Below are 57,671 nucleotides of genomic sequence, written 5' to 3' on the forward strand. Positions count from 1 at the left end.
CGCAGTCAATGCATTGATGGAAGCGGATCGTCAAATTATTCAAGATCAAAAAGATGATAAACAAAAATTAGAAGAACAAAAACAAATTGTTGAAGAAAAACGTAAAAAGTTGGAAGGCCAAAGAGCGGAGCTTGAACGTTTAAAAGCTTCATTAAATAGCCAAAAAACTGAGAAAAATAAATTAGTTGACGAATTAGAAAAAGAACAAGAAAAGCTGAAATCTGAAAAAGTATTACTTGAAAAAGAGTATTCCGAAGCATTGGATGTAAGCCAAGAATTACAAGATCAAATTATTTCTGAGCAAAAACGTTTAGCTGAAATTGCCCGTCAACAAGAAGCAAAACGCAAAGCAGCAGCGGCGGCAGCGGCAGCAGCTGCTGCCAATAATGGTGGTGGCGGCTCATCTAGTGGTACAGTCAATGCCCCTCAATCTAATGGCACGTGGATAAAACCAACAAATGGTCGTTTAACATCGCCTTATGGCTGGCGTAATCTTGGAGCAGGTCCTGAATTCCATTATGGTGTGGATCTTGCTAATTCAACAGGAACACCAATATGGGCGGCTTCGGATGGTGTCGTTGCTTACGCTGCCCCACTAAGTTCTTATGGGAATGTTGTCATACTGACGCATTCGGTTGATGGACAAATTTATACAACCGTGTATGCGCATTTAAATTCATTTAATGTGAGCGTAGGACAAGAAGTAACACAAGGTCAGCAAATTGCTGCAATGGGTAGCACGGGCCGCTCTACTGGGCCGCACTTACACTTTGAAGTGCACAATGGTCCTTGGAGAGGACAAGCAGTTGGTAGTGTAAACCCACTAAAATATATTCCATTGTAAAATATAAGCTATACATTAGAGCAATCTAGTGTATAGCTTTTTTTAGTTATTTTTGAAGGATTTCATCTAGCCCATTTTCGTTAACAAGATTATGCATATGTACGTTAGTAAACCTTCTTGGAATACAGTAAGTAAAGTGTACGCCTATCGTGGGTCATGTCAATTAAAAATAGTGGTGCTTTTAATTGCACGACTAACTAGTTTTCGGTAAAGACTCTTTTTCAAATTCTTCGACCTAAACTTTGTCAACATCGTCATAACAAGAAAAAATGAGTCGTGTAGAAGCATAATTGCTCCTCCCTTCCTTTTCCTATTATCAGATTCTATTTAATGTTATGATGAATATATACATAGAGGGGTATATTTCTTAAGATTTTCTGAACACCATGTGAAATAAGCTTATTTTGAAAAGGTTCTATGCTATGCTGTATGTATCTTTCGGAGGAGGATTTTTAGAGTGATCAATACAGATTGGTACTCAATCCGAGCACTAACTTTACCAGCAACTGCAATTGCGCTACTTGTTACATTCTTCATGGTTTGGCTAATACTACGTTTACAATTTTCAAAAAAGTGGTCTGAGGCATATAGTGATGCAGTTTTTACGTTTATCCTTGTATGGAAATTTAGCTTGCTTATCACTGACTTTAAAGCAGTTGTGGCACAGCCCATTTCTTTACTTTATTTCAATGGAGGGACGATTGGTGTTTATCTTGGCGTCATTGTTGCATCTTTGCAAATATGGCGGAAGCGACAAAAACACCTATTACAAGCTCAAAGTATGATAGCGTATAGCTGGGCAATTATCTTAACCCAATCCATCTATCAATGGCTTGTTGTGTTGTTCAATGACAACTCTACAATGAGTGAAGTCACTACATTAACGGTACTAAGTATATTGACAATCTTCATATTATGGAAACTACCAACAGTAAAGCAAGGCTTATTACTGTATACAGCTGGACTAATGATCGTTGCTTTCTTCCAGCCACTTGGTATATGGCAAACGGCTGTGGGTATTAGTCTATTATTGCTTTGTCTTGGAATAGCATTGGAACATGAACGAATCAAAGAGGGAGGTAAAGAATGAAAAAAAATATTGGACTTCTGATCGTCGTGCTTTTAGTAGTTGCGATGATTGGTACATATGTAAAGCAACAAATTAATGAAGACCGTGCAATTGAAAAATCAGCTCTTGGTAAGGACATGGAGGAACGAGAAATTGGTTTAGGAAATGGAGATACACCTCCTGATTTCACTTTAACAAGCTTAGACGGGGAAGACATTACATTAAGTGATCTACGTGGAAAAAAGGTTGTGTTAAATTTCTGGGCGACATGGTGTCCTCCTTGTAAGGCTGAAATGCCACATATGCAAAGCTTCTATGATGAGTATGCAAAAGAAAAAAATGTTGAAATTATAGCTGTCAATTTAACAACGGCAGAGCGTGATGTGACAGCAGATGCGAAAGTGGACACGGTGATGACTTTTAGAGATAGCTTTGAGCTAACATTCCCAATATTATTGGATCCAGACCCTGATAATTCAGTAGGCTCGGATTATCAGGTTATCACCATCCCCACAACTTATTTTATTGATTCTAACGGCTATATTCAACGTGCCATCAAAGGACCAATGGACGTGGATATGTTAAAAGAATATGTAGATGCTTTAGATTAACTCATAAACAATCTGTTCGATTTCTATAGTAGAAACGAGCAGATTATTTATTTTTATGTGATTACCCGTAAATTGAAAGCGAATACTAGTCCGATGAAAAATGCCCTGGAGCAACTAAGTTCCCTCACTACGGGGTGAGATACCCGAGGAACACTGGCGATTACCCGTAAAGTGAGAGAAGGTATCCCCTCAATTCATAATTTTGAAAAGTAATCTTGTATGTTTGAAAAAATAGTGTCATACAGTAAAAGAGACGGAGGAGGGAAGATTTTGCGCAAATTAACGGCCAGTGTCGGTGTCCTACTTAGTAGTTTAGTGGTAGGCAGTGGTATTTACTTTGATTGGTTTAATATTGGTGATAAAAAGGAGCCTGTTACGGAGGTTGACACAATTGGTGAGGCCATAACCCTCATTGAAGAAAAATCAGTTTACAGTACAAAAAAGGATGCATTGGTGGAGGGAGCTCTTCGTGGTATGGCGGATGCCATTAAGGACCCTTACAGCACTTATTACTCCAAGGAAGAGGCCGAGCAACATCGGCAAATGCTAGCTGAGGAAAGAGTAGGTATTGGTATTGAACTCTCGGAAAATAAAGGGAAGTTTATAGTAGTATCCCCTGTTCGTTCATCTCCGGCAGAGAAAGCTGGAATGCGCTCACTCGATGAAATTGTACAAGTTGATGGCGTGCGTGTAGATGGTAAGACGATGAGCGAATTAATGCATTTAATTCAAGGGGAAAAGGGGACGAAGGTAACCATTGTCGTTTACCGGCCGAGTGAGGATAAACATATTAAAATGACGATGGAACGAGCTGCTATCTCTAATAAGACCGTCTCAAGTGAGGTTGTAAAGGTAGAGGATACAGCTATTGGCTATGTTGTGATCTCATTGTTTGGTGAGAAAACGGCAAATGAATGGGTTGCTGAAACGAGTAAATTGCTTCGTAAAGATGTTGAAGGAATTGTAATTGATGTTCGTGATAATCCAGGGGGTTATTTACATAGCGTCGCAGCGCTACTAAGTACGGTATTAGATAGTGGCAAGGTATTTGCATATATGCAAAATGCTGAAGGTGCTATGGAGCCATTAAAAACACAAACAAAAGGTATTGATGAAAAATATTTAGAAACAATGAACAAAATTCCGATAGTTGTCTTACAAAATCAAGGTAGTGCTTCTGCGAGTGAAGTATTGAGCGGAGCCTTAAAAAGCTGGGGACGTGCTTCACTTGTTGGAGTTAAGAGCTTTGGGAAAGGAACAGTGCAGGAATCTTGGGAGCTATCTAATGGTGGAGAGCTTAAATTATCCACGAATAAATGGCTTACACCGAAACGTGAATGGATTCATGGGCAGGGCATTGAGGCAAGTTTAGTCATCGAGCAAAATGAATTATTCGCTTTTCAACTACATCCGCTGACAGGAAAATTTAAAGTGGGCGATATGAGTGAGGAAATTTCTTATTCACAAAATGCCTTACAGAAACTTGGCTATCAAATTGATCGTTTAGATGGTTATATGGATGATACAACAGCTGAAGCGGTTAACCTTTATCGAAAACAAAAAAAGTTAAAACTAGCAGAAGATGAATTCTATATGGATACGACCTTCTTTAATAGTTTGAATGAAACGTTGAAAAATTATAAAACAGATCGTCAGAATGATCAACAGTTCCAAATGGCAACTAGTTTTTTACTTCACACCATTGAACAATAAACCCTCTGACACAACAAAAGAACGATAATACAAAGCTTTCTATGAGTTTGTACTACGCAAGAGTGTAGTCGTTTGATACAATAAATTCATAGTATTCAAGATAGAAACGGCGGGTGTTCGTATGGTTAGTGAGATATTATTAGAAATTGTAACAGCGATTGGCCGCTTTTTACTCAACCCATTACTGTATATAACCATAGTGTTTGCTACTTTATTAGGTTATCGTCGTGTAAAACAGGAGCGTAAATATTTTAATAGACGAATTATTTGGGGCTGGACAGAGTTAATCGGACAATGGAAAGATGGATGGCTATATGCATTGATTATTTCGTTGATTAGTATGGTAGCAGGGCTTACCGTACCGAAAGTATTTTTAATCATTGTAATAGCAGTCTCTATAGTAGCACTTGCACTGTATTTCATGAATGCTCTGTCACCGATTTTGACTATGGGCATAGCTACGCTAGCAATATGGGCCATGTCTTCCTACAATTGGTCATTTTCTTGGCGGAACATTTCCTTAACAGGAGTGAATTTAGAGGATGGTGCTATCGTTACCATTACCATTCTTGTTGGTCTTTGTGTCATTGCTGAAGGGCTTTTAATTCGACGTGCGGCTATGAATGTCACAACGCCTTGCATGGAAAAAACAAAACGAGGTATGCAGGCAATTGTCTATCGCTCAAGAAATGTCTGGGTATTGCCTATCTTCTTTGTCATTCCTGGTGATGCAATTGCTGCAGTATTGCCGTACTGGCCACAGTTTACGATAGGAGATACCAGCTTCGCGCTCATCCTATTTCCTCTTGTAATCGGCTTTTCAAAGCTGATAAGGAAGGAATTACCTGTTCTAATACTACCCAAAATTGGGCGATCTGTATTAATACTTGGACAGCTTATTTTAATAGGGGGACTGGCTGCATACTTAGAGCCATTGATCGGTTTTATCACGCTTGCCTTGGGAGCAATTATCCGTATCATCATCTCTATCTATTATGCTGGGCAGGATAAAACAGATCATTATGCGATAGCACCTAGTACAAAGGGTGCGATTATCGCAGCAGTGCTTCCTGATTCGCCAGCTGAAAAAATGGGCTTACTTGCAGGTGAATGTATTCGTAAGGTAAATGGTGTTGCCATTTTTACGGAAAATGAGTTATATGAAGCCTTACAATTAAATGCAGCCCATTGCCGTCTAGAAGTGTTAGATCGAAACAATGAAATTCGTTTAACACAGCATGTAATTTATAGTAATGATCATTACCGAATTGGATTACTACTTGCTGAGCAGAGGGATGTATAATGGACGTTTTTGGGAAAATGATATTAGCGTTTTTCATACCGGCCTTACTTGTGTTATTGTTCACAAGAATTACGTATAATCGCTATGTTGCCCTATTATTAGCGATTGCGCTTATCACTGCCTCTGTCTATGCAGGATATACATCCACACCCATTCTTTTCATAATAGATGCATTTTCATTAACAGTGGGCTTTTGGTTAGCAAGGAAAAGGAAGAAATAAAAAGGTCAGTCCTAATGTGGACTGACCTTTTTATATGAAAAATCGTACAGCTGCCATTATAATAACCCCTGCAACCACAGTAATTGATAAACTTTTTGTGATCAGGGCAATAAGAAGTGTTGGAACAAATGTAATAAAGACAGGCCAATCAAGCGTCACCACTTTGCTGCTTTCTGTATCGATTAAATTTTCAATTACAAGGGCACTTAAAATACAAACAGGAATATAGCTAAGCCACTTTAGGACAACATCTGGAAGTGTAACACTGCGCACAAAAATAAACGGAATGACACGGGGGAGCCATGTTACAAGCGCACAGCCGATAATAAGCCATACCATATAAGCGGTTGTTGTCATTTGTCAGTCACCACCCCGATGGTTGCTACAATAACTGTTGCTAGTAGGACAGCCACATGTGACGGTACAATATACGAAAGGCCATACATAATAACAGCCATATAGCCGATTAACTTAATATAATGCATGATTTTACTTTTACCAACGCTACTCAATTGTAGAACTAAAAGTGCAACAAACATCGCAACTAAGGCGAAATCTAAGCCCCATTGTTCAGGATTTGCCACCCATTGCCCTAAGAAGGCGCCTGTGACACACGACAAAATCCAGAAAATATAAGCGGTTAAGTTAAGCCCATCCATCCATTTTCCGTATAGTTTACCTGTTTGCATTTGCTTAGTCACAGCAACACCAAAGGTTTCGTCGGTTAATAATGTACCGAAACCAACATTTCTAAGCATAGAATAACGTGTAAAATGAGGTGCTAATGTTAAACTCATTAATAGATGGCGTAAATTGACGACAAAAATGGTTACAATGATAGCAGAAGCAGGACTACTTGTTAAAAGAAGTGCACAAAAGATAAACTGTGCGGAACCTGCATAAATCAATATTGTTAAAAGTGCAATTTCGAGTACCGATAATCCTGAAGCGGAACCTACAACACCGAATGCAAGTCCTATACTAATATAGCCGAGTAAAGTAGGTACACAATCCTTCACACCCTGTATAAATCTATCGTTGGAAGAGCTTGTGGCCTGATCTTTATGAAGCTCTGTTGTACTTGTCATAAATAGGTCATCCTTTCTTAAAAATTTCCATGTATACTGTTGATGGAATAGTTTGATTGTTCTTGATGTTTATTAAAGTATACAGATGTCCGATAAAATAAACAACAGAAAATTGGTGATTAGAATGGAACAAATGAGTCGGAATTTAGCATTTCAATTAAAGAAAATTAGACAACAACGCCATTTAAGCTTAGATGATGTTGCCAAAGCGACAGGCGTAAGTAAAGCACAACTGGCTCAAATAGAAAAGGGGGAGGCGAATCCTACCGTATCAACAATTTGGAAAATTGCTGCAGGTATGCGCATTTCATTTTCTTCATTATTACAGCCACCGACTGCTCATTACATGCGTTTTAGCAGTAAGGATGTCCCACATGTTGATGAGGATGAGGGACGCTATCGTGTTTATTCGATTATCCCGTATAATCCTGAACGAGGATGGGAATTCTACAAGGTTGAAATGGAACCTGGAGCAGTTAGTAGGAGTGAAGCCCATACAGAAGGGGTAGAGGAAACTGTAATGCTCATTAAAGGACAAGCAGTTATTTCTGCTGGAGATATGAATGAATTACTGGATGAAGGGGATACACTAGTATTCTCGGGGCATCAGCCTCATGAATATCGGAATACATCAGAAGGGCTAACAATTTTTCATTTAATTTTACAGTATAAATAGAGGTGTCGATATTGAAAGAATGGTTTACTGTAGAAAATATTGAACTTGTTGCGGCACAGTATCGAACACTTGGACCCATCATTGGTTTACTGCTACCTTTTATAGAAGCGTTTTTACCATTCCTACCATTAGTGGTGTTCGTTGTAGCCAATGCAAGTGCATTTGGATTATGGCTTGGATTTTTATTATCTTGGTTAGGTTCTGCGGCTGGATCTTATGTGGTATTTTTAATTGTCCGCCATTTTGGTAAGCATCCAAGGCTACGATTTTTAACTGGCAGTAAAAAAGTACAGAAACTTATTAAATGGGTGGATATGAATGGCATTAGCCCTCTTTTTGTCCTCCTATGTTTCCCTTTTACACCTTCTGTTATCGTGAACATTGTAGCGGGTTTGTCTCATATTCATAAAAAGTTTTATTTAGTTGTTTTACTAGCTGGAAAATTCGTGATGATCTTAGGTATGAGTGTATTAGGGTATGATTTAAAATCATTATTAACAAGCCCTGTGAGACTGGTGATTGCAGCTGTTGCTATTGTTATTTTATGGTGGATTGGTAAGCTGATTGAGAAGCGATTGAATGCCCGTGTAGAGAGAGATTTAAAGCAAGTGCGAAATTTGACGAAAAATCAGGATCACCATACAAATTAAAATAAGAATCGTTGCCTCTTTGATTATTTGAAGAGGCTGTTTTTTATGTAATGAATCATAGGTTTTAATCGTCTGTCGAAGGTTGATAGATAGTATTTACTAGATTTTTTCGATAGAATTTAAAATAGATCATTAAAGTTGTTTAGAGTGATCACTTCTAATTGGAAAAAAGTGATTAAATTGGTGTGGGCAACGCTCGCTAGATTGTAAAAAGTGTACTATGTGAGAGTCCAATTAAGTAATGAATGACTAGCGCTCAACCAAAATATAAAAAAGGAATCCATAAAGGAGGGGAAAGGATATGACATTGCGTATTGTTTCGGGTCGCTCGGGAACAGGAAAATCGGCATTTATTCATCAAGAAATAGTCGAGCAGCTAAAGACAGATCCGTTAGGTCAACCTATTTTTATTATTGTTCCTGACCAGATGTCTTACTCTACGGAATATGAGCTGACGAATAAGCATGGTTTACATGGCTTGATTCGTGCGCAAGTAATGACGTTTAAGCGTTTAGCATGGCTGGTTTTACAGGAGACAGGTGGTATTGCTCGTAAAGAAGTAAATGGATATGGCTATCGAATGCTAATCCGTAAACTTTTGGAGGAACAAAAAAGTGAGTTCTCCTTATTTCGACAAGCTGCTGGAAAACGTGGCTTTACAGAGGAAATTGAAACACTCTTAAAAGAATTTAGTCGATATAGTGTAAATAGCTCTGTTTTAGCAGAGGTAACAGAATCTTTAAAGGTAATCGATGCGCCAAATACATTACAAGCCAAAACGAATGATTTATATGTAGTTCTGCAGGCATTAGAGGAACGACTTGGTACGACATATGTCGATAGTGAGGGCTATTATCCGATTTTAACAGAGCAATTGAAGTATGCCGAAACGATGAAGCACGCAACCATTTATATTGATGGTTTCACGGCTTTTACGGTACGAGAGTTAGAGTTGGTTCGTGAACTGCTAAAGGTAACTAAACAAGTAACCGTCGTTCTGCCTTTTGATCATATAGACGAGGCATTTGATGAACAAGCTCTTTTTCATGAGGCGGCCTTAACAAATCAGCGGTTACATGATATCGCAAATGAAGAGGGCATAGATATCGGAGCGCCTTTACATTTTTATCATACTCAAAGATTTCACTCTGAAGATTTACAACATGTAGAGGAAAAGTTTGCAGATATGGTGCCACAAACGAAAAAAACTTCTGGAGATGTAATGGTGTTTGAAGCATCAAACCGTAGAGCGGAGGTTCATGCGATTGCCCGGGAAATAACAAAGCTGACCAGGGAAGATGGCTATCGTTATCAAGATATTGTTCTTTTATATAGACAAGCAGAACTTTATGATCCATTGATTACAAGTATTTTCCAACAATATGAAATTCCTATTTTTACAAATACTAAAAAAACGATGCTACATCATCCACTGATAGAGCTTAGCCGTTCTGCATTAGAAGTTATGACATCTAATTGGAAATATGAACCGGTATTTCGAAGCGTAAAAACAGACTTGTTTTTCCCCTTACAAGCTGAGCTAACAATTTGGCGTGAGCGAGCTGATCGATTGGAAAACTATTGCTTGGCGCAAGGAATCTATGGTGAACGTTGGTTTGAAGAGGCTCGTTGGTTTTATAAAAAATATCGTGGGCTTGAGTTCCATTCGCGTGTACAAACAGATGAAGAACGTGCAATGCAAACAGAAATCGAGGCAATTCGTGACGAAATTCGTCAACCGTTAAAGATTTTACAAGACAAGCTGAGTATAGCGTCAACTGGTAGGGATATTGCCACTGCTTTATTTGAGCTAGTAGAGTCATTACAGGTATATGAGAAGCTTCAAGCTATGAAAGATCGTGAGCTTGAACGTGGGGACGCATTAGCAGCGAGTGAACATGAGCAAGCTTGGAATGAGTGGGTCAATGTGCTTGATCAATTTGTCTATATGTTTGGCGAGCAGGAGATGACTGTGGAGGAAGCGGCTAAAATTCTTGATGAAGGCTTTGATACATTAGAATTTTCTAGGATTCCGCCAACCTTAGATGAGGTTATGGTAGCGACTGTTGATCTAGCTCGATTGTCCAGTATCAAAGTGGCCTTTGTTTTAGGGATGAATGATGGCGTTTATCCAACTCGAATGGAGTATGAGGGTTTATTGTCAGATACAGAGCGTGAATGGTTTAGTCAAATTGGTTACGAGCTGGCACCAACCTCTACCAACCGTTTATTACAGGAAAATTTCTTATTCTATCGAGCTGTTACAACACCATCAGACAAGCTTTATTTGACGTATCCTACAGCAGATGAAGAGGGAAAGGCACTGTTACCCTCACTGTATTTGAAAAAAATCATAGGTAATGACAAAATGGCTGGCCTGTTAAGCGGTATTCAAGCAGAGCGTGTTGTTATTGATCCAATTGAATTATTAGATGGGAACGCCTTACCATATTTACGTCATCCACGTACAGCTTTAGCCCATTTAATGGTGCAATTACGTCAAGCAGAACATAGCCGAGAATTGGCACCTGAATGGCTGGCGTTACAAAAATTTTATAAACAGGACCCATATTGGGCACTGATTTTTGATCGTGTACTTTATCCAATTACTCATAAAAATGAAGCAGAGCCACTGGAAACCTATATAACACAGGAATTATATGGTCAAAAGCTTACATCTAGTGTGTCTCGTATTGAGAAATACTTTAGATGTCCTTTTTCCCATTTCACTACGTATGGTCTACGTTTAGAAGAACGTGCAGAGTACCGTTTGGAAACCTTTGCGATGGGTGATTTATTCCATGAGGCTTTAAAGTGGATAACAGAGGAAACTCATCGACTGCAGCTATCTTGGATTCGTTTAACAAACCAGCAAATTAAACAATTAGCACGTCAAGCAGTTGAGCAAATTGTGCCTGTTTTTTCACATCAAATTTTATTATCTAGTGCTCGTTATCGCTATATACAGCGTAAGCTTATTCGAATTGTGGAGCGCACGATGACGGCATTGACACAGCATGCTAATGTGTCTCACTTTAAACCAATTGCGATTGAGGCGTCGTTTGGTCCAGGGCAACATGAACAGCTGCCACCACTTGAAATTGATTTGACTAGTGGAAAGAAAATGTTTATGCGAGGACGTATTGATCGCGTAGATAGTGCGACGATAGATGATCGCTCTTATTTACGGATTGTTGATTATAAATCTTCAGCTCGTGATTTAGATTTAAATGAGGTTTATTATGGCTTGTCTTTACAGGTTCTTACCTATTTAGATGTAGCAATGGAAAATAGCTCCTATTGGTTATCAGGGGAAACAGAGCCTGCTGGGGTGCTATATGTCCATGTTCATAATCCAATGTTAAAACTAGATAAGGATATGACGGATAGTGAAGTGGAGGAGGACCGTTTAAAGCAGTATAAAATGAAGGGGCTGCTGTCCGAGAATGCAGAGGCGATTTTATCGATGGACGAGCAGTTAGAGGAAAGCAGTGGCCATTCAAAAATTATCCCTGTCTATATGAAAAAAGATGGAACGCCTTCTGAATCGCAATCTCGTATTGTTCCCGTGAATGATATGAAAAAGCTCCAGCATTTTGTGCGTCGTAAACATCAGGAGGCGGGAAATGGCATTTTGTCGGGTGATACTGCCATCAGTCCCTATAAATTAAAGTCCAAAACGGCATGTGATTATTGTCAATTTGCCGCGGTTTGTCAATTTGATCCATCTGATGGTAAACAAAACTATCGTCAGTTGATGCAAGCGAAACCGAATGAAATTGTTGATAAAATTCGGAAGGAGATCGAGTAGCATGGTTCAAACAATTCCTATAAAGCCAGCTGATGTCACATGGACAGACGATCAGTGGAAGGCTATCTACGCTAGTGGTCAAGATACACTTGTATCGGCTGCGGCAGGGTCTGGGAAAACAGCAGTCCTGATTAATCGGATGATTGAGAAAGTTATTGCTACGGAAAAGCCCATTAATGTGGATGAACTACTGGTGGTGACCTTTACGAATGCTTCGGCAGCTGAAATGCGCCATCGTATGTCAGAGGCTCTTGAAAAGGCTATAGCAGAAAATCCGACATCCAATCATTTAAGACGCCAATTGAGTCTTATTAATAAAGCACAAATTTCAACATTGCATTCTTTCTGTTTAGCGATAGTTAAACAATACGCATATATGCTCGACATAGATCCAGGCTTTCGTATTGCTAATGAGGCAGAGGTAGCTTTATTAAGAGATGATATATTAGCGGATGTCCTTGAAGGTGCCTATGATTCTGAGGAGGAGACAAAGGTACAAGCTATCTATCGACTTGTTGATAGCTTTACCTCGGATCGAGATGATCAGGCCATTGAAACGCTGATTAGTAAACTTTATGATACCTCTCGTGTACACGCAGAGCCTCAAAAATGGCTGTGGAGTTTACCGAAAACATATGATTTAGCTGAGGGTGTGACGATTGATGATTTAGAACTATCTCACTATGTTAAATTGACTGTTCGCCATAGTCTGGAGGAAGCCTTTGTGCTAATTTCAGAAATGCGGGCAATCACACTCCAGCCTGATGGTCCTGCCCCATATGCTGAAACGGCAGAAATTGATTTTGCGATGATTCAGGAAGGGATTCGAATAAGTCAGGATGGTACATGGCAGGAACTCTTTGATTATTTTGCAACTGTCAAATGGTCCACATTAAAACGAGTATCGAAGGATGCTTTAGTAGATGGAGAGCTACAGGAGCTTGCAAAGAAAAAGCGGGAAGCAGCTAAAAAAATTATTAATAAAATCAAAGAAACCTATTTTGTTCGCACCCCCGCACGCTTGTTGGAGGAGATACGCTTAATGGCGCCAACAATTGGCACATTAGTGGAATTGACAACTATTTTTAGTGAGCAATTCAGACTTGCCAAGTTAGAGCGAGGTATTATTGATTTTTCAGATTTAGAGCATTATGCACTACAAATATTAACAGTAGATGTAGACGGAGAGCTTCAGCCATCACCTGTAGCACTTGATATGAAAAAACGATTTAAAGAAGTACTTGTGGATGAATATCAGGATACAAATATGCTACAGGAAACCATTTTGCAACTCGTCAAAACAGGGGAAGAACAGAATGGCAACCTGTTTATGGTGGGAGACGTAAAGCAAAGTATTTATCGTTTCCGCTTGGCAGAACCTAAGCTTTTTATGAGGAAATATAGTGAGTTTTTGGAGACACCTGATGTAACGGGTATGCGCATCGATTTAAATGCTAACTTCCGAAGTCGAAAGGAAGTGCTGAATGCGACAAACTATATTTTTGCACAAATTATGGGTGAACGTGTTGGTGAAATTCTTTATGATGACAATGCTTCATTAAAGCCGGCTGCGCCTTATGATGAAAAAGAAGTACCAGTTGAGCTTGTAGTAATGCATCCTCCACAGGATGAGGAATCAGTGGAAGAGCAAGTGGACATAACTGATGAAGCTGCTGCGCTAGAAGAATTAAAAAAATCACAATATGAAGCGCGTTTCATTATTGATCGTATACGACAGATGATGGAAGATGGAACAACTGTTTATGATACAAAATCAAAGACAGAAAGACCGTTGAAGTATAGTGATATTGTTATTTTAATGCGTTCCATGACATGGTCGACAGATTTAGTGGAGGAATTTAAGCTAGCGGGTATTCCTCTCTATACAGAGTCGTCTAAGGGGTATTTTGATGCGCTAGAAGTCATGATTATGTTAAATGTCCTAAAGGTAGTTGATAATCCCTATCAGGATATCCCATTGGCTTCCGTACTACGTGCACCGTTTGTTGGCTTAACGGAAAATGAGTTAGCTAAAATCCGTTTAGCTGATCCAAAGGTTCCTTTCTATGATGCGTTACGACAATTTATTCGAAGTGAAGGACATGAGGTACAGACAGCTACGTTTGAAAAACTTCAACGCTTTATGCTAGCTTTTGAAAATTGGCGAGATTTAGCACGTCGTGGATCACTGTCAGACTTAATTTGGAAGATTTATTTAGATACGCATTATTATGAAATGGTTGGCGCAATGCCAAATGGCAAGCAGCGTCAGGCCAATTTGCGCATCTTACATGATCGCTCTTTAATGTATGAGAAAACAGCCTTTCGTGGTCTCTTCCGCTTTTTACGCTTTATAGATCGAATGCGCACACGTGGTGATGATTTAGGGACTGCTAAATCAATTGGTGAAAAGGACGATGTAGTTCGCCTTGTGACAATTCATTCATCCAAGGGATTAGAATATCCAGTAGTCTTTGTCGCAGGAATGGGGCGTCCCTTTAATAAAATGGATTTTCATAATCCTTATTTATTCGACCTAGATTTTGGTCTAGCTGTAAAGGCCATTGACCCAGAAAATCGTATTACTTACACGTCATTACCATTTTTGGCGCTGAAAGAGAAAAAAGAGCTGGAAATGCGTGCTGAGGAAATGCGTGTCTTATATGTTGCGATGACACGTGCAAAGGAGCGTCTGATTTTAGTAGGCTCCGTTAAGAATTGGGCGAAAACTCGGGACAACTGGCAGGATGCACAAAACTTACCGATTGATGCCCCGCTTCAAGAATATTTGCGTGCTAGAGCTAATAGCTATTTAGACTGGGTAGGGCCAGCAGTGGCAAGGCATGCAAACTTTGCATCCCAAGCTACTACTTCATACAAGGAATTGGACAGTCCATCTCATTGGTGGGTACAGCCCGTTGATACGCGACATTATTCGTATGATATACAGGCATTTGACGATGAAGTACAGCAATTGCTTACAACGCAAGAAGACGAGGCAATTTTGTCCGAAATAACGACACGCTTTCAAGCTCAGTATACGCATCAAAAATCAACAAGAAAACGTTCTAAGACATCGGTTAGTGAAATTAAACGTTTAGAAAATTTACAGCGTCAGGAAGAACCTGAATATTACTTTGCGACGCCAACTAAGCAAACATCGTCTTCTATTGCACCCCGACCAACTTTTTTACAAGATCAACAGTTAACAGGTGCTGAAATAGGAACAGCAGTACATACAGTGATGCAGCATGTTCCACAGTTCGGCTTTGATGATACTGAAGCTGTGAAGGACTTTGTAGCAGATTTAGTAGCAAAACAGCTACTAACAGAGGCGGAGGGAAAAGTGGTTCCAATCGCGAAAATTTTTCATTTCTTCCATACGGAAATTGGTCAACGCTTTAAACAAGCAAAGCAGATACGTAAGGAAATGCCATTTACTATTAGTAGAGTAGATGAAGATGGCGATGCTCAAATTGTACAAGGAATCATCGACTGTTTGTTTGAAGATGAATATGGCAATTGGGTCTTACTAGATTATAAGACAGACCGCGTTTTACCTCATTTTGCAAAGGAGCCCGCTCTGTCAAAAGAAATACTGGGGCGTTATGCAGTACAGCTTCGTGTTTATAGTGAAGCTATTGAGGCAATTTTACACATCAAGGTGAGCGATAAAGTACTGTATTTATTCGATAATGAACAAACTGTACAGGCATAAGTAATTAGTTATGGCAAAGGCAGGGGAGTGCATCTTTTGCTTGCTCTGCTTAAACCATAGCTGCTAATTAAGGGGAGGCTATTTTGTGGAGTTAAAACCGACAATGTTGCAGGAACGACTAGCAACATTAGATATTTTACGAGGTATTAGTTTATTTGGTATTTTGCTCGTAAATATGTATACCTTTTATTTGCCGATGCCGCATATTGATTTGGCATCTTGGTTTACAACACCATCCGACATCGTTTGGCAGAAAAATTTAGATATTTATGTGCAAGGAAGCTTTTACCCTCTATTTGCTATGTTATTTGGTTATGGGCTTGCCATGCAGTGGCAAAAAGCACAGAGCCGTGAACAAAATTTCTACACGCTAGGATTACGTAGACTTTCTGTATTATTTGGCTTTGGTTTGATACATGCTGTCCTAATTTGGTGGGGCGATATCTTAATGATGTACGCATTTTGTGGTGTTTTTTTGGTCCTTTTACTACGTTTGAGCCCTATTTGGTTATTGGCTAGTGCAATTATCATTAACGGTTTTATGCAAGTTTTTATGTTACTAATAATGGGTATTATTCAGTTTAATACGAAGGTGGATGACTATTTAGATATTGTATCTGTGGAGAAGGCGATTACTGCTTATGGTACCGGAAACTGGGTAGATGCCTTTATGCAACGTTTAACAGATTTATCGACGCAAGCGGGTATAGGGATGTGGTTTGCGGCATTGTTCACCATTTTACCATATATGTTAATTGGTGCAGCTGCATCCAAATGGCGTTTAGTAGAGCGAGCGAAAGAATTAAAATGGCTGTGGCTAGGACTTGCAATCACTGGATTGGTTATAGGTATAACGATCAAAAGCTTACCTATTATGTTTACACGGACATATTTATTAGATTATTTAAAGGTATACATAGGTGGTCCAATTCTTTCAGTGGGCTATATCGGAGTCATTGTGTTACTTTGCCTATTGCCAATTGTACGAAAGCTACTTAGTCCTTTTGCCAAAATCGGACGAATGTCGTTAACGATGTATATTCTGCAATCCATTATTGGTACTTGTTTATTCTATCGATTTGGCTTTGGTTGGTATGGAAAAGTAAGTGTAGAAACAGGTGTATTTATTGCCATTGGAATTATTGCTGTGCAAATGATCCTAGCAGAAATTTGGTTATCCAAATGGAAACAAGGACCGTTAGAGGCTTTATGGCGTAAATTAACCTATAAGAAAAAAGTAGAAACACGATAATATATTCCCCTTCACATGCATAATTTATGAAGATAGTACAACTTATAAAATAGTTGTCGCAAAAGTGAGGCAATTTCTATCATATTGTTGTATTATGTAGAAAAAAGAAGGAGCTCTTTCAATCATGAAAATTTTATCATTCAAATTAGGTGGACATGTAAGCTTTGGACCAAAAGTAAAAAAAGAAGAAGCGGTATGGGATGTACTCGCTATTCAAAATGAACTTCAAGTTCTCCCTTCTTTTTCAAGTTCAATTGTAGATGGCATTGCTTTAGGCTTTGATTTTGTTGAACAGATTCGTAAATTAGTAGAAGCAGCTGAAAAATCAGATCGTTCTAATAGTTTTAAACGTGAATTTACAGAAATTGAGTGGCTTTCACCAATTCCACGTACACCAAAAAACATTATGTGTATTGGTAAAAATTATGATGACCATGCCAAAGAAATGGGTGCCGAGGCAGCACCAACGGAATTAATGGTATTTACAAAATCGCCAACTGCTATTGCAGCAGACGGACAAACGGTTTCCATTCATGCCGATCTTTCATCGAAAATGGATTATGAAGGTGAGCTTGCTATTGTTATTGGAAAACGCGGGAAAAATATTCCTAAAAACTTAGCATTTGATTATGTTTTTGGTTATACAATTGCCAATGATATAACAGCCCGTGATTTGCAAGAGAAGCATAAACAATTCTTCTTAGGTAAAAGTTTGGAAGGCACTTGCCCGCTTGGACCATACCTTGTGACAAAGGATGAAATTCCAAATCCTCAGGACTTAACAGTAGTTACAAAGGTCAATGATGAAGTGCGCCAGAATGGCTCGACGAAGGACATGATGTTCTCTGTTGAAACTTTAGTATCCATCCTATCTCAACATGTAACATTAGAGCCAGGAGATGTTATTTTAACAGGTACACCAGCAGGAGTTGGAAAAGGCATGAACCCGCCACAATTCTTAAAGGCTGGAGATACAGTAAAAGTATCTATTCAAGGCATTGGTACTTTAGTCAATCATTTTGAATAATAAAGATTTGGAATCCGCGTGAGCCCATACTCCGCGGATTTTTTAATTTCTTCCACATTGATTGTAAGGTTGCTTTTCACCGGGTTTCTAAGGTATAAATAGTGTAAATTATGTGAACACTATTGTAATATTTGAAACCCTTTCCATCGCATGGTAGGATAGAGTTTGATAGTAAAAGAATGAGGTGGGACAAACATGGATTTTTTAACTAGCCAAACGCATCTGCATATTACTACGTGGGTAGTGGGTATTGTTATCTTTTTAATTGCTGGGCTTATGGGCAAGCAATCAAAAGGCCTACATATGACATTACGTCTATTCTACGTATTAATTATCATCACAGGTGGAGCATTATTCATTAAAGGCATGGATTATGATATGGGCATGCTTTACGGCTTTAAATTCATAGGTGGTATTCTAGTAATCGGTATGATGGAAATGGTATTGGTACGCCAAAAGAAAAATAAACCAACTGGCATGTTTTGGATTTTATTTGCTGTATTCTTATTCATTACAATGTTCTTAGGCTTTAAGCTTCCAATGGGTATACCCCTTTTCTAGCTTAAAAATGGTAAAAGCCGTGAAGTATTTGCTTCACGGCTTTTATTAGTTAAAAGGGCAAATAGGAGGGAACGGACACCTTTTTGCCGTAATTCATTTCACATTTTCGTAAAATCTTTTGAAAAGATAGCGACGTGACAGTGTTATTTGGTAAAATGACGATGGATTGGTTTGAAAGTGAGGGAATAACAGTGAAATTCAAGAAGTGGATAAGTGCGACAGCTGCAGCGCTTTTACTAGCAACTACATTCGTAAGTACTACGCCTGTAGCTCAAGCGGATGAAAAAGCGACAACATCGATAGCAGAAGAGAGCATCTATGATTTACTCGTTGACCGTTTCTTTAATGGCTCGGGCACAAACGATTTTGATACAAATACGCAAGATCCTTCGAAATTTGCAGGGGGCGATTTCACAGGTCTACAAGATAAACTAAAATTTATCGGTGAAATGGGTTATACGATTGTTTCCATTGGACCTATTTTTTCTACAGAAAAATATGATGGATCAATGCCAACCAGCTACGCTACCATTGAACGTCATTTTGGGACAGCGGAAGAGTTCCAAAGTGTTGTAGAAGCCTATAAAGCAAAAAATATGTCTATGATGGTGGATTTCCCACTTAATAATGTGAGTCCAAATCATGAATGGGCAAAGGATACTGCAAAAGCTGACTGGATTGCTTCAACCAATAATGGGCAAGTACAGTGGGATTTATCGAATAAAGATGTGCAAGAGGCACTCATTCAATCAGCAACCGATTTTGTTTCTACATATGATATTGGTGGTATTCGTTTAACCCATATTACAGACGCTGATACGGATTTTATGAATAAGATGATAGCTGCATTAAAAGAGACAAAAGCAGCTCTTTATGTAATAACAAATGAAGCAAGCGATGCTGATTTTGATGCTGCCTTCTCACCAGCAACAGCTGAAATTTATCGTAATATCTTTAAAAATGTTGATATGGATTCATCTAAATTAACGGAGCCATTTACAGGAGAGAAACCGACACAAATCATGGTGGATTCTTTAGAAACTCACCGCTTTACATTTGATTCTGCGAATGAAAATATGTTCCCGCCTACACGTTTAAAAATGGCGATGGGTGCTTTATTTATGATGCCAGGAACGCCAGTTGTTCAATATGGTACGGAAATTGCCATGAACGGGGAAGCTAAACCGGATACACATCAACTCTACAACTTTAAAACTGATGAAGAATTAATCGACTATATTAAAAATGTTCAATCATTACGTAATAAATCTGCAACTTTACGTAATGGTGATTTTAAAGTCATTACAAATGAAAATGGCCTACTTGTCTTTACACGTACTTCAGATGAAGAGCAATGGGTAATTATGGTCAATAATACGAGCAAAACACAACGCGTGGACTTAACACCTGAACAACTTGGTGAAGGTAAAATGCTAAACGGAATTTTACATGAGGAAAAAGTTCGTATAAACGAAAAGCAAGTTTATCCAGTTATTTTAGACCGAGAAATGGTAGAGATTTATCAAGTTAAAACTGATGAAGGCTTAAACATGCCATATATGGTTGCCCTAGGCTTAGTTTGGGTCATCTTTATTGGCTTTGTTGTTATCATCATTAAACGAGGAAAAGTTCGTCGTCAAGAACAAGATGCCTCTTAATAATTGTACAACGAAAATAGCATGCTAGGAGTCATCCTAACATGCTATTTTTGTGTTGATTCAGCGAGTGTTCAAACGACTGCGATGTTCAAACAAGCTCGGATAATTTTGGCACAATTCTAGGGTGTCGTGAATTAGCCTTGATAGCTTTTATTCGTAAAGAAGATCGCAATAGTGCCTGGTCCCACGTGTGAACCGATTGCTGAGCCAATCATAGTGATTTGAACAGCTTGAGGAGAAAAACGTTCCTGAATGGATGCTTTAGCTTCATTGGCAAATGCTACATCATCACTATGACTAATACCAACAATCTTATTTGTAAAGTTACCTCCACGCTCTTGCATTAAATCTAGCATACGATTAAGTGCTTTTTTACGACCACGTGATTTTTCAATAGGTACAAGCTTGCCATCTTCCACATTTAAAATGGGTTTAATGCTAAGAAGGCCACCTAAAAATGCACTAGCTTTTGATACACGACCACCTTTTGCGAGGTAATCTAAATCTTCTACTGTAAATAAATGCTCCATTTGAGGTGCAAAAGCGCTAATTCTAGACGCTATATCATCAAATGACGTACCTAAATTCCGAAGTCGAACAGCTTCTTCCACAACAAGACCATGTCCTAGTGAGGCACATTTAGAGTCGATAATGACTAACTTTAATGAAGGATATTGTTCTAATACTTGATTACGAATCATTTGAGCAGTACTGTATGTGCCGGATAATTCTGATGAAAAGGCAATATAGATACCTTCTTCTTCATTTTTAGCCAGATCTTCAAAGTGCTTCAAAAAAAGCTCAGGCGATACTTGAGATGTTTTTGGTTGGGCACCTTGACGAATTCCATCATAAATCTCTTTGGAATCAATGGAAATGACATCTTCATATTCTTTGTTGTTCAATTGTACTCGTAAAGGGAGTAGCACGACGTCATTTTCTTCATAGTAAGACTTCGGTAGATCACATCCACTATCCGTAAAAATCTTCATTCTCTTGTCCCCCTAATTTTCAACTTACTTTTAAAGCCTTTTTAGCTTTATTCAGTCGGTACTCACTTAAGTCAACCGGAAGGGGTACCACTGAATAAAGTTAAACTGGTAAAATGGTACGGTAACTTGAACTTACTACTTAACTATGATAATTTCAAGCGTTCGATGAGTATTTTTGCAATCCCATCATCATTATTTGTAGCAGTAATTTCATTGGCAATATTTTTAAGACTTGAAATACCATTCCCCATCGCTACGCCAAGTCCAGCATATTCAATCATTTCTAAATCATTGTCTTCATCACCAAATGCAATAATGCGTTCACGTGGAATCCCAAAATCCTTTGCTACGTGCGCAATGCCTACCGCTTTATTTAAGCCACGGCGTACAATTTCAATAATATGAAGAGGTGCACCCCAACGACGATGCTCAATAACTTCTGCGTGCACTGCCTGTAAATGGTCGCGAATAATGACTGAATTGGCTTCATTTGCCTGTATCAGTAAACTTGTAGGATTATCTAAAAGATGTGTGTATAAATCCCCAAGTGTAATTTTAGGATTGCCCATATTAAAAATATTTAAGATACGATCATCCTCTGTGTGTACATAAATATCATCTTTCACTTCAGCGATAATATTTTCATACTGGTAACTATTAATGGAATCAACGACATCATGTACAACACTTAAATCAATGGGAGTGTGCATATGTTGCCAAGAGGCATTTTTAGGGTGATGCACATATGCTCCATTAAAATTGACTATGGGTGTTGTGAGTCCAAGTTCATGATAATAAATATCACTTGCACGATAAGGTCGGCCCGTTGCAATCATCACTTGGTGCCCCTGTTCCTTAGCCTGCAATAATGATTTTTTTGTTTTTGCGGAAATTTGTTGTTGGTCTGTTAATAAAGTACCATCTAGATCTAATACGATTAAATGCGGTTTCATAGCTCGTTGCCCCTTTCCTATAGTTTGAATAGTATCTCTTTGTCTTTCATTCGTCAAAATTTTGTCACAGTGAAAAAAGTTTGCTAACATAAAGATGAGACAAGAGTTGGGAGTGACAAAAATGTTTGTAGAAAAAGAAGTGTGGGGAAATATTCCTTTATTACATATACATACAGAGAATATGAATGAAGAGACCCCGGTAGTGATTTTTTTACATGGCTTTATGAGTGCAAAAGAACATAACTTACATTATGCATATCAATTGGTGCATAAAGGGGTGCGTGTCCTATTACCAGATGCAAAATTTCATGGTGACCGTAGTGAAGGCCTAACAGAGATGCAAATGAACTTGAAATTTTGGGATATTGTTTTAAATTCTATTCATGAAGTACAACAATTATATAATGAATTAAAGAATAAAAATTTATTAGCTAATCAAAAAATTGGCATAGGTGGTACTTCTATGGGCGGTATTGTAACATCAGGCTGCCTCAAACTTTATGATTGGATTCAAACAGCTGCAATATGTATGGGTGCACCTGGTTTTATTAAATTGGGGGAATATCAATTGCAGCAATTCGCAAAAAGTGGCGTGAATTGGCCTATGTCAGAGGAAGATGTACAAAAAAATAATGAGCTACTAGCAACATATGATGTCAGTCTAACTCCTGAAAAATTTGCGGGACGCCCTGTATTCTTTTGGCATGGAGAATTAGATAAAACAGTACCATTCCAAGAAACGTATAAATTTTATGAAACATTACGGGGATACTATCAAGAAAACCCTGAAAATTTAAAGTTCATGGTAAACAAAAAGGCTGGACATGCTGTACCACGTGACGGTATGTTAGCGGCAACAGATTGGCTTGCAGACCATTTGGCATAATATGATGCATCTGCTATGATAAGGTTAACACTACGATGGAAGGAGAAATGGGAATGGATCAAGATATGAAAGATAGCATGTTCGGTGCATTAGAAAATGTAATTGACCCTGAGCTTGGGATTGATATCGTCAACTTAGGTTTAGTATATGATGTAGATTTAGATGATGAAGGTTTAGCAACGGTTACAATGACGCTAACATCGATGGGGTGTCCACTCGGCCCAGTAATTGTGGATCAAGTGAATACGGCATTAAGTGAGCTTCCAGAAGTGAAAAGTACAAATGTAAACATTGTATGGAATCCACCTTGGTCAAAAGACAAAATGTCACGCTATGCGAAAATGGCATTGGGTGTACGCTAAAATCGTCTATTAAAAATCCCTGCTTATTGAAAATAGGCAGGGATTTAGCATGTAACGAATTAATCGATACGGCATATTTGTAATGGACAATTTTCGCAGGCAATCTCATTTTTAAAAAATTGTAAATCATGAATAGTTATAAAGCCTTTGTCAAAAGTCAAAACGTCATGTTTTTTTAAATCATTCAACATGCGATTAATCATTTCACGACTTGTCGCACACAAATTCGCAATTTCAGTATTTGTTAGTTGAAAATCAATAAAAATGGAGCCATCTTCTAAAGGTTTACCATAAGTATTGGATAGACGAATGAGCGTTGAAAACAAAGCACCTTTTTTTCCATTTAACACTAAATCACGCAAACGACTTTGGTGCTTTAAGTTTTCTGTTTGTAGCCACTTCATATATTCCACCATGATCGTGGGCTGCTCTTCCAGTAAATGCTCTAATGATTTGCGGCTTAAAACATACAGCGTAGAAGACTCTAAAACTTTTGCAGTCATGGAGTTATAGACAAGATTACAAAATAACGAACCCTCTCCAATTATACTGTCAGGTCCACAGATACGAATCGTCAACTCCTTGCCAGTTTCGGTTTCTTGGCTAATCGAAATAACACCTGACTTGATATAGTATATTTCTTTTGCTCGTTCACCCTCTAGAAAAATTTTACTCCCTTTATTTACTTTGATAAAAACACCGTGCTTTTGAAAAAGATCCATAATTTTTTCAAACATATTATCCATTAAAACCATATCTCCAACACATCGCTTTCTTTTTGTAATAAATGGCTATTATTACAAAAGGATAGTGGATTTTTCGATACTAAAACATAGAAACATACTGCTATTATAACGTAAATTTCCATTATTAAGTGTAAAAATTTAATGCTATTTCTTTGCGAAGAGTTGTCGATTGATGTAAAATAAAGTTAGTCAAAAAAGGTCAAACTTTTAAAGAGAACCAGAATGGGTATAAAAATTATGCGAAACATTAAAGTAAAGGAGTGCTAGCTATGCAATTTCAACAAACAGATAATCAAAAGCCCTTAGAGCAATTTGGACGTAATTTAATTGAAGAAGTTAAAAATGGCAAAATGGATCCCGTGATTGGTCGTGATGAGGAAATTCGAAATGTCATTCGTATTTTAACGCGTAAAACAAAAAATAATCCTGTTTTAATTGGTGAGCCAGGGGTTGGTAAAACAGCTATTGTAGAAGGCTTAGCACAACGTATTGTAAAAGGTGATGTACCAGAGGGCTTGAAAGAATGTGTGTTATACGAGCTGGATATGAGTGCCTTAATAGCAGGTGCAAGCTACCGAGGTCAATTCGAAGAACGTTTAAAAGGTGTGTTAAAAGAGGTTAAAGATTCGGAAGGGCAGATCATTCTATTTATTGATGAAATTCATACAATTGTAGGCGCTGGAAAAACTGATGGTGCCATGGATGCGGGAAATATGCTAAAGCCTATGCTAGCCCGCGGTGAATTACACTGTATCGGTGCAACTACATTAGATGAATATCGTATGTATATTGAAAAAGATCCTGCATTAGAACGCCGATTCCAGCAAGTACTTGTACGAGAACCTTCAATAGAGGATACCGTGTCCATTTTACGTGGCTTAAAGGAACGCTTTGAATTACATCATGCAGTACGTATTCATGATCGTGCGATTGTTGCTGCAGCAGAACTCTCCAATCGTTATATTACAGAGCGATTTTTACCCGATAAGGCAATTGATTTAATTGATGAGGCTTGCGCAATGATTCGTACTGAAATCGATTCAATGCCACAGGAATTAGATGCTGTGACACGTCGTATTATGCAGCTAGAAATTGAAGAACAAGCATTACGGAAAGAAAAGGACGAAGCAAGTAAAAAACGTCTTGAGCAATTACGAGAAGAATTGGCAAAGTTAAAAGAATCCTCTGAGGGTATGCGACAACAATGGGAAGCAGAAAAAGAAAAGCTACACGGTATTCAGAAAAAACGGGAAACATTAGATAAATACCGTCGTGATCTAGATGAAGCGGAAAGTAAATATGATTTAAATAAAGCTGCTGAATTACGTCATGGTAAAATTCCAACACTTGAAAAAGACATTCAGGCGCTTGAAAAGGATTTAGAAAGCGGTGCAGAGTCTCGTATTTTACGGGAAGAGGTGACAGCTGAGGAAATCGCTGCAATTGTTTCTCGTTGGACAGGTATTCCTGTTACAAAACTAGTGGAGGGCGAGCGTGAAAAACTATTACGTTTAAATGAAACATTACATGAACGTGTGGTTGGTCAAGATACAGCTGTTCAATTAGTAACTGAAGCAGTATGGCGTGCACGTGCAGGCATAAAAGATCCACATCGTCCAATTGGTAGCTTTTTATTCTTGGGTCCAACAGGGGTTGGTAAAACAGAACTTGCTAAGGCACTGGCTGCTCAATTATTTGATTCAGAGGATCATTTTATTCGGATTGATATGAGCGAATATATGGAGAAACATAGCGTGTCCCGTTTAGTTGGAGCCCCTCCAGGTTACATCGGTTATGAAGAAGGCGGCCAATTAACAGAGGCTGTACGCCGTAACCCTTATTCTGTAGTCCTATTAGATGAGATTGAAAAAGCTCACCCAGATGTGGCCAATATTTTATTGCAGATTTTAGATGATGGCCGTATCACAGATAGTCAAGGACGTATGGTCAATTTTACAAATACAGTAGTGATTTTAACATCGAATATCGGCTCTAGTTATTTAATGGAAGCAAAAGAAGACGATGCAGCCGTTGAAGACTTAGTCATGACTGCACTAAGACAACATTTTAAACCAGAGTTATTAAATCGCATGGATGATATTATCTTTTTCCATGCATTATCGAATAAACATTTTACAGCAATTGCTTGGAAATATGTTGAGCAGTTAATCAAACGTGTGGCGGAGCAAGAAATTACATTAGCTATCGACCAAGAAGTTATTGATTGGGTTGTACGACAAGGTGCAGACGCTCAATTTGGGGCAAGACCATTAAAACGCTTCGTGCAACGTCATATCGAAACAGCTGTGGCTAGAGAACTCTTAAAAGGCGAGGTATTGCCAGGAGAAACACTGCATGTAAAAATGCGTGATGGCCAATGTATTGTGGAAAAATAACAGAAAAAACCTGTTTCGCATAAAGCGGAACAGGTTTTTTCAAGCTGAATTAATGATGGTCTGCAGCTTCTGGTGTAGGATCGTTTGGAATGATTGCCCCAATAATAAAAATTAAGATGGAGAATACAACTGAAACGATTGCCCCAGTTTTAAAATCGAATGGCGCACCAAGTACAGAGCTGACTACGTAGTTTAACATAGAAACTAGTAGGAATGACCATATGAACGTTACGATATATTGCATTAATTTCACCTCAACCGAACTTTTTTCATCATAAGGTTTTACTCATATTCATTATCATATCATAACATAAACCGAAAAAAAATGAATCTTTTATGTGAAACATGGCGAATTTGTCACAACAAATACAAGGATTTGTATATTATGTTCTTGGTGTTTTTGCGAGGCGTTCTTGGATAAAGATAGTTTAGATTATAAAAGGGGTATTCACTTAAAAACCGAAAAAAGTAGAACAAACATCTAGAAGATAATACGTCCTTTTTAATTAAAAAGAAAAACCCTCAAAAAACACACGATATAACAAAGAAATGCCCCGCTAAAAAACACAATAATTTTAAATCATCTTGCGTCATTCCTTTACTATGCGTTATAATTATGACCAGTTACTAATAATTGATAGTAAGAAAGCTGAGGGGTTGCTATATGAACGCTGGTATTATAGGAATAGGCAAATACGTTCCTGAAAAAGTCGTGACAAATTTTGATTTAGAAAAAATAATGGATACTTCGGATGAGTGGATTCGTACGCGAACAGGCATTGAAGAACGTCATTTTGCGGCAGATGACCAGGAAACTTCAGATTTAGCAGTAGCTGCTGCTAAAGAAGCTATGGCAAAAGCGGGTATTACGCCTGAGGAAATTGGGTTAATACTTGTAGCAACTGTAACACAGGATCAAACTTTCCCAAGTGTAGCATGTATGGTTCAGGAACAACTCGGAGCAGTAAATGCTGCGGCGATGGATCAAGCAGCAGCATGTGCAGGATTTATATATAGTTTAGTGACAGCCAAACATTTTGTAGAGGCAAACGCTTATAAATATGTCTTAGTAGTAGGTGTTGAAAAGCTGTCAAAAGTCATTGATTGGAAAGATCGTAATACAGCTGTATTATTCGGTGATGGTGCGAGCGCGGCAATTGTTGGGCCAGTATCTGAGGGCAGAGGTATTTTATCATTTGAGCTTGGTGCAGATGGCACGGGCGGTAAAAATCTTTATTTAACAAAGCAAGACACGATTGCCATGAATGGTCGTGAAGTGTTTAAGTTTGCTGTACGTCAAATGGGTGAATCGGCTGTAAACGTGTTAGATAAAGCGGGATTAACAAAAGAAGACGTAGATTTTTTAGTGCCGCATCAGGCCAATATACGTATTATGGAATCTGCTCGTGAGCGATTAGAGCTACCACCAGAAAAAATGTCAAAATCGATTCATAAATATGGGAATACCTCTGCAGCATCTATTGGTATTTCCTTGGTAGATGAGCTTGAAGCAGGTAAGATTAAAGAGGATGATTTATTAGTCCTTGTAGGTTTTGGTGGCGGCTTAACATGGGGTGCCGTAGCCATGAGATGGGGAAAATAAGTAGGAAAAATGCTTGAGGGGAGTAAGACAATGAGTAAAAGACGAGTAGTAATTACAGGAATTGGCGCAGTTACACCACTAGGAAATAGCATCGAAGAAACATGGACTAACATTAAAGCTGGTAAATCTGGTGTTGGTGAGCTAACACGTTTAAATAAAGATCTTTTTGCAGCGAAAATTGCAGCAGAAGTAAAAGATTTTGATATTGAAAAGTATATTGATCGTAAAGAAGCTCGAAAGATGGATCGTTTTACACACTATGCGTTAGCCGCTTCAATCATGGCTATGGAAGATGCTCAACTAACAATTGATGAGGAGCTAGCTCCACGTGCTGGTGTTTGGATTGGTTCTGGTATTGGTGGAATGGAAACTTACGAGCAACAGTTTTTAACATTCCAAGAGCGTGGCGCAAGACGTGTTAGTCCGTTCTTTATTCCAATGATGATTCCGGATATGGCTTCGGGTCAAGTGTCGATTCATTTTGGTGCAAAGGGTATCAACTCTTGCTCTGTAACGGCATGTGCTTCTGGAACAAACTCAATTGGAGATGCTTTTAAAGTAATTGAACGAGGGGATGCAGATGTAATGATTTCAGGTGGTGCTGAATCCCCAATCGTAACGATGGCTGTGGCAGGCTTCTGTGCCAATACTGCATTATCATTGAGTCAAGATCCACAAACGGCATGCCGTCCTTTTGATAAAAACCGTGATGGATTTATTATTGGAGAAGGCGCTGGTATTGTAATCTTAGAAGAATACGAACATGCAAAAGCTCGTGGTGCTAAAATCTATGCTGAAGTTTTAGGTTATGGTGCAACAGGAGATGCTCATCATATTACTGCTCCGGCTCCAGAGGGTGAAGGTGCAGCACGTGCAATGATGCAAGCATTGACAGATGGTGGTGTAGACCCATCACAAGTTGATTATATCAATGCACATGGTACTAGTACGCCATATAATGACTTATTTGAAACACAAGCTGTTAAAACAGCTTTCGGTGACCATGCTTATAAGCTTGCTATGAGCTCTACAAAGTCTATGACTGGACACTTATTAGGGGCAGCAGGTGGCGTTGAAGCTATTTTTACTGCTCTTGCACTTAAAGAAGGTATTTTACCACCAACAATTAATTTAACAGATCCAGATCCTGAATGTGATTTAGATTACGTTCCTAATGAAGCGAGAGAAACAAATATTCAATATGCAATGAGTAATTCTCTTGGTTTTGGTGGTCACAATGCAAGTCTTCTATTTAAAAAATATGAAATGTAAATAGAACATCTAAACTCAAAAAACGTCAGCCAAATTTAAATGGCTGACGTCTTTTTTTATAGTTTTGTGAATAAATGTTAAGTAAGAAGAAATAGAAAGGATGCCGTTACTTTGTTCCGTCTCTTTTTATTTTTAGTAAGCTATGGCTTAATGATCCTCTCTGTCGGGAATCTCATATTGTATTTAAATTACCGTACGCTAGGATATTCCTGGAAAGTCGTTTTCAAATTCATTTTTCAAACAACGGAATTTTATATGGCGATTGGAGCCTGTATCATAATATGTGCTGTTGTTCTTGATTTAGGCTTTGATCGAACAACAGATTAGCTATAAATGATTAGCGACGTACACGACCAAGACCCATGGCTTCTTCCATACGTTTTAACGTTGCACTAGCAATTGCATTTGCTTTTTCAGCACCTTCATCAAGGATGACGTCTAATTCAGAGGATTCTACTAAATGATAGAATTTTTCTTGAATTGGCGTCAGATGATCGATCACTGCTGTAGCTACACCTTGTTTGAAACCGCCATAACCTACGCCCTCATATTTCTTAACTAGATCATCAATAGATACACCAGAAATAGCCGATTCAATTGTCAATAAATTTGAAACACCGGGTTTATTTTCAACATCAAATGCTACGACACCATCAGAATCCGTAACAGCAGATTTTATTTTTTTCTCAATTTCTTTCGCCGTATCTAGTAACCTGATTGTCGCTTTTGTATTTGGGTCAGATTTACTCATTTTTTTCGTTGGCTCTTGTAGGGATTTTATACGAGCGCCTGCTTTCGGTAATTGAATTTCCGGAATTGTTAAAACGTCACCATAACGTTTGTTAAAGCGTTCTGCGAGGTCACGTGTTAATTCGATATGTTGTTTCTGATCATCACCGACAGGGACGATATTTGTGTTGTAAAGTAGAATGTCTGCAGCCATCAACGGTGGGTATGTTAAAAGGGCAGCAGAGACGCTTTCCTTACCGTGTGATTTATCTTTAAATTGTGTCATACGTTCAAGTTCTCCGATAGATGCAACACATTGTAACATCCATCCTGCCTGAGCATGCGCTGGCACCTCAGATTGAATAAATAACGTAGATTTTTTAGGATCAATGCCAGTAGCGATATAAGTAGCAGCTAGCTTACGAATACTTTCACGTAATTCTTTTGGATCTTGAGCAACAGTAATGGCATGTTGATCGACGATGCAATAAATAGCATTCCCTTCATCTTGTAGTGCAGGAAATTGCTTGAAGGCTCCTAAATAGTTCCCTAAGGTTACAATGCCTGTGGGTTGTACACCAGAAAAAATAGTTGTCATGAAAATTTCCCCCTTAAATTCAAATAAAAAACATCATGCGTCCTCATTAGATTTTTTCTAATGAAGGGACGAATGATGTTTGAATCCGCGGTACCACCCAGCTTGCCTTAACGGCCACTCTGCTTCGTAACGTGAAGGGACGAGCTTTGCTAATAGCTTCAAGTGCTTGAAACGTTCACAAAGCTAACTCGGAAGTCCATTCCATATGTCCCACGATCTGTTTGCAGCGACCACAGACTCTCTAAACGTGTACTTACATATGTACTACTCTTCGTCAGCGTTTTTCTCAATTTATGTTCAAATTGATTTTATTGCATTGAATTATATTATAAAGATTTCATTGTGTAAAGTCAGACTTTTGACGGTGTTTTTTTTTTAGAAAAAATTATATGCTTTTTTTGTTGTGTAATTTTGTTATAAAATAAAACTTTTTTATTAAAATTATCTTAAGGTGTACACGTCGAATTGACAATTTTCTCGTTTATTTTGGATAAATGAGAACAACTAAGAGACGTGAAAAGATGTTTAAAATACACTTAATGTGGGAATAGTAGTAGTAGCTCATAAGGTTGTGAAAAAGTATGGACATTAAAACCTGTATAAAAAGACAGAAAATTTAGTGAGGGGTTCATTCTTTTTTTTATTGGAACTATATTCAAAAACAGCTGAGTGCTGTATAATGGTACTGTGTATTTTACATTACATTAATTCTAATTTAACACACTGGTTTATAGATATGATTACAAAATGAAAGGATGTGTCAGGACGAATGATCGTAACTCTATTTACATCACCAAGTTGTACCTCATGCCGTAAAGCAAAAGCATGGTTAGAGGAGCACGAAATCCCATATACAGAACGTAATATATTTTCTGAACCACTAAGTATTAGTGAAATAAAAAAAATTCTACGTATGACTGAAGACGGTACAGATGAAATCATTTCTACCCGATCAAAAATATTCCAAAAACTCAATGTGGATGTGGAAAGTTTACCATTACAACGGTTATATGAATTAATACAGGAATATCCTGGATTATTACGTCGACCAATCATTCTTGATGAAAAACGTCTACAAGTTGGCTATAACGAAGATGAAATTCGTCGTTTCTTACCTCGAAAAGTTCGAGCTTACCAGCTACAAGAAGCACAACGAATGGTGAATTAATCCTATCTATTCTGAATAAAATAAGTAGTAGATGTTACAGATGTGATATGCATATTGTGACATCTATTTTTTTATGTTTTACTTATGTAAAACCTTCTATATAAAGTATAATAATTAATAGGGGAAAGTCATATATTTCCGTTAAAGTATGTTAAACTTGATTTAAGTTAAATAGTTTACTACAATTTCAATAATTCAAATAACTTCTGTGAAACGGTGTATATCCTTTTCATTTTATGACAGAACAGCATACAATAGAGTTAGAGACAACTGTGAATAAAAAATTTGGTGACGTTTGCAGTTGCTCTTGTGGTTTTACTGGTGTGGTCAAAGGTTGAAAAACAAATGCAGTATGAAGATTAAAAACAAAGAATAAAAGCATACTAATGAAACAAAACTGTTTTTCGACATATGACAGTGAAGGGAGATGAGGTCTAGTGGACATCGAACGTGTAAATGAAAATACGCTCAAGCTCTTTATTACGTACAATGATATAGAGGATCGCGGCTATAGTCGTGAAGAAATCTGGTACAATCGAGCGAAGGGCGAACAGCTTTTTTGGGATATGATTGATGAAGTAAATACGGAGGATTATTTTGATGTAGAAGGTCCGATTTGGATTCATATCAATGCATCTGAAGTTGGCTTAGAAATCATTGTCACACGTGCACATATTTTAAAAGACGGTGAAACATTAGATGGTCATTCGAATTATGATGAACACAAAGATATGTTTGCACCATTCGATGAAGTTGGGGAAGATCTTCTTAGCCAACTAACTCAATTTGGTGACATGGATGAATCAGAATTATTTATGGATACAGACATTTATGTATATAAATTTAAAGATATTGATGAGTTAATCCCTGTCGCAAAACGAATGACAGACGAATTAGTGGATTCCTCATTATTTAAATATGAAAGCTGGTACTATTTGGTGGTTGATTTTGGGAACGCAGATGAGGATTTAAACCGTCACGATCGGAATGCGGTCATCAAAGAATTTTTAACACCATCTAATTTTACGATTCATCGTTTAGAGGAGTACGGTGAAAAAATTATGGAATTTAATTGCTTTGAGACAGTTCGTAAATATTTTGCGTAAGCATTGATGACCTGATTTTTTAGACTGTAGTGAAACTCGGTAAAGTTATCGAGATTCACTATGGTCTTTTTTTAATGGGGGTATTTCTTAAATTTCAAGAAAAAAACTGCTTTTAATTTGTGAGAGAAAACAATTTTTACTATAGTGGGCTATAAAGGAGTTGATGATATGCTAATTGCCTATAATAATCTACAGCAGCTTTTTCACCCATATCAATATACGAGAAAAGCATTGCAGAAATATAGGCGCACAATGAAGTTTTTTTGTCCTCAATGTCTAGAACCGGTTCAATTAAAAATAGGTTCCTATAATATCCCTCATTTTGCACATCTCACACAAAATCAATGTTCGCAGTTATTTGCGGAAGGGGAATCTAAACTCCATTTACAAGGAAAAATTCAATTGTTCGAATGGCTAAAAAAGCTTGGGCATAAAGTGGCGTTGGAGCCATTTTTAAAAGAGCTTTCTCAACGTCCAGATTTGCTTGTTACAATAGCAAATAACAACTTCGCGTTGGAATTTCAATGTAGCTCAATCGCACATAATAAATGGCATCAACGGACAATAGGTTATGAAAAAAATAACATACAAGCAATTTGGCTCTTTCAGACTCCTCAAAATAAAGATGCAATCAACGGTATTAGAAAAATAAGAATTCCTCCATTACAACAACATGCATTTATGACAACTACAACAGGCCTTCCTTATTTAATGACCTATAACTCCAAAACAGCAGATTTTATTTATTGGACGAATCTCCTCCATGTTCATGGGCATACTTTTATAGGTAAAGTACAGAAAATCTCAATGGATAAGCAGCGCTTTCCTTTTTACCTACCAAATAGCATTACCCAAGAAGAATTTCGGCAGTATTGGCAGCTATATAAACGGGCATGCCAGCATTATGTATATAGACGCCTCCTACATAGTAAGAAGGGTGTGCAAGATTCATTTTTAAGAAGTTGTTATGAGATGAACCTTTCCATTACTACAATGCCCTCCTATATCGGTATTCCAGTAAAAGAGGGGGCTGCGATCACTTTGTTCGCTAGTGAATGGCAAACGCTGCTGTTGCATTTTAGTAAACGCTTAGACTTAGAACCATATGAATTAGGAAAAAATCATATTCAAGATTTTTTATGGCAGTACCAATTAGAAGATACTGGACAAGCAGTAAAGGCTATTCAACAATATGGTCAATTACTAAAGGACATTGAGCAAAATCCGGGCTTGCTGGATATTTGTGAGCAAGTGTATGCACATTTATTTGCAATTGCCACAATATACTGAGAAAATATGAGAGTAAAAGGAAAAAAGCACATATAAAGGGGGCTGGCACACATGGCTAGTAACAGTAATCAAGTTTTGGTAAGAAATGAAGTACCAGAAGAATTAACATGGCGATTAGAGGACATCTTTGCAACTGATACACTTTGGGAAGAGGAATTTAAGGAAGTTGCAGAGCTTGCCAAAAAAGCATCTAGCTATGCAGGTACTTTAAAAAACGGGGCACAAGCTTTGTTAGCGGCTTTACAGTATCATGATCATATTTATGAACGTGCAATGAAGCTCTACACATATGCCCATATGCGTTATGATCAAGATACAACAAATAGCTTTTATCAAGATATGAATAGTCGTATCCAAACATTGGCGACTAGTATCTCTGCTGGTCTATCATTTTTAACACCTGAAATTTTGGCGTTAAATGAAGAAACAATTGAAAGTTATTTAGCTGAAAATCACGACCTAAAATTATACAAGCAATCATTAAAAGAAATTACAATGGCGCGTCCGCATATATTACCAGCAGAACAGGAAGCATTGTTGGCCCAAATGTCTGAAGTAACTGGCACAGCTTCTAATACATTCAGCATGTTAAATAATGCGGATATGGAATTCCCTTATGTGAAAAATGAAGAGGGAGAAGAAGTACAACTAACGCATGGTAACTATATTAAGTTTTTAGAGAGCAAAGAACGCTCAGTTCGTGAAGGTGCATTTAAAGCCATGTACGAAACATATGGCAAGTTTAAAAATACATTCTCGGCTACGCTAACAGGGAATGTCAAGAAACATAATGTGAGTGCCCGTATTCGCCATTATGGTTCTGCGCGCGAAGCAGCAATGTCTAATAATTTCATCCCTGAAAATGTTTACGATCAATTAGTAGAAACCATTCATAAACATTTACCTGCTATGCAACGTTATATTTCGCTACGTAAGAAGCTTTTAGGCGTGGATGAATTGCATATGTGGGATTTATTTGCACCACTTGTAAAAGAAGTGGAAATGAAGGTTACTTATGACGAAGCTAAAGATATTTTAGTAAAAGCATTAGCGCCATTAGGAGAGGAATATCAAAACATCGTACAAAACGGGCTAGATAACCGTTGGGTAGATGTATTAGAAAATAAAGGTAAACGAAGTGGAGCCTACTCATCAGGCGCATATGGAACGAATCCTTATATCTTAATGAATTGGCAAGATAATGTGAATAATCTCTTTACATTGGCACATGAATTTGGTCATAGTGTTCATAGTTATTATTCGCGAAACAATCAGCCATTTGTATATGGAGATTATTCTATTTTTGTGGCCGAGGTTGCTTCCACATGTAATGAAGAACTATTAAATGACTATTTACTCAAAACAATTGATGACCCTCAACAAAAAATCTATTTATTAAATCATTGGTTAGATGGCTTCAGAAGTACAGTTTTCAGACAAACAATGTTTGCTGAATTCGAACATCTAATTCACCAAATGGATAAAAATGGAGAATCTTTAACGGCAGATCGCTTAACTGAAGTATATTATGAACTTAATAAAAAATACTTCGGTGATGATATGGTTGTGGATGAGGAAATTGGTTTAGAGTGGGCACGTATTCCGCACTTCTATTATAATTATTATGTTTATCAATATGCGACTGGTAAATCAGCAGCTACAGCATTGAGCAAACAAATTCTAGAGGAGGGTGCACCGGCTGTAGAACGTTATATTAATAACTTCTTAAAAGCAGGATGCTCTGACTTCCCTATTGAAGTATTAAAGGCAGCTGGTGTTGATATGAACGTTGCAAAGCCAATCGAGGATGCTTGTAAAGTTTTTGAAGAGCGTTTAAATGAATTAGAAAAATTATTGTTGAATAACTAATTAATTGGGCTGTAGGAATGTTCCTATAGCTCTATTTTTTTTATTGTCAGTGTAATTTGAAAGGAAAGAATAATGATTTTTTTTGATTTCTAAATAGTTTAAAAGTGTGCATCTTGGAAAAATACTGTTTGAAATCGCTTTCTATTTGACAAATTTGTGAATCTAGTATTGGATTCATTGCTAAATATATTATTCCATGATAGAGTAATTCTTGTGAAATAAATCACAAAACAAACATACACCCCTTTGTTTGAACGTGAACATTTCTCCCATCCCCTTTGTGAAAAAGAAGCGTCTCTATCGGTCGAGGATAGAGGCGTTTCTTTGTTTTGTAAACAATAAAATAAGGACTCAACTAATGATTAGTTAAGTCCCTAAAGTTTATTATTTAAGACGCCATAAAGTAGCGTGAGTTGTCTGGATTCGTTCGATCTTTTGTTGCAGCATACGCTTCTTTAGTTCACGCTCAGCTGCTTGTTCTGTTAATGAATAGATAAATGCTATTTCATTTGTAGAAAGTGTATGGAATTTAGAAAATAAGTCCTCTATTGATGGTAACGGCTGACGCACAAGCTGTTCGTTCAGCATCTCTTGTAAAATATGTTCATAAACTTCATAGGCATAGCTACCACTAACCTTTAGTCCCTCATCTTCAATACATTCATTGAAAAACACAATGCTGGGTACTTCGTCAACTTCCATTTCAAGTTTGATGTATAAATCGCATTGGAAAGCGCGGGCAGCTTCCTTTGAACCAAAGTCAACAGTAAATTCATTCATATCTAGTTGAATGTCCTCTGCGATCTTCAAAAGTGTAGCATAGGAGTTTACATCTTGATGGTTTAGTAATACATATTCTTGTAATTTCGATAAATAGCGTGCGCCTGCACGTTTTCCCTGTAATTCAGCCGCTTTAATAGCGATAGATGGTAATACAGGATGATTAATATCTAGCTCTATGCCTGATATACAACCCTTTACACGCTTACTTAAGCAGTTTAAAGAAGTAAGCTCAGTGCTTAAAACAAAGCGCCAAGTGAAGTAATGGTTGTATTCAAGCTGTAATTTACGAAGCACAGCTTGCATACTAAAAGCTTCTGGACAAAGTGGATCTACGAAAATATACAATTCAATAGGCTTATTTGCAGTAGAAATCGTTGGCGTTGGTTCTTGTAGCATTTGAATATTATTCACGTAACAATTCCCCCTCATCGTCATTAGGCGTATTAACCATGTGATGAGCTGTTAATACTAAACGTTGATAATAAGTTTCACGGAACTTCCCTTCCAAACCTACTTCATCCATAGCTTCTGACATACATTCCAGCCAAGCCTGTGCGCGGTCTGGTGTAATCGGAAAATTCATATGACGTGCACGCATCATTGGATGTCCATGTTCCTCAGTAAAGAGATTTGGTCCACCTAAATACTGTGTTTGAAATTGAATTTGCTTACGGGCTGTCTCTGTCAAATCCTTTGGAAAGATTGGAATAAGATCAGGATGCTGAGCAACTCTTTTATAGAACGCATGAATAAGCTCTTCCAGTTTTTCAGCTCCCAGCTCCTCATAAGGAACAGTGTATTTTCGACTCATAAGTTATATGCTCCTTTAATTCTTTATATCGTAAAGTTCCATTTGTATACTCCGTCATCATCAAAATGTGAATTTCTTGTGACTACCTTCATTCTATCAACGTCTTTTCGTTTTCACAAACAAAGAGCTCTTTCGAATTGTTGTTCGCTATAAAAGCACAAATTTCACCACAATGGGTGAAATTTGTTGGAATAGAGATAGATAACAGGAATAATGCGATTACACTGTGAAGTAATTCATCACTTTTTTGACATAATTCTGTGTCTCTTTAAAAGGAGGGATGCCTCCATATTTTGTGACACGAGAAGCGCCAGCATTGTAGGCAGCTAATGCTAGTGTAGGATCATTATTAAATTTATCTAGCATTTGACGCAAATATTTTGCACCTGCCATTATATTTTGCTCTGGGTCAAAGGCATTTGTAACCCCTAGATATTGTGCTGTTTGAGGCATTAATTGCATTAATCCTTGCGCCCCTGCATGACTAACTACGGATGGATTAAAATTAGATTCTTGCTTTATCACTGCAGCAATAAGCTTCGCAGGCACACCGTAAGTAGCTGAGGCCTTTTCGATAATAGCAGTATATTGATCTGCCCCTGCCAATGAATTTGCATAGGCAGTTGAGCCAATAACATCATCCGAAACATAGGAATCGAGTTTAGTAGTCCCATAAGAGTTTGCCAATGCCTTTTTAACGGATTCAGGGATGAACACAGCATTAGAACCTTTGTATAGCAGTGACTCAAGTGAACTTTCTGATGTATGAGTCAGCTGATTGAAGTAATCAGCATTTTCTGTGCCAACACCTAGTAAGCTAGATAATTTGGCATTACTAGCAGTCGAAGCTTCACCTAATAATTCATTAATCATGTCAGAAAAAATAGATTGATTGTCTGTCAAAGGGTTTGTTGATGAACTTTCTGCAGATCCAAGTGTCTGTAATGCTTGAATTTCCAGTAAAGATTTTAGTGATTGAATATCCAAGAAGTTAGTCACCTTCCTTTATACTATTATGGATTTTGCCTTTGTAAAGCCTTCATAAAGCGAGCGATTTTCTTATCAGTTGCTTTTTTTGTAATACCATATTGTTGTAAAAAATCGTCGAAGATTGCATTTCCTTTTATGGCATCTTTTGCTTCATATTCTACCTCATAATCGTCGCACTGCAAATAGTAAGAATGATCAAAAACGAGAAGCCCCTCTTTATAAGGAATTTCGACACGATCTGTAGTGAGGGAGCCGAACACCTGCAATTGTTCTAAAAGAATGTTGTGAATGGCAAGTTTTTTCGCGACCTCTTGAGCATAAAAACCTTCGCCTTCCAGCATTTTCTGAGCTTGTGCCGCTGTTAATTCATCCGTAGTTTCAAGATAAGCATGCTCGGCATTTTTTTCCTTGAGTGTACATTCATAATAATCTCCAATTTGTCTAATACGCAGCCCACTTTGTAGGTTTCGAATAGCCTGCGTTGGTGTGTCGAAATAATGATTTGTTTGACGATGAATAGCATTTTTACTAATGTGAAAATCTTGTAATAGTTGCTCGTATTGTTGTTTAGTTAAGAGATTTTTAAACTCGATTTCAATTTCTTGTGTCATTTATATTCACCTATTTATTTTTTATTTTTCATTCGCTGTTTCGCTTGATTTAACATTTACACACTGCAACTATTTACCCTGTGTGCTAAAATAAGAGGAAGAGTACAACGAAAAGGGGAACCGCACGTGCGTAAAATTTATACAATAGAAACATCGAATTTTGAACAAGATCAACTTCATTTTAGTTTAAACGACAATGAAGGAAATTTACAGTTAAAACCTGCTGGACAACTTATTGCAGATTCAGATGATTTTGCATTTATTTATTTACTGGATGCAGGTGAAGACTATCATTACTTGCGTTTTCCACCGAGTAGTTGGGAGAATCTTGTACATATTTTACAAAAAAAGAAAGATCCAATACTACGAATAAGTGAAGAAGCAATAGAGCTTACAAATTTCTACGATGAATTGGAAATGCTCGTGTATAATATTGAAGGAAATTTCAATTACGGGGCAGAATTTGTCCAAACAGTGGAACAACACTTCAAGGCATTTCTCGCTGAATAGAAAGACAAAACGAACAGACGGTGTTCGATACCGAATGTCGGGAGGTTTTTGCGATGGGACAATGGGAAATATTTTTAAGTCCTTATAAACAAGCAGTAGATGAACTAAAAGTAAAATTAAAGGGCATGCGTTCGCAATTTGGTATTGTTAATGCCAATTCACCTATCGAATTTGTAACAGGGCGTGTAAAGCCTTTAGCAAGTATATATGATAAAACATTGGAAAAAGGGTTAGCATTCGAGCCATCTAAACAACTTGGTGATGAACTCGGAGATATTGCTGGTCTCCGGATTATGTGTCAATTTGTTGATGATATTGCTACAGTAACGGAGCTTATACGTCAACGAAAAGATATGCGTGTAGTGGAAGAACGCGATTATATTACACATAATAAGCCAAGTGGTTATCGCTCCTACCATATGATCGTCGAATACCCTGTTGAAACGATTCAGGGGAAAAAGGTAGTGTTAGCCGAAATCCAAATACGAACACTCGCTATGAATTTTTGGGCATCTATTGAGCATTCTTTAAATTATAAATATAAGGGCATGTTCCCAGAGGAAATTAAAAATCGCTTGCAAAGTGCAGCTGAGGCAGCATTTCGCTTGGATGAGGAAATGTCATCTATTCGTAGTGAAATTCAAGAAGCACAGGCATATTTCAGCGAATACAAGGAAGCATCGAATCCAAATTTACTATCGGAGAAGGAGCGTGACTCATAATGAAATTTGCGATTCAATCACGTCGAGATGCACAATCCAATGAGCTAATGGAGCTGGCTAAAACATACTTACAGGATTTTGGCTTAACTTATGATGAAGAAGCACCAGAAATCGTGGTCTCTATTGGAGGAGACGGCACACTTTTACATGCCTTTCATCGATATTCTCATTTATTAGATCAAGTTGCATTTGTTGGCATCCATACAGGACATCTAGGGTTTTATGCAGACTGGAAACCATCAGAGTTAGAAAAGTTAGTTTTGTCCATTGCTAAAAAGGATTTTAATGTGGTGGAATATCCATTGTTAGAAGTGAAAGTAGAGCATCATAATGCAGAATCGAATACGTATCTAGCTTTAAACGAGGCAACAATTAAATCGCCAGATGTAACACTTGTTATGGATGTTGAGCTAAATGGTAATCAATTTGAACGCTTCAGAGGAGACGGTCTTTGCGTGTCAACTCCCTCTGGTAGTACAGCCTATAATAAAGCACTTGGAGGAGCAATCATCCATCCAACATTAGCTGCACTTCAAATTACTGAAATCGCATCGATTAATAATCGTGTGTTCAGGACAGTTGGTTCTCCATTAATTTTACCTGCCCACCATCATTGTGTGTTACGTCCAGTAAATGATCAAAACTTTAATATGACCGTTGACCATTTACAAATTACACAGGGTGATGTAAAGGCAATTGTATTTAATGTAGCAAATGAAAGAGTACGTTTCGCCCGTTTCCGCCCATTCCCATTTTGGGAACGTGTGCATGAATCATTTGTTGCAAATGAGTAAAATGGATACAAGATTTACACTACAATTTACAGCTGAGAAAGAGGGCCAATTATTACGAGAAGCCCTACAAGAATGGCGTATTTCTAAGCGAGCATTAACAGCAATAAAGTTTGACGGAGGGTTATTAACAGTAAATGGTATCGAACGTAATGTGAGATACGCCCTTCAGGTTGGTGATTGTGTGGTAGTGACATTTCCTCCTGAAGAAAAGAGTGAAGGGCTTGCTAGGGAACATGGCAATTTGGCTATTGTATATGAAGATGATACAATCTTGGTGTTAAATAAACCAGCTCATCAAAGCACGATTCCCTCACGTGAACACCCAACCAACAGTATTGCCAATTTAGTTTGCGGCTATTTTCAGCAGCAAGGATTAGCATCCACTGCTCATATTATTACGAGGCTTGACCGAGATACTTCAGGCTTACTCTGTATTGCTAAGCATGCGCACATTCATCATTTAACAGGCTTGGCACAGCGTAATGGGGAAATTTCAAGGCAATATGAAGCGATTGTCCACGGACACGTTTACCAGGATATCCAATCTATCATGGCACCTATTGGACGTAAAGAAACGAGCATTATCGAGCGAGAAGTCCGTGAGGATGGACAATATGCGCATACAGATGTAACCGTGTTAAAACGTTTTTATTTTGAGGCTGAACCTATGACACATGTACAACTTCGATTGCATACAGGACGTACACATCAAATTCGTGTACATATGTCGTATATAGGTCATCCGCTTGTTGGTGATGACCTGTATGGAGGAAGTAGACTTCATATAAACCGACAGGCATTACATTGTGTGTCCTTAACAATGACACATCCCTTAACAAGTAAGCATTTGCAGTTCACAAGTATACTTAATGAAGATATGCAAAGTTTACTTAAAGGATCTTCCGCTTAAAATTATGATAAGGAGATGTTCGCACAACGGGCATCTCCTTATCATTTTTGATATTAAATAAAGAGTGAGAAGTTTTCTTTACACCTTGTTCACTTTACTATTACGAATGTAGGGTATAGTAAAAGAGAAATTGTCATGGTTTTAAGAAGAAAATTCCATTATATAGAAGGTAATACACTTCCTCATGAAAATATACAAAAAAGGGTTTGCAGAAAGAGTATAATACACTCTATTATATAGAAGGTAGATTTACGGGCATTGCCCATAACAATGATTGATAGCTCGGAAGGAGGGGACAAGCATGATAGAGGATAGAAATGAAAAGGATGATGTGCAATTTGACGAAGCACATTTACGAGAGATGCTCGAAGCACATAATATTGACGCATTCCGTGATGAGTTTTTAGAGCTTCATCCATATGATCAGGCAACGTTTTACGAAAAGGTGGAACCTGACATAAGGAAAATCATCTATTCGTTTTTGTCTCCAACAGAAATGGCTGATATTTTTGAGGCAATCGATATAGAAGATGATGAGTATAAAGCATACCTTGCAGAAATGGATCCTTCTTATGGGGCAGAAATGCTTTCTCATATGTATGCAGATGATGCTGCAGATGTTTTAAATGAACTGGATATGGAGCAACGAGAAAGCTATCTGGAAATGATGGATGAAGAAACGGCAGAAGAAATTAACGAGCTGCTAAGCTATGATGAATATACAGCTGGATCCATCATGACAACTGAATATGTGGCTATTCCGGAAAACTCTACAGTGCGTTCAGCAATGGCGATTTTACGTAAAGAAGCACCAGATGCAGAGACTATTTATTATATTTTCGTAGTGGATGAAGAGCACCACTTGACGGGTGTTATTTCATTGAGAGATTTAATTATAGCTGAAGAGGATACACTTATTCGTTCGATTATGAATGAACGTGTCGTCATGGTACATGTAGGGGATGACCAAGAAGAGGTCGCACATATTATGAAGGATTATAATTTCTTAGCGACACCTGTTATTGATGATAAAGGTGAATTACTTGGGATTATCACAGTCGATGATATTATTGACGTTATTGATGAAGAGGCATCTGAGGATTACTCTAAGTTAGCCGGTATTTCCGATATGGATAAATTTGATGTAACATCGTTCCAAGCTGCTAGAAAACGTTTGCCTTGGTTAGTGGTACTACTTTTTTTAGGCATGCTAACAGCAAATTTAATGGGGCAATTTGAGGATACTTTAGATAAGGTTGCTTTATTAGCAGTCTTTATTCCATTGATTTCAGGAACTTCAGGGAATAGTGGAACACAAGCTTTGGCCGTAGCAATTCGAGGTATCGCTACAGGGGACGTGGAAGAACATAGTAAATTCAAATTACTTCTACGAGAAGCGGGCACAGGCTTAATGTCAGGAATTGTTTGTGGTTTAATTGTCATTGGTATCGTATATTTTTGGAAACAAGAATTGGTTTTAGGCATGTTGGTAGGTGCAGCGCTTTGTGGTTCGATTTTGGTAGCGACATTGGCAGGTTCATTTATACCGTTGTTAATGCACCGACTAAAAATAGACCCAGCTGTGGCTTCAGGCCCGTTTATTACAACTTTAAATGATATTACAAGTATTTTAATTTACTTAGGTTTAGCATCTGTTTTCTTAAGTCAAATAGGCTAAGAACCAAATGGCCCTCTTTCGCATATTGTATGGAAAAAAGGGAAGTGAGTAAATGAGTAATGTGGATCAAGAGCCACGCTTGTTTATAAAATCACCATCGTATTTTTTAAATATTTCTAAGGTGTTACATGAACTTGATCTGGATGAAAGCACATCTGTATACGTAAAGGACAACACTTTCACAGAACAAATAGTTGAAGAGGAAGAAGAAATTGTAAAAGATGTGCAAATGGATCCGTATTTACTAAAACAACTTCAATTTTTAGAAAAACCATTTCGTCAGAGAGCCTATCAACCGCTTTTAGTTTGTTTAAAAGATGGTAGAAAATTAACTGGTTCTGCCTCAGACGTACAAAGTGATTCTTTAATGCTTACCTCACTAGAATTAAAGACACAGGAAATCATTTATTTTGAAGATATACAAACAGTACTTTGGCGTGGAAGACAATTGCCAACATTATAAAAAAAGTGTACAGCAGAGGATGCTGTACACTTTTTTTTATGTGTGTGTGTCAAAGGTGAAAGAAATTAGTCACAAATCCCTAAGTCAACATCAGCGATACATTGTACAGCGCAGAAGCAAGATAAATCTACAGTAATACAGCTATCTGTTGAGTTCCAATCATCCACTTTGCAGATTTTTTTCATATTTACGCAACAGCCGTCACGACTTAATAAATCTACTGTACTTTCACTAGAATCGAATGTACATAGAGGTTCTAAAACACGTAAAGTCGCACAACACTCATCAAACATATCTTCTACACGGAAGAATACGGATGTACAAATACAAGGATCTGCTGTTGGAGAATTAAAGAATGCTTTGAAAGGAGTACCATCTTTTGTAATTAACATGAATACACGTGTATCTGCTTGAGAGCGTGCAGGACTAACAATCCCGCCTAGTGGTTCTAAGAAACAGTTAGCTGTACATGGAGAACACTCATCTCGCACCGCTTGATTTTGAATATCTAAAATAGCGCGCACTACGTCACAAACGCAGCCTGCTGAATGGATTGGTCCAATAGGATTTGTTGGCTTACCACAACCCATATTGTCACCTCCTTTCCTTGTTACTACTTCTACAATATGTATTTTTGAAAACTGGACTCGGGCTTTCGTATATATGAATAGTTTTTTTATGTGTGGAGAAACTTTAAAGAAAAGGAGGGTAAAACTTGAGGCTACTTGGAATGACGTTACCTCTCTTAGTCGTTTTAATGCTGTTAAATGGTTGTGCTGAAAAAGAAAAATTTATCGTCTATGGTCCATCTCAAAATGGAAGTGAAGTCGAAGCTCTTATAAAAGAAGAGGACTATGTTGAACGTTCAACGGTTATCTATTATGACGATAGTATGCTTGTTGCAGTACAAATTAAACCATGGGAAAAGTGGAAAAAGGCTAAGTTAGAGAAAAAGTTGCAAAAGAAATTTGAAGAGAAATACCCAAATAAAGATGTGTTTGTCTCAGCTGATTATAAAATTTTTTATGAAGCCAATAAAATAAAAAAGGATCAGATTGAAGATAATAAATTGAACGATAAAATTACCGAACTTAAAGAGCTTGCCAAGGAGGAGACATAAATGGAAAAAGAGCAATATCAGCAGTTGGAGCAAAACGTTACACCAAAGCCACCTTATTTAAAGAATGTAGCAAAGGCGTTTTTTGTTGGCGGTCTTATTTGTGCAATTGGCCAAGCTGTGTCCCTTTTTTATATTATTTTTTTCAATTTTACAGAAGCGACAGCGGGGAATCCAACAGTAGCAACGATGGTGTTCTTTGCCATGCTGTTAACAGGCCTTGGCCTATATAAAAGAATTGGCCAATTTGCTGGGGCAGGTTCAGCTGTGCCAGTAACTGGATTTGGTAATGCCGTTATTTCCGCAGCTATCGAACATAGATCAGAAGGCTTAGTATTAGGAGTTGGGGGGAATTTATTTAAATTAGCAGGATCAGTGGTTTTATTTGGGGTAGTATCAGCATTTTTCGTAGCACTTATTAAATATATTCTCGTAACGATAGGAGTGGTTTCATGGTAATCATTTTCCAATCGAAACCATCCCTACTAGCAGGTGGAGTTGTAGCAGGTCCGTTAGAGAATCGAAGTATTTTTAGTCAGTATTTCGATGCTGTTTATGATGATGAACGTTGGCAAATGAAAACCAATGAACAAGGGCATCATAAAATGATTGAAGAAGCCTGTGATGCTGCCATGAAAAAAATTGGCGTACAAAGTGGAGATATTGATTATTTTATAGGTGGGGATTTGGTGAATCAAATGACACCGACCAATTTTGCAGCGAGAGATTTGGAGATCCCTTTTATTGGCTTATTTTCTGCATGTGCAACCTCAGTGTCTTCCGCCATTGTTGCATGCCTACTAACAGAGCTAGGAGCTGCTAATTTTTCACTGGCTGGTGCATCAAGTCAGCATAATGCGATAGAACGACAATTTCGTTATCCCATCAATTATGGTGCACAAAAGCCAAAAACCGCTCAATGGACTGTAACAGCTGCAGGTTATGCACTAATTGGTAAACATCGTGAAGAGTATCCTTCTATTGAAGCTGCCACAATTGGAAAGTCCGTTGATTACGGTATGGATGATCCTTTCCATATGGGCGCTGCAATGGCACCTGCCGCCTTTCAAACGATTCAATCACATTTACAACAACGCAATCAAAAAATATATCATTATGATTTAATATTAACGGGCGATTTAGGCCAGCTTGGCTTAAAGCTTTTGAAAGGAATGCTTGTTGAAAATGGTGTTAAAAATGAGGAACTGACATTGTTACGCGATGCAGGCGCTGAATTTTATGGACAAGATGAAGCATTCCAATCTGGGGCAAGTGGAGCAGGCTGTTCGGCTGCTGTTTTTTTTAGTTACGTTATTCAGCAGATGCGAGCAGGTAGCTATAAGCGCGTATTATTGGTGGCGACAGGGGCATTATTATCTCCATTGTCTTATCAACAAGGAGAGACGATTCCATGTACGGCGCATGCGATAGAAATTACTATGAAATGAGGCACAAATTATGGTGATGACATTTGTATTTGCATTTATTGTTGGAGGCATTATTTGCGCCATAGGTCAATTATTAATGGATGTCGGCAATTTAACACCCGCCCATACATTAAGTACACTTGTAATCCTCGGCGCCATATTAGATGGCATGGGATTATATGAACCATTAATTGACTTTGCTGGCGCAGGTGCTACAGTGCCCATTACCTCTTTTGGTAATTCTTTAACACACGGGGCAATGGCTGAAGCGGAAAAACATGGACTTGTCGGTGTATTAACAGGAATGTTTGAAGTAACAAGTTCAGGAATCAGTGCCGCCATTGTTTTCGGCTTTATTGGTGCATTAATTTTTAAGCCTAAAGGAAATATCGACTAGACGAATACCCCTCCCATTTCTACAACGAAAACATATTATAGGTTGTAGAAGGGAGGGGTGCTTTTATGGGATATCAAGGCTGGTGCTCACAACAGTATGGAAATAATGTTGGTGGGTGGAACAATAGCTATTGCGGGGGCAACAACTATAGTTATTGTGGAGGCAACAACTCTGGCTATGGTTCAACATTTGTTCTAATTGTTGTTCTATTTATTCTTTTAATTATCGTTGGCGCTACTTACATCTAATTTGATGAACACATAGTAAAGGCTTTAACTCTTATTTAGAGTCATTACATATCTAAATAAAGTTAAGGCCTCCACCATTTGTGAATGCTTCGTGCAAGTCGCAAGGTCAATTTGAGTTTTAATGATAGGAGGGAAAACATGCATCGCTCGTTATTTAATTCAATTGAGCAAAAAACAGGTGTTTCGATGGATGAAATCTTCGCATTAGCCAATGCCATTCAACATGCGGATTTTACAAGTGAAAAACAAGTAAGAAAAATTGTACGACGTGTTGCTAAGATATCTAACAGATCCATCACACAAGAGTTAGAAGATAAATTAGTACAATCTATTATTCAAGATGGAGCATCACTAGATTTTGATAAAATCACTAGAATGATGAAGTAGCGCATGGCATATCTACTTGGCAAAGCAGCTTGTTACGATAGAGTAGATAAATGGTGGCAAGCAGATTCGTGTTTAAAAAAGGGTGTTACGACATTGTGCAGTATCGTAACACCCTTTCATTAGATTTGTTTCTCCATTGCTCGATGTGGAATACCAGCATCCATAAACTCTGGTGAAGTTACCGCATAGCCAAGCTTTTCATAAAATGGAATGGCATGGCTTTGTGCATGAAGTTTTAATGTTTTCATATGGATCGAAATGGCGTATTTTTCCATTTCTTTCATAATTAAAGCGCCAAGTTTTTTACCTCGTTGAGATTGTAAAATACAAACACGTTCAATTTTTGCTGTATTGTCTTCAATACTACGTAAACGTGCTGCTCCTACAGGCTCATCGTCATCATACATAATAAAATGCGTTGCAGTTGCATCTTCAGCATCACATTCCAGATGGAGTGGAACACCTTGTTCTTCAACAAATACTTTTTTGCGTACAGCAAACGCATCATCGTGTTCTTGCTTTGTTTCAACAATCTTAACGTTATACAATAATCACTCAGCTCCAGACAAACGGAATGTTTCGTATGTTGTCCATGAGCCATCTTCTAATTGATATAGAAGATGAATGCGATCAATTGTATCTTTTTCATCTACACCAGTCATACGTAATTGACCAAAGATGTCGTCATGCTCAGAGGCCGACATTTTTTGAGCGATTGTAATATGAGGAACAAATACATGTTTCGTTTCCCCATGAGGAATTTTTTCTTGAATTTCGTGTTGGAAAGCTGCTAATTGTTCAGTTGGTTCAATGCGGAAATAAATAGCATTGGTTGTAGGGAAAAACGAACTGATGCGTGATGCATGAATGTTTAAAGGCGCATATTTAGCAGCAAGTTCATCTAATTGCTTAACGATGGTTTGAATCTCTTCTTCAGACGCATCGAAGCTGTCTTTTAACGTCATATGCGGTGTAATCTTCGCAAAATGAGGATCATATCGTTTGCGATAAGTGTTCGCTAAATCTTGCAATTTTTTTGATGGAAATGCCACAATACCGTACTTCATAGTCCATTACCTCCCGAAAATAAACAATTTTTCTAATTAAGTATAACAGAAAATTCACTTTTCGTAATTTAATCACCCATATTAATTAAAATTTTCAATTAATGCACGTCGAAGGTCTGGTTTCCAATATTTCCACGTATGATTGCCATCAAACTCGTCATAAAATGTAGAGAACCCTTTGCTAATCATGAGATCATGAAGCTGACGATTAGGTGTTAAAAAATCCTTCACAGATTTATCCATTGTAACAACTTGGTCTTCGCCTTTACCGACTATATGGTATATAGAAATGGCCCCTGGATCTTTGAAATTTTCAACAGCCTTTAAAACTTCATCATCCACGTATGGTGATTGTAGAATGACCTTGCCGAAAATACTTGGATACTTTAATGCGGCCATTAAGGAAGCTGTAGCAGCCATCGAATCTCCAATCACTCCACGGCTCATACCCATTTGATAAGTAGCAAATTCGTTGTCCAAATAAGGTACTAGCTCATGTGCTAAAAAGCGAAGATAAGCTTCATGCTGCTCACCGCTAGGAATATATTTTTGACGTCGATCGTCAATATCTTTGTAAGGAACAAATGCAATAATTAAATTTTCGATTTCATAGTCATCAATCAGTTCATCTGCTAGCTTTGTAATTCCACCAAGCTGGAAATAATCTTTACCATCTGATGCGATTAGAATGTTGTATTTATATAGTGGAGAATAATTTGCAGGAACATAAATATAGAGCTGTAATTCTTCCTGTAATGCTTCACTATAGAATGTTAAATCCTGTACTGTTCCCTTATCCAATGATGACACTCCTTCTTGTGTTTGTAACAAAATTGTACCATATTACGAAAGTAAAGGTATAATAGGTTGGGCTAGCACTATACTAGCAATAAAATCGAAATGAGGGGTAGTTATGCATAATAAAAGTATTCGTGTGCACTCTGATGAAGTAGCGAAGGCAGCTCATGCCGCGTTAATTCGTAGAGGTGTGGCGATAGAGGATATCGCAAAAATTGTTTACGAAATGCAAAAAACCTATAATGAAGGTTTAACACTGGATCATTGTGTTCATTCGGTTGAGCGTGTACTGCGTAAACGAGAAGTGCAACATGCACTATTAGTAGGAATTGAATTAGATGAGCTAGCAGAGAAAAAATTATTATCATCACCATTACAGCAAATTATAGAATCTGATGAAGGTTTATTTGGTGTGGACGAAACGATCGCACTAGGATCTGTATTTACATATGGCAGTATTGCAGTAACTACTTTTGGCCATTTAGACAAGCAAAAAATAGGGATTATTAAAAAATTAGACACAGAACCTGGACATCATGTTAATACGTTTTTAGATGATTTAGTTGGCAGTATTGCGGCCTCCGCGGCTTCACGTATTGCTCACCGTATGCGTGATTTAGAAGAAGAAGGCGAAACATTTGCGGATATTGAACCGGAAGAGCTAGGCCCAAAACCAAAATCACATAATGAAATATAAAATGAGTTTCTACTATAAAAATGAGCCTTCTCAAATTTTGAGAAGGCTCTATTTTGTATAAAATTCTTTTATTACTTTTTATCGTTATACGCTTTTAAAAATTCTTTTACTTTTTCGCTATCGGCTTCGAGTTTTAAACCAGTGTCAACTAAAGGGGATACAGTTGATACAGCAGGCTTTTTATTGCCTTGGTAATAGCTAATGAACTCGTCTTGGTTAATGGAGTATAGAATCGCTTTACGTAAGTCTGCAGAATCAGAAACTGCACGCCCAGACGTATTCATTTGTAAGTAAGATACAGCATTGCTATCTGCAGTATTTAATGTTAATTTACCATCAGATTTCACAATATCCAGCTTCGTTTCTGGCACTGTTTGAAGAACATGAATTTCTCCATTACGTAATGCTGATAAAGCACTATCGACATCAGAGATGAAACGAACATTGATTTTCGCAATTTTTGGTTCATACTCACTACCAGCACGGTAAGCAGGGTTTTTCACAAATTGTGCTTCATAATCATTTTTCTTTACTAAAATGTAAGGACCACTTGCATAAAGATGGTTGTTATAGGTAGCTGATCCTTCAGTTATTGTAGCTTGATCACCGTAGGCAATATCTTTGTCAGGGTCATAGTTAGCCACATCATACGTATTTATACTTGTTACTTGTTTTTCAGATACAATACCTCCAGATTGGTGTGCTAAATAGTTTAACACTTGTGGGAATGGTGTTGGTGTTGTAATTTTAACAACTTGGTATGAACCTGAAGCATTATTGACAGTGCCTTTATCCTTTGCTAACTGAGCTACAGAAGCAGGAAGGTTTTGTGATAGTGCATCTAGAACTGTTTGATCAGAGCCAGATACTTTTTTGTTTTGTAACTCAGCTAAATCTGAAACAATTTCTACTGTTTCAATATTTTCATGGATACTATAAGTACGATGATCTGGCACTGAATTAGCATCTTTGGCACGGTTTAATGAGAAGACCACATCTTCAGCAGATACTAAATCACCTGTATCGACTGCTGCACCATCTTTCACTGCGGCGAAATGAATATCATCGCGTAAAATAAAGTAATATTCTTGATTGCCTTCTGCCATTACATGGTTATAAGATAATGAACCATCTGATACAACGTCATCAGTGTCCGTTAAGTTAACAAGACGAACATACATATTTGTGTTTAATGTGTTAATGGAACCATCATTTCCTTTAATTGGGTCAAGAGAAGTAAGAGAATTAATAGTTTGGTGTAATATTAATGGTTCAGTAGCATTTTTAGCAGAATCATTAAATTCGATCTTTTCCCATACTTGCGCACGAGATTTTGGTAAATGTACAGTCTTAGGATTTACTAATTCAGAGTAGATACCTTGATACTTATTGGAAATATATAAAGGTGCAATATAAGCTTGATCTAATACTAATAATTGCTCTAAATCTTTATATTTAGCCGCTGCTTCTTCGCCAGTCAATGTACTTGCTTCATCGATTAGTGCATCTAATTTTGAATCTGCAACAACACTGTAATCCCCACCAGTTTTAAATAAACCACGAACAGCATAGTCAGGGTTACCTGTTACTGTTGTCCAGCTTGATAGAGCAAGATCATAGTTACCTGCTTCTTTTTGGGCTGAGAATGAACCGTAGTCTGGTTGAATGTTCAGTTTTACATCAAATCCATTTTTTACTAATTGGTCACGTACAATATTCATATCTTCTTCAGAAGATGCCATTCCTAATAGTTCAATAGCTACCTTGCCATTGCTCTTGTCACTATCTTTTGAATCTTTACTGCCTTCTACATCAGTTTTTGTTTGTACACAGCCAGCTAAAGCTAATACTGCGACGAATAAAAATACAAGTAATTTCTTCATAGTAACCTCCGATTAATTTGTTTTTGGATCTAAAGCATCTCGTAAGCCGTCTCCTAAGAAGTTAAAGGAGAGGACAAGAAGCATAATACAAAGACCTGGGAAAATAGCAACATACGAATGTGTCTCCAGGTACGTACTACCAACTTTTAGAATATTGCCCCATTCGGGAATATGAGGCTCAATACCAAGCCCTAAAAAACTTAAACTACTTGTTGAAATGACAGCGCCACCAATCGTAAGCGTTGCTTTCACAATCATGGGTGCTAATGAATTAGGGACAATGTGCTTGAAAATAATAGCCGCATCAGATGCACCCAAAGCTCTGGCAGATTCGACAAATTCATAATTTGCTAGTTGCATGACATTTGCCCGCATTGTACGAGCATAGGTTGGGATTGCCCCAACACTAAGTGCAATAATAAGATTGACCGTGTTAGCACCAAATGCAGCAATAATAGCAATAGCTAACAAAATACCTGGGATGGCATATAAAATATCAAGGCTCCGCATGATGACATTGTCGGTTGTTTTTCCGTAATAGCCCGAAAACGCCCCTAAAGCTCCTCCAACCAATGCAGGAATAATCGTTGAGAAAAATCCGACGATTAACGAAATTCGTGCCCCAAATACAATACGAGAAAATAAATCTCGCCCGTAATTATCTGTGCCTAGAGGATATTCTAATGATGGTGTTTGTAGCAGGGCACCGTAATTATTTTCTGTAGCAAAGTCATAGTCAAAAGTCCAAGTACTTGTGACAGATAATGAGAACATTAAAATAACGAAAAATAACCCGAAAACGGCCATCGTATTACGTAAAATCTTTTCCCATATTTTTTGCCACTTCTCAATGGAAGAAGGGTTTGCCTGTCGAGCCTTTTGAATAAGACTATAACCAAGCAATGTAGCAAATAGGTTACCAGTGAAAGAAGCCAATAGTAGTAATATACCTGGGATAAGCATCCATTTCGGTGCCTCAGTAGGTGTGACAAATTTAATGCATAAAATTGTCATCACGATATAAACAAGCGCGAGCACTAAGAAAACACCCATCGCAATTAAAAAGGTATCTGTTACATATGGTTTAAATAAGTTCAATGCTGCAATACCAATGATGAATAATTGTGTAATGAAGGCATAAGCAGCAAAAGTATATTCTGCAGTCCTTCTTTTTGCTACAAGCATAAAAGCAAAAGATGTAGAAAAAATATTGCCTGAAAGTACTGTTAATAATAGTGGATAGCCAAAAATACGGGTACTCCTTTGGATTTCACCAAACTTTGCTAAATCATTTTTAAGTCGTAAATTTACAAAAGCCACATAGGCTGTAGTAATTGCATAAATAACAAAGAAGAGTAGTACAACAGGTCGCCAGCTATGGGTAGAGAAATTATAGCTATAGGCTAGAAATAGTAAAGAAAACAGTAAGGAAAAGACAAAAGTAAAATGAGAATTGACATATTCCTGTGTAATCTTCAAAAGTAGTTTGACATGTAAGATGTTTTTCACAGGTGATCCTCCTTTAAGACTTCTTCATTTTCGAGCGAATGCGTGGATCAAAAAAGGCATACATGATATCAATCAATAAATTGACAATCGAGATAGTGATAGCAATATAAACAACGCCCCCAAGAATAGCTGGAATATCAGGGATAAATTGTTTATCAACAATATAGCTACCAATCCCACTAATGTTGAATACCTTTTCTGTAACTGATGCGCCCCCCAACATACCTCCAAAAAGAAGTCCAATCACCGTAATAATCGGAATCATGGCATTGCGAATGGCATGTTTTGAAATCACTTTAAATTCATTTAACCCTTTTGCTTTAGCTGTAATAATGTAATCTTCGTGAATCACCTCAAGCATACTCGACCTTGTCATCCTTGCAATGGATGCTGTAATGGATGTACCCAGGACAATAATTGGCATGATAAGAGATAACCAATTTTGAGGGTTATAGGTCGCTGGAAACCATTGTAGCTTTAACGCGAACGTTAAAATAAAGATTAAACCTTGCCAAAAGCTTGGGATGGATAAACCAATTAAAGCAATAAACATAAATGTATAATCCAAATACGAATTTGGACGAACCGCTGAAATAATACCGACTGGAATGGCAATAGCGACAGCCATTAACAGTGACAATACAGCTATTTCAAGTGTGACAGGAAATTTATTGGCAATGCTGTGCGTAATGTCTTCTTTACCTGCAAAGGATGTACCTAAATCAAAAGTAAATAGGCCAGATAGTGAATGCCATAGCTGTGATAAATAAGGTAGATCCAATCCATGTATACGATTAAAGTTCGCGATTTGCTCTGGTGTTGCTTCAACTCCGAGTAAGTTTCTGGCTGGATCGAAAGGTGATAGATACAAAATCGTAAACACTAACGTTGCCACACCAACAATAACAATGAAGCTTTGTAAAATTCTTTCAATGATAAATTGCAGAAATGGGTTCGCAAATAAGATTAGTACTACATAAAATAAAACAGCTGGTAGGAAGGTAAGAGCCACAAAACGTTTGTTTTTCAGTTGCTGATTAAAAAATTGTTCATAAGTTAGTTGTTGTATGCCCTCTTTTTGTAAATCTTGGTCTACTTGCTGTTGAAGCTTTCTATTGGCTAATTGATTCGCCAATTGCTGTATTTGCGACGATGATACAGCTTCTTTAAAAAAGGTGGATTTTGCTATTTCTTGCTGTTCAAATGATTGCTGCCATTGAGCAAATAAATCATTTTCCATGTAGTGTTGACTACGCAATTCAAAAGCCTGATCGTAAGTGTTTAAATGTTTTCTTTTCCAATAGATAAAGTATGTAAATGGATGAACCAAAACACTTAAAAGAAAAAGTATCATTTTGTAAGGCTTTTGATGCATTAGTTTTTGATAAATCATAGAAAAGAAAGTAAATTCCTTAGATTTTAAATGATTTTTTGAAGTAACCATGCATTTCCTCCAAACATAAATAAAATATTCAGCATTATATTGTATAATTCCTATCAGTATTGTAAAGTATGGATTATACTCGAAAGTAAGTCAATCACAAATTTTAAAAAGGATGGGTCGAATGAGTGAAAAGCTTTTAGAAATCAATAATCTTCGCGTGTCCTTTATCACAGGGGAGACAGAATTTGAAGCTGTAAAAGATGTCAGCTTCCATCTAAATAAAGGTGAAACACTCGGAATTGTGGGTGAATCGGGTAGTGGGAAAAGTGTAACGGCACGTTCCATTATGCGTCTATTACCTTCGCCACCTTCATTTATGAAATCTGGCAATATTGTGTTTAAAGGTCAAGAGTTAACTGAATTAGCTGAAAAACAAATGGAAGCGATTCGTGGACAAGATATTAGCATGATTTTTCAGGATCCTATGACATCTACAAATCCTACTATTCGAATAGGTGATCAGGTGGCTGAAAGTTTAATCAAGCATCAGTCCATGTCAAAGACAGAAGCCTATAATCAAACCATTGAATTATTAAAACTGGTTGGAATTCGAGATGCAGAAGAGCGTTATCGCCAATATCCCCATGAATTTTCAGGTGGAATGCGTCAACGCGTAATGATTGCTATGGCACTTGCATGTAATCCATCTCTGCTTATCGCGGATGAGCCAACGACAGCACTGGATGTAACCATACAAGCTCAAATTTTAAAATTGATGCGTGATATGCAAAAGAAAATGGGCACATCTATTATTTTAATTACACATGATTTGGGAGTAGTCGCCGGAATGTGTGATCGTCTCATTGTTATGAAAGAAGGAGAAATTGTTGAACAGGGTACAACAGAAGAGATTTTTGCAAATGCCCAACATCCGTATACCCAAAAATTATTGAATGCGCTACCAAAGCTACATGAAAAAAAGCAGCCAAAAGAGATATCAAATATTCAACCAGGTATTGATCGAAATAAACCTTTGATCGAGGTAACACATCTGTCAAAAGAGTTTTCCTTAGGCAGAGGCCAAACATTAAAAGCTGTCAACGATTTATCGTTCCATATACTCCCAGGTGAAACTTTAGGCTTAGTAGGCGAATCCGGCTCAGGTAAATCTACTACGGGTCGAACAATCCTACAGCTTCATCAACCTACAAATGGAGAGGTCTTATATCAAGGGATTCCTGTAACGAGACTAACGAAAAAGCAGTTAAAGGCCATGCGACGCCATATGCAAATTATTTTTCAAGACCCCTATTCATCGTTAAATCCCCGCAAAAAAATCTTAGATATTATTGGGGAAGCTCTTGATATTCATGGCCTAGTGAAGAACCATGAAGAGAGACTACAACGGGTGGAGGAATTGTTAGAACTTGTCGGTTTGAAGAAAGAACATGCCATGCGTTATCCGCATGAATTTTCAGGAGGTCAGCGACAACGTATTGGAATTGCTAGAGCATTAGCGGTTGAGCCAAATTTCATTGTCTGTGATGAGCCCTTATCAGCACTAGATGTTTCCATTCAAAAGCAGATTGTTGATTTATTAAAGGATTTACAACAAAAACTTGGTTTGACGTATTTATTTATTGCACATGATTTATCGATGGTGAAGCATATTAGTGATCGTGTAGCAGTCATGTATGCTGGGAAGATTGTTGAATTAGCTGAAAGTGAGGAGCTATATACGAATCCTCAACATCCATACACGCGTGCATTATTACGTTCCATCCCAATTCCGGATCCGAAGATTGAGAAACAGAAATATAATGATGCCGAGAATACAGAAGACGTGAAAGTTCACTATGAGGTAGAAAATAGCCAACTTGTAGAAGTTTCTCCAAATCATTGGGTAGCTGTTACAACGTGATAGCTTGAATGTAGTAGCTTGATATTTTACAATAGAAACATCGTGAAACTTTTTGTCCTCTGGGTGATAAGTTGAGCAACTTATATGAATATTAGGTATAAGAAAAGATGATTAGTTGTGAGGGGCCTTCTACATGAAAATGCAAGATGTAAAAACTTTAATAACAAGTGGTACAATTCTTCTTGCTGTAGCATTGTACATGATATTTGGCAGATCTCCTGCGGAAGAAATAGATACAACAGTTACAGATCAACAAGGAAGTATTTCTATTGAGTAAGTGGAAGAAACTGGAAACAAACGCTTTGATGTAGACTATATTAAAGCATATGATGGGTTATCACTATAAAACTGTACATTAAAATATTGTACACATTAAAATCGTAAAGTGTTGA

At 37.7% G+C, this 57,671-nt stretch carries 56 protein-coding genes and 1 other annotated feature (1 of these 57 only partly in view); of the genes, 38 read left to right on the forward strand and 18 right to left on the reverse strand.

The features are described 5' to 3' along the window. From AO843_RS13210 to AO843_RS13235, 6 genes are all read left to right on the forward strand, one after another. Positions 1-844: the 3' portion of a murein hydrolase activator EnvC family protein gene (locus AO843_RS13210; RefSeq protein ID WP_054611567.1), read on the forward strand. 467 nt of this gene lie to the left of the window's left edge; the window shows 844 of its 1,311 coding nt (coding positions 468-1,311); the start codon falls outside the window, past its left edge; it ends in the stop codon at positions 842-844. A gap of 457 nt (positions 845-1,301) precedes the next feature. Next, on the forward strand, positions 1,302-1,934 hold the full coding sequence (locus AO843_RS13215; protein WP_054611568.1) for a hypothetical protein: 633 nt from the start codon (positions 1,302-1,304) through the stop codon (positions 1,932-1,934). After that, the gene (locus tag AO843_RS13220) at positions 1,931-2,524 is read left to right on the forward strand and encodes a redoxin domain-containing protein (protein WP_054611569.1); all 594 of its coding nucleotides are present in this window, start codon (positions 1,931-1,933) and stop codon (positions 2,522-2,524) included. The genes AO843_RS13215 and AO843_RS13220 overlap by 4 nt, the downstream gene beginning before the upstream one ends. A gap of 270 nt (positions 2,525-2,794) precedes the next feature. Beyond that, on the forward strand, positions 2,795-4,237 hold the full coding sequence (locus AO843_RS13225) for a S41 family peptidase (RefSeq protein ID WP_054611570.1): 1,443 nt from the start codon (positions 2,795-2,797) through the stop codon (positions 4,235-4,237). A 121-nt stretch (positions 4,238-4,358) separates the two neighbouring features. Beyond that, positions 4,359-5,540 (forward strand): PDZ domain-containing protein, encoded by a 1,182-nt coding sequence (locus tag AO843_RS13230; RefSeq protein WP_054611571.1) that lies wholly within the window; start codon positions 4,359-4,361, stop codon positions 5,538-5,540. Next, entirely contained in the window at positions 5,540-5,761 is a 222-nt protein-coding gene (locus tag AO843_RS13235) for a CsbA family protein (protein WP_054611572.1), read from the forward strand. The genes AO843_RS13230 and AO843_RS13235 overlap by 1 nt, the downstream gene beginning before the upstream one ends. A gap of 30 nt (positions 5,762-5,791) precedes the next feature. On the opposite strand, the gene AO843_RS13240 is transcribed toward AO843_RS13235, so the two are convergent. Beyond that, positions 5,792-6,118 (reverse strand): AzlD domain-containing protein, encoded by a 327-nt coding sequence (locus AO843_RS13240; RefSeq protein ID WP_054611573.1) that lies wholly within the window; start codon positions 6,116-6,118, stop codon positions 5,792-5,794. Continuing rightward, positions 6,115-6,849, reverse strand: a complete 735-nt coding sequence (locus tag AO843_RS13245) for an AzlC family ABC transporter permease (protein WP_054611574.1) — start codon at positions 6,847-6,849, stop codon at positions 6,115-6,117. The genes AO843_RS13240 and AO843_RS13245 overlap by 4 nt, the downstream gene beginning before the upstream one ends. A gap of 124 nt (positions 6,850-6,973) precedes the next feature. Between AO843_RS13245 and AO843_RS13250 the strand changes: the two genes are divergently transcribed. The 8 genes from AO843_RS13250 (at position 6,974) to AO843_RS13285 (ending at position 20,202) form a co-directional block, all read left to right on the forward strand. Then, positions 6,974-7,525, forward strand: a complete 552-nt coding sequence (locus AO843_RS13250) for a helix-turn-helix domain-containing protein (protein WP_054611575.1) — start codon at positions 6,974-6,976, stop codon at positions 7,523-7,525. Positions 7,526-7,536: 11 nt separating this feature from the next. Further along, complete coding sequence (locus AO843_RS13255) at positions 7,537-8,175, forward strand: TVP38/TMEM64 family protein (RefSeq protein ID WP_082389468.1); 639 nt, start codon at positions 7,537-7,539, stop codon at positions 8,173-8,175. A gap of 301 nt (positions 8,176-8,476) precedes the next feature. Next, the gene (gene addB, locus AO843_RS13260; protein ID WP_054611577.1) at positions 8,477-11,986 is read left to right on the forward strand and encodes a helicase-exonuclease AddAB subunit AddB; all 3,510 of its coding nucleotides are present in this window, start codon (positions 8,477-8,479) and stop codon (positions 11,984-11,986) included. Between the two features lies 1 nt (position 11,987). Further along, entirely contained in the window at positions 11,988-15,704 is a 3,717-nt protein-coding gene (addA, locus tag AO843_RS13265; protein WP_054611578.1) for a helicase-exonuclease AddAB subunit AddA, read from the forward strand. An 85-nt stretch (positions 15,705-15,789) separates the two neighbouring features. After that, complete coding sequence (locus AO843_RS13270; protein WP_054611579.1) at positions 15,790-16,956, forward strand: DUF418 domain-containing protein; 1,167 nt, start codon at positions 15,790-15,792, stop codon at positions 16,954-16,956. A 124-nt stretch (positions 16,957-17,080) separates the two neighbouring features. Then, the gene (locus AO843_RS13275; RefSeq protein WP_054611580.1) at positions 17,081-17,983 is read left to right on the forward strand and encodes a fumarylacetoacetate hydrolase family protein; all 903 of its coding nucleotides are present in this window, start codon (positions 17,081-17,083) and stop codon (positions 17,981-17,983) included. Positions 17,984-18,178: 195 nt separating this feature from the next. Continuing rightward, on the forward strand, positions 18,179-18,544 hold the full coding sequence (locus AO843_RS13280) for a YisL family protein (RefSeq protein WP_054611581.1): 366 nt from the start codon (positions 18,179-18,181) through the stop codon (positions 18,542-18,544). Positions 18,545-18,678: 134 nt separating this feature from the next. Further along, on the forward strand, positions 18,679-20,202 hold the full coding sequence (locus AO843_RS13285; protein WP_231630145.1) for an alpha-amylase family glycosyl hydrolase: 1,524 nt from the start codon (positions 18,679-18,681) through the stop codon (positions 20,200-20,202). Positions 20,203-20,336: 134 nt separating this feature from the next. On the opposite strand, the gene AO843_RS13290 is transcribed toward AO843_RS13285, so the two are convergent. Continuing rightward, the gene (locus AO843_RS13290) at positions 20,337-21,194 is read right to left on the reverse strand and encodes a DegV family protein (RefSeq protein WP_054611582.1); all 858 of its coding nucleotides are present in this window, start codon (positions 21,192-21,194) and stop codon (positions 20,337-20,339) included. Positions 21,195-21,337: 143 nt separating this feature from the next. Further along, positions 21,338-22,147 carry a Cof-type HAD-IIB family hydrolase gene (locus tag AO843_RS13295; protein ID WP_054611583.1) on the reverse strand — a complete coding sequence of 270 codons (810 nt, stop codon included), beginning with the start codon at positions 22,145-22,147 and terminating at the stop codon, positions 21,338-21,340. 121 nt (positions 22,148-22,268) lie between these two features. On the opposite strand from AO843_RS13295, the gene AO843_RS13300 reads away from it, so the two are divergent. Continuing rightward, positions 22,269-23,033 carry a prolyl oligopeptidase family serine peptidase gene (locus tag AO843_RS13300; protein WP_054611584.1) on the forward strand — a complete coding sequence of 255 codons (765 nt, stop codon included), beginning with the start codon at positions 22,269-22,271 and terminating at the stop codon, positions 23,031-23,033. 53 nt (positions 23,034-23,086) lie between these two features. Further along, positions 23,087-23,395: a metal-sulfur cluster assembly factor gene (locus tag AO843_RS13305; protein WP_054611585.1), complete on the forward strand. Its 309-nt coding sequence runs from the start codon at positions 23,087-23,089 to the stop codon at positions 23,393-23,395. 59 nt (positions 23,396-23,454) lie between these two features. Here the strand turns inward: AO843_RS13305 and AO843_RS13310 are convergent, their stop codons facing one another. Continuing rightward, complete coding sequence (locus tag AO843_RS13310) at positions 23,455-24,141, reverse strand: Crp/Fnr family transcriptional regulator (RefSeq protein ID WP_054611586.1); 687 nt, start codon at positions 24,139-24,141, stop codon at positions 23,455-23,457. 269 nt (positions 24,142-24,410) lie between these two features. On the opposite strand from AO843_RS13310, the gene AO843_RS13315 reads away from it, so the two are divergent. After that, entirely contained in the window at positions 24,411-26,537 is a 2,127-nt protein-coding gene (locus AO843_RS13315; protein ID WP_082389469.1) for an ATP-dependent Clp protease ATP-binding subunit, read from the forward strand. Between the two features lie 49 nt (positions 26,538-26,586). Here the strand turns inward: AO843_RS13315 and AO843_RS13320 are convergent, their stop codons facing one another. Next, positions 26,587-26,781, reverse strand: a complete 195-nt coding sequence (locus AO843_RS13320; protein WP_054611587.1) for a YjzD family protein — start codon at positions 26,779-26,781, stop codon at positions 26,587-26,589. A 420-nt stretch (positions 26,782-27,201) separates the two neighbouring features. Here AO843_RS13320 and AO843_RS13325 point away from each other — a divergent pair, with 420 nt between their 5' ends. Together AO843_RS13325 and fabF are read left to right on the forward strand one after the other, a co-directional pair. Further along, on the forward strand, positions 27,202-28,140 hold the full coding sequence (locus AO843_RS13325) for a beta-ketoacyl-ACP synthase III (protein ID WP_054611588.1): 939 nt from the start codon (positions 27,202-27,204) through the stop codon (positions 28,138-28,140). 30 nt (positions 28,141-28,170) lie between these two features. Next, complete coding sequence (fabF, locus tag AO843_RS13330; protein WP_054611589.1) at positions 28,171-29,412, forward strand: beta-ketoacyl-ACP synthase II; 1,242 nt, start codon at positions 28,171-28,173, stop codon at positions 29,410-29,412. A gap of 337 nt (positions 29,413-29,749) precedes the next feature. Here the strand turns inward: fabF and trpS are convergent, their stop codons facing one another. Then, positions 29,750-30,739, reverse strand: coding sequence for a tryptophan--tRNA ligase (gene trpS, locus AO843_RS13340; RefSeq protein ID WP_054611591.1), 990 nt, complete (start codon positions 30,737-30,739; stop codon positions 29,750-29,752). Between the two features lie 61 nt (positions 30,740-30,800). Continuing rightward, positions 30,801-31,026, reverse strand: a binding site (T-box leader). A 485-nt stretch (positions 31,027-31,511) separates the two neighbouring features. Here trpS and spxA point away from each other — a divergent pair. From spxA to pepF, 4 genes are all read left to right on the forward strand, one after another. After that, positions 31,512-31,907 (forward strand): transcriptional regulator SpxA, encoded by a 396-nt coding sequence (spxA, locus tag AO843_RS13345; RefSeq protein WP_025116803.1) that lies wholly within the window; start codon positions 31,512-31,514, stop codon positions 31,905-31,907. 437 nt (positions 31,908-32,344) lie between these two features. After that, entirely contained in the window at positions 32,345-33,013 is a 669-nt protein-coding gene (gene mecA, locus AO843_RS13350) for an adaptor protein MecA (protein ID WP_054611592.1), read from the forward strand. Positions 33,014-33,181: 168 nt separating this feature from the next. Continuing rightward, positions 33,182-34,303, forward strand: coding sequence for a competence protein CoiA (locus AO843_RS13355; protein ID WP_054611593.1), 1,122 nt, complete (start codon positions 33,182-33,184; stop codon positions 34,301-34,303). A 51-nt stretch (positions 34,304-34,354) separates the two neighbouring features. After that, positions 34,355-36,172, forward strand: coding sequence for an oligoendopeptidase F (pepF, locus tag AO843_RS13360; protein WP_054611594.1), 1,818 nt, complete (start codon positions 34,355-34,357; stop codon positions 36,170-36,172). Between the two features lie 384 nt (positions 36,173-36,556). Here the strand turns inward: pepF and AO843_RS13365 are convergent, their stop codons facing one another. The 4 genes from AO843_RS13365 to AO843_RS13380 all read right to left on the reverse strand — a co-directional run bounded on the left by AO843_RS13365 (position 36,557) and on the right by AO843_RS13380 (position 39,367). Then, the gene (locus AO843_RS13365; protein ID WP_054611595.1) at positions 36,557-37,366 is read right to left on the reverse strand and encodes a DsbA family protein; all 810 of its coding nucleotides are present in this window, start codon (positions 37,364-37,366) and stop codon (positions 36,557-36,559) included. Beyond that, complete coding sequence (locus AO843_RS13370) at positions 37,359-37,766, reverse strand: globin domain-containing protein (RefSeq protein WP_012292959.1); 408 nt, start codon at positions 37,764-37,766, stop codon at positions 37,359-37,361. The genes AO843_RS13365 and AO843_RS13370 overlap by 8 nt, the downstream gene beginning before the upstream one ends. Before the next feature lie 219 nt (positions 37,767-37,985). Then, a complete protein-coding gene (locus tag AO843_RS13375) occupies positions 37,986-38,753 on the reverse strand; it encodes a lytic transglycosylase domain-containing protein (RefSeq protein WP_054611596.1) in 768 nt (255 codons plus the stop codon). A 26-nt stretch (positions 38,754-38,779) separates the two neighbouring features. After that, the gene (locus tag AO843_RS13380) at positions 38,780-39,367 is read right to left on the reverse strand and encodes a CYTH domain-containing protein (RefSeq protein WP_054611597.1); all 588 of its coding nucleotides are present in this window, start codon (positions 39,365-39,367) and stop codon (positions 38,780-38,782) included. Between the two features lie 126 nt (positions 39,368-39,493). Here AO843_RS13380 and AO843_RS13385 point away from each other — a divergent pair, with 126 nt between their 5' ends. From AO843_RS13385 to AO843_RS13410, 6 genes are all read left to right on the forward strand, one after another. After that, the gene (locus AO843_RS13385) at positions 39,494-39,877 is read left to right on the forward strand and encodes a UPF0738 family protein (protein WP_054611598.1); all 384 of its coding nucleotides are present in this window, start codon (positions 39,494-39,496) and stop codon (positions 39,875-39,877) included. 53 nt (positions 39,878-39,930) lie between these two features. Next, positions 39,931-40,599: a GTP diphosphokinase gene (locus AO843_RS13390; protein ID WP_054611599.1), complete on the forward strand. Its 669-nt coding sequence runs from the start codon at positions 39,931-39,933 to the stop codon at positions 40,597-40,599. Then, the gene (locus tag AO843_RS13395; protein WP_054611600.1) at positions 40,599-41,393 is read left to right on the forward strand and encodes an NAD kinase; all 795 of its coding nucleotides are present in this window, start codon (positions 40,599-40,601) and stop codon (positions 41,391-41,393) included. Before AO843_RS13390 ends, AO843_RS13395 begins: the two co-directional genes overlap by 1 nt. Beyond that, complete coding sequence (locus AO843_RS13400) at positions 41,368-42,303, forward strand: RluA family pseudouridine synthase (RefSeq protein ID WP_082389470.1); 936 nt, start codon at positions 41,368-41,370, stop codon at positions 42,301-42,303. The genes AO843_RS13395 and AO843_RS13400 overlap by 26 nt, the downstream gene beginning before the upstream one ends. 301 nt (positions 42,304-42,604) lie before the next feature. Then, positions 42,605-43,981 carry a magnesium transporter gene (gene mgtE, locus AO843_RS13405; RefSeq protein WP_054611601.1) on the forward strand — a complete coding sequence of 459 codons (1,377 nt, stop codon included), beginning with the start codon at positions 42,605-42,607 and terminating at the stop codon, positions 43,979-43,981. Positions 43,982-44,033: 52 nt separating this feature from the next. Then, complete coding sequence (locus AO843_RS13410) at positions 44,034-44,444, forward strand: hypothetical protein (RefSeq protein ID WP_054611602.1); 411 nt, start codon at positions 44,034-44,036, stop codon at positions 44,442-44,444. 65 nt (positions 44,445-44,509) lie between these two features. Here the strand turns inward: AO843_RS13410 and AO843_RS13415 are convergent, their stop codons facing one another. Then, positions 44,510-45,034, reverse strand: coding sequence for a CotY/CotZ family spore coat protein (locus tag AO843_RS13415; RefSeq protein ID WP_008174263.1), 525 nt, complete (start codon positions 45,032-45,034; stop codon positions 44,510-44,512). A 125-nt stretch (positions 45,035-45,159) separates the two neighbouring features. On the opposite strand from AO843_RS13415, the gene AO843_RS13420 reads away from it, so the two are divergent. The 6 genes from AO843_RS13420 (at position 45,160) to AO843_RS13440 (ending at position 48,020) form a co-directional block, all read left to right on the forward strand. Then, positions 45,160-45,564: a YhcN/YlaJ family sporulation lipoprotein gene (locus tag AO843_RS13420; RefSeq protein ID WP_231630146.1), complete on the forward strand. Its 405-nt coding sequence runs from the start codon at positions 45,160-45,162 to the stop codon at positions 45,562-45,564. Next, positions 45,565-46,020, forward strand: a complete 456-nt coding sequence (spoVAC, locus tag AO843_RS13425) for a stage V sporulation protein AC (RefSeq protein ID WP_054611603.1) — start codon at positions 45,565-45,567, stop codon at positions 46,018-46,020. Continuing rightward, positions 46,014-47,009 carry a stage V sporulation protein AD gene (locus AO843_RS13430; protein WP_054611604.1) on the forward strand — a complete coding sequence of 332 codons (996 nt, stop codon included), beginning with the start codon at positions 46,014-46,016 and terminating at the stop codon, positions 47,007-47,009. The genes spoVAC and AO843_RS13430 overlap by 7 nt, the downstream gene beginning before the upstream one ends. Before the next feature lie 16 nt (positions 47,010-47,025). After that, positions 47,026-47,385 carry a stage V sporulation protein AE gene (gene spoVAE / locus AO843_RS13435; protein ID WP_369814422.1) on the forward strand — a complete coding sequence of 120 codons (360 nt, stop codon included), beginning with the start codon at positions 47,026-47,028 and terminating at the stop codon, positions 47,383-47,385. Between the two features lie 65 nt (positions 47,386-47,450). Beyond that, complete coding sequence (locus AO843_RS25495; RefSeq protein ID WP_082389471.1) at positions 47,451-47,633, forward strand: YjcZ family sporulation protein; 183 nt, start codon at positions 47,451-47,453, stop codon at positions 47,631-47,633. Positions 47,634-47,771: 138 nt separating this feature from the next. Next, positions 47,772-48,020 carry a stage VI sporulation protein F gene (locus tag AO843_RS13440; RefSeq protein ID WP_054611606.1) on the forward strand — a complete coding sequence of 83 codons (249 nt, stop codon included), beginning with the start codon at positions 47,772-47,774 and terminating at the stop codon, positions 48,018-48,020. A 119-nt stretch (positions 48,021-48,139) separates the two neighbouring features. Here the strand turns inward: AO843_RS13440 and AO843_RS13445 are convergent, their stop codons facing one another. The 3 genes from AO843_RS13445 to AO843_RS13455 form a co-directional block, all read right to left on the reverse strand. Beyond that, positions 48,140-48,568: a GNAT family N-acetyltransferase gene (locus AO843_RS13445; RefSeq protein ID WP_054611607.1), complete on the reverse strand. Its 429-nt coding sequence runs from the start codon at positions 48,566-48,568 to the stop codon at positions 48,140-48,142. A 3-nt stretch (positions 48,569-48,571) separates the two neighbouring features. Continuing rightward, positions 48,572-49,087, reverse strand: coding sequence for a YjcG family protein (locus tag AO843_RS13450; RefSeq protein WP_054611608.1), 516 nt, complete (start codon positions 49,085-49,087; stop codon positions 48,572-48,574). Positions 49,088-49,168: 81 nt separating this feature from the next. Continuing rightward, positions 49,169-49,888, reverse strand: a complete 720-nt coding sequence (locus AO843_RS13455) for an alpha/beta hydrolase (RefSeq protein ID WP_054611609.1) — start codon at positions 49,886-49,888, stop codon at positions 49,169-49,171. Between the two features lie 112 nt (positions 49,889-50,000). Between AO843_RS13455 and AO843_RS13460 the strand changes: the two genes are divergently transcribed. Next, entirely contained in the window at positions 50,001-50,582 is a 582-nt protein-coding gene (locus tag AO843_RS13460; protein WP_008174245.1) for a phosphatidylglycerophosphatase A family protein, read from the forward strand. A 71-nt stretch (positions 50,583-50,653) separates the two neighbouring features. Here the strand turns inward: AO843_RS13460 and AO843_RS13465 are convergent, their stop codons facing one another. The 3 genes from AO843_RS13465 to AO843_RS13475 are packed head-to-tail and all read right to left on the reverse strand — an operon-like array spanning position 50,654 to position 55,418. Then, on the reverse strand, positions 50,654-52,465 hold the full coding sequence (locus tag AO843_RS13465; protein WP_054611610.1) for an ABC transporter substrate-binding protein: 1,812 nt from the start codon (positions 52,463-52,465) through the stop codon (positions 50,654-50,656). Positions 52,466-52,477: 12 nt separating this feature from the next. Then, the gene (locus AO843_RS13470) at positions 52,478-53,974 is read right to left on the reverse strand and encodes an ABC transporter permease (protein WP_054611611.1); all 1,497 of its coding nucleotides are present in this window, start codon (positions 53,972-53,974) and stop codon (positions 52,478-52,480) included. 13 nt (positions 53,975-53,987) lie between these two features. After that, positions 53,988-55,418 (reverse strand): ABC transporter permease, encoded by a 1,431-nt coding sequence (locus AO843_RS13475; RefSeq protein ID WP_054611612.1) that lies wholly within the window; start codon positions 55,416-55,418, stop codon positions 53,988-53,990. Between the two features lie 121 nt (positions 55,419-55,539). Between AO843_RS13475 and AO843_RS13480 the strand changes: the two genes are divergently transcribed. Together AO843_RS13480 and AO843_RS24050 are read left to right on the forward strand one after the other, a co-directional pair. Next, positions 55,540-57,279: an ABC transporter ATP-binding protein gene (locus tag AO843_RS13480; RefSeq protein ID WP_054611613.1), complete on the forward strand. Its 1,740-nt coding sequence runs from the start codon at positions 55,540-55,542 to the stop codon at positions 57,277-57,279. Positions 57,280-57,412: 133 nt separating this feature from the next. Beyond that, a complete protein-coding gene (locus tag AO843_RS24050; RefSeq protein WP_231630147.1) occupies positions 57,413-57,556 on the forward strand; it encodes a hypothetical protein in 144 nt (47 codons plus the stop codon). Positions 57,557-57,671: the final 115 nt, after the last annotated feature.

It is taken from the genome of Lysinibacillus sp. ZYM-1 (assembly GCF_001308875.1).
Lineage (GTDB): Bacteria > Bacillota > Bacilli > Bacillales_A > Planococcaceae > Lysinibacillus.

What these genes read in the sequence shown, in the direction of transcription:
- AO843_RS13220 (WP_054611569.1), top strand. Translation starts at nt 1,931, where the DNA reads ATGAAAAAAAATATTGGACTTCTGATCGTCGTGCTTTTAGTAGTTGCG.
- AO843_RS13230 (WP_054611571.1), top strand. Translation starts at nt 4,359, where the DNA reads ATGGTTAGTGAGATATTATTAGAAATTGTAACAGCGATTGGCCGCTTT.
- AO843_RS13235 (WP_054611572.1), top strand. Translation starts at nt 5,540, where the DNA reads ATGGACGTTTTTGGGAAAATGATATTAGCGTTTTTCATACCGGCCTTA.
- AO843_RS13240 (WP_054611573.1), bottom strand. Translation starts at nt 6,118, where the DNA reads ATGACAACAACCGCTTATATGGTATGGCTTATTATCGGCTGTGCGCTT.
- AO843_RS13245 (WP_054611574.1), bottom strand. Translation starts at nt 6,849, where the DNA reads ATGACAAGTACAACAGAGCTTCATAAAGATCAGGCCACAAGCTCTTCC.
- AO843_RS13250 (WP_054611575.1), top strand. Translation starts at nt 6,974, where the DNA reads ATGGAACAAATGAGTCGGAATTTAGCATTTCAATTAAAGAAAATTAGA.
- addB (WP_054611577.1), top strand. Translation starts at nt 8,477, where the DNA reads ATGACATTGCGTATTGTTTCGGGTCGCTCGGGAACAGGAAAATCGGCA.
- addA (WP_054611578.1), top strand. Translation starts at nt 11,988, where the DNA reads ATGGTTCAAACAATTCCTATAAAGCCAGCTGATGTCACATGGACAGAC.
- AO843_RS13275 (WP_054611580.1), top strand. Translation starts at nt 17,081, where the DNA reads ATGAAAATTTTATCATTCAAATTAGGTGGACATGTAAGCTTTGGACCA.
- AO843_RS13280 (WP_054611581.1), top strand. Translation starts at nt 18,179, where the DNA reads ATGGATTTTTTAACTAGCCAAACGCATCTGCATATTACTACGTGGGTA.
- AO843_RS13290 (WP_054611582.1), bottom strand. Translation starts at nt 21,194, where the DNA reads ATGAAGATTTTTACGGATAGTGGATGTGATCTACCGAAGTCTTACTAT.
- AO843_RS13295 (WP_054611583.1), bottom strand. Translation starts at nt 22,147, where the DNA reads ATGAAACCGCATTTAATCGTATTAGATCTAGATGGTACTTTATTAACA.
- AO843_RS13300 (WP_054611584.1), top strand. Translation starts at nt 22,269, where the DNA reads ATGTTTGTAGAAAAAGAAGTGTGGGGAAATATTCCTTTATTACATATA.
- AO843_RS13305 (WP_054611585.1), top strand. Translation starts at nt 23,087, where the DNA reads ATGGATCAAGATATGAAAGATAGCATGTTCGGTGCATTAGAAAATGTA.
- AO843_RS13310 (WP_054611586.1), bottom strand. Translation starts at nt 24,141, where the DNA reads ATGGATAATATGTTTGAAAAAATTATGGATCTTTTTCAAAAGCACGGT.
- AO843_RS13315 (WP_082389469.1), top strand. Translation starts at nt 24,411, where the DNA reads ATGCAATTTCAACAAACAGATAATCAAAAGCCCTTAGAGCAATTTGGA.
- AO843_RS13320 (WP_054611587.1), bottom strand. Translation starts at nt 26,781, where the DNA reads ATGCAATATATCGTAACGTTCATATGGTCATTCCTACTAGTTTCTATG.
- AO843_RS13325 (WP_054611588.1), top strand. Translation starts at nt 27,202, where the DNA reads ATGAACGCTGGTATTATAGGAATAGGCAAATACGTTCCTGAAAAAGTC.
- fabF (WP_054611589.1), top strand. Translation starts at nt 28,171, where the DNA reads ATGAGTAAAAGACGAGTAGTAATTACAGGAATTGGCGCAGTTACACCA.
- trpS (WP_054611591.1), bottom strand. Translation starts at nt 30,739, where the DNA reads ATGACAACTATTTTTTCTGGTGTACAACCCACAGGCATTGTAACCTTA.
- AO843_RS13355 (WP_054611593.1), top strand. Translation starts at nt 33,182, where the DNA reads ATGCTAATTGCCTATAATAATCTACAGCAGCTTTTTCACCCATATCAA.
- pepF (WP_054611594.1), top strand. Translation starts at nt 34,355, where the DNA reads ATGGCTAGTAACAGTAATCAAGTTTTGGTAAGAAATGAAGTACCAGAA.
- AO843_RS13370 (WP_012292959.1), bottom strand. Translation starts at nt 37,766, where the DNA reads ATGAGTCGAAAATACACTGTTCCTTATGAGGAGCTGGGAGCTGAAAAA.
- AO843_RS13380 (WP_054611597.1), bottom strand. Translation starts at nt 39,367, where the DNA reads ATGACACAAGAAATTGAAATCGAGTTTAAAAATCTCTTAACTAAACAA.
- AO843_RS13390 (WP_054611599.1), top strand. Translation starts at nt 39,931, where the DNA reads ATGGGACAATGGGAAATATTTTTAAGTCCTTATAAACAAGCAGTAGAT.
- AO843_RS13395 (WP_054611600.1), top strand. Translation starts at nt 40,599, where the DNA reads ATGAAATTTGCGATTCAATCACGTCGAGATGCACAATCCAATGAGCTA.
- AO843_RS13400 (WP_082389470.1), top strand. Translation starts at nt 41,368, where the DNA reads ATGAATCATTTGTTGCAAATGAGTAAAATGGATACAAGATTTACACTA.
- mgtE (WP_054611601.1), top strand. Translation starts at nt 42,605, where the DNA reads ATGATAGAGGATAGAAATGAAAAGGATGATGTGCAATTTGACGAAGCA.
- AO843_RS13410 (WP_054611602.1), top strand. Translation starts at nt 44,034, where the DNA reads ATGAGTAATGTGGATCAAGAGCCACGCTTGTTTATAAAATCACCATCG.
- AO843_RS13415 (WP_008174263.1), bottom strand. Translation starts at nt 45,034, where the DNA reads ATGGGTTGTGGTAAGCCAACAAATCCTATTGGACCAATCCATTCAGCA.
- spoVAC (WP_054611603.1), top strand. Translation starts at nt 45,565, where the DNA reads ATGGAAAAAGAGCAATATCAGCAGTTGGAGCAAAACGTTACACCAAAG.
- AO843_RS13430 (WP_054611604.1), top strand. Translation starts at nt 46,014, where the DNA reads ATGGTAATCATTTTCCAATCGAAACCATCCCTACTAGCAGGTGGAGTT.
- spoVAE (WP_369814422.1), top strand. Translation starts at nt 47,026, where the DNA reads ATGACATTTGTATTTGCATTTATTGTTGGAGGCATTATTTGCGCCATA.
- AO843_RS25495 (WP_082389471.1), top strand. Translation starts at nt 47,451, where the DNA reads ATGGGATATCAAGGCTGGTGCTCACAACAGTATGGAAATAATGTTGGT.
- AO843_RS13440 (WP_054611606.1), top strand. Translation starts at nt 47,772, where the DNA reads ATGCATCGCTCGTTATTTAATTCAATTGAGCAAAAAACAGGTGTTTCG.
- AO843_RS13450 (WP_054611608.1), bottom strand. Translation starts at nt 49,087, where the DNA reads ATGAAGTACGGTATTGTGGCATTTCCATCAAAAAAATTGCAAGATTTA.
- AO843_RS13460 (WP_008174245.1), top strand. Translation starts at nt 50,001, where the DNA reads ATGCATAATAAAAGTATTCGTGTGCACTCTGATGAAGTAGCGAAGGCA.
- AO843_RS13465 (WP_054611610.1), bottom strand. Translation starts at nt 52,465, where the DNA reads ATGAAGAAATTACTTGTATTTTTATTCGTCGCAGTATTAGCTTTAGCT.
- AO843_RS13475 (WP_054611612.1), bottom strand. Translation starts at nt 55,418, where the DNA reads ATGGTTACTTCAAAAAATCATTTAAAATCTAAGGAATTTACTTTCTTT.
- AO843_RS13480 (WP_054611613.1), top strand. Translation starts at nt 55,540, where the DNA reads ATGAGTGAAAAGCTTTTAGAAATCAATAATCTTCGCGTGTCCTTTATC.
- AO843_RS24050 (WP_231630147.1), top strand. Translation starts at nt 57,413, where the DNA reads ATGAAAATGCAAGATGTAAAAACTTTAATAACAAGTGGTACAATTCTT.